The sequence below is a fragment of the Sulfurimonas sp. genome (assembly GCF_041563035.1).
Classification (GTDB): domain Bacteria; phylum Campylobacterota; class Campylobacteria; order Campylobacterales; family Sulfurimonadaceae; genus Sulfurimonas.
This window is the reverse complement of sequence record NZ_JBFFNS010000020.1, coordinates 1-45,809: the sequence shown is the minus strand read 5'-3', so window position 1 is coordinate 45,809 and position 45,809 is coordinate 1. Positions and strand designations below refer to the sequence as shown.

The 45,809-nt window shown below is 33.8% G+C and carries 50 protein-coding genes, 1 tRNA gene and 1 pseudogene; 19 read left to right on the top strand and 33 right to left on the bottom strand.

The annotated features are described in order from the left end of the window. Positions 1-177 precede the first annotated feature (177 nt). The 13 genes from ABZC13_RS11625 to ABZC13_RS11565 all read right to left on the bottom strand — a co-directional run bounded on the left by ABZC13_RS11625 (position 178) and on the right by ABZC13_RS11565 (position 11,438). Positions 178-612 carry a DsrE family protein gene (locus ABZC13_RS11625; protein ID WP_373003908.1) on the bottom strand — a complete coding sequence of 145 codons (435 nt, stop codon included), beginning with the start codon at positions 610-612 and terminating at the stop codon, positions 178-180. Then, the gene (locus ABZC13_RS11620) at positions 609-983 is read right to left on the bottom strand and encodes a thioredoxin family protein (protein WP_373003906.1); all 375 of its coding nucleotides are present in this window, start codon (positions 981-983) and stop codon (positions 609-611) included. Before ABZC13_RS11620 ends, ABZC13_RS11625 begins: the two co-directional genes overlap by 4 nt. After that, positions 976-1,881, bottom strand: coding sequence for an MBL fold metallo-hydrolase (locus ABZC13_RS11615; protein WP_373003903.1), 906 nt, complete (start codon positions 1,879-1,881; stop codon positions 976-978). The genes ABZC13_RS11620 and ABZC13_RS11615 overlap by 8 nt, the downstream gene beginning before the upstream one ends. 25 nt (positions 1,882-1,906) lie before the next feature. Continuing rightward, positions 1,907-3,133 (bottom strand): hypothetical protein, encoded by a 1,227-nt coding sequence (locus ABZC13_RS11610; RefSeq protein ID WP_373003900.1) that lies wholly within the window; start codon positions 3,131-3,133, stop codon positions 1,907-1,909. A 109-nt stretch (positions 3,134-3,242) separates the two neighbouring features. Continuing rightward, positions 3,243-5,003, bottom strand: coding sequence for a thiosulfohydrolase SoxB (gene soxB, locus ABZC13_RS11605; RefSeq protein WP_373003897.1), 1,761 nt, complete (start codon positions 5,001-5,003; stop codon positions 3,243-3,245). A gap of 9 nt (positions 5,004-5,012) precedes the next feature. Further along, a complete protein-coding gene (soxA, locus tag ABZC13_RS11600) occupies positions 5,013-5,786 on the bottom strand; it encodes a sulfur oxidation c-type cytochrome SoxA (RefSeq protein WP_373003894.1) in 774 nt (257 codons plus the stop codon). A 3-nt stretch (positions 5,787-5,789) separates the two neighbouring features. Next, on the bottom strand, positions 5,790-6,125 hold the full coding sequence (soxZ, locus tag ABZC13_RS11595; RefSeq protein ID WP_373003891.1) for a thiosulfate oxidation carrier complex protein SoxZ: 336 nt from the start codon (positions 6,123-6,125) through the stop codon (positions 5,790-5,792). A 50-nt stretch (positions 6,126-6,175) separates the two neighbouring features. Then, positions 6,176-6,646 (bottom strand): thiosulfate oxidation carrier protein SoxY, encoded by a 471-nt coding sequence (soxY, locus tag ABZC13_RS11590; RefSeq protein ID WP_373003888.1) that lies wholly within the window; start codon positions 6,644-6,646, stop codon positions 6,176-6,178. A 13-nt stretch (positions 6,647-6,659) separates the two neighbouring features. Further along, positions 6,660-7,214 (bottom strand): sulfur oxidation c-type cytochrome SoxX, encoded by a 555-nt coding sequence (soxX, locus tag ABZC13_RS11585; protein ID WP_373003885.1) that lies wholly within the window; start codon positions 7,212-7,214, stop codon positions 6,660-6,662. Between the two features lie 80 nt (positions 7,215-7,294). Then, positions 7,295-8,452 carry a sensor histidine kinase gene (locus tag ABZC13_RS11580; protein WP_373003882.1) on the bottom strand — a complete coding sequence of 386 codons (1,158 nt, stop codon included), beginning with the start codon at positions 8,450-8,452 and terminating at the stop codon, positions 7,295-7,297. Then, positions 8,442-9,095, bottom strand: a complete 654-nt coding sequence (locus ABZC13_RS11575; protein ID WP_373003879.1) for a response regulator transcription factor — start codon at positions 9,093-9,095, stop codon at positions 8,442-8,444. Before ABZC13_RS11575 ends, ABZC13_RS11580 begins: the two co-directional genes overlap by 11 nt. After that, positions 9,092-10,186 (bottom strand): cache domain-containing protein, encoded by a 1,095-nt coding sequence (locus tag ABZC13_RS11570; protein ID WP_373003876.1) that lies wholly within the window; start codon positions 10,184-10,186, stop codon positions 9,092-9,094. The genes ABZC13_RS11575 and ABZC13_RS11570 overlap by 4 nt, the downstream gene beginning before the upstream one ends. A gap of 70 nt (positions 10,187-10,256) precedes the next feature. Next, positions 10,257-11,438, bottom strand: a complete 1,182-nt coding sequence (locus tag ABZC13_RS11565) for an HD-GYP domain-containing protein (RefSeq protein WP_373003873.1) — start codon at positions 11,436-11,438, stop codon at positions 10,257-10,259. A gap of 371 nt (positions 11,439-11,809) precedes the next feature. On the opposite strand from ABZC13_RS11565, the gene ABZC13_RS11560 reads away from it, so the two are divergent. Further along, positions 11,810-13,963, top strand: coding sequence for a PAS domain S-box protein (locus tag ABZC13_RS11560; protein WP_373003870.1), 2,154 nt, complete (start codon positions 11,810-11,812; stop codon positions 13,961-13,963). Here the strand turns inward: ABZC13_RS11560 and ABZC13_RS11555 are convergent. Both ABZC13_RS11555 and ABZC13_RS11550 read right to left on the bottom strand, forming a co-directional pair. Then, the gene (locus ABZC13_RS11555) at positions 13,960-14,256 is read right to left on the bottom strand and encodes a hypothetical protein (protein WP_373003867.1); all 297 of its coding nucleotides are present in this window, start codon (positions 14,254-14,256) and stop codon (positions 13,960-13,962) included. The genes ABZC13_RS11560 and ABZC13_RS11555 overlap by 4 nt on opposite strands. Positions 14,257-14,329: 73 nt before the next feature. Continuing rightward, positions 14,330-15,604: an EAL domain-containing protein gene (locus ABZC13_RS11550; protein ID WP_373003864.1), complete on the bottom strand. Its 1,275-nt coding sequence runs from the start codon at positions 15,602-15,604 to the stop codon at positions 14,330-14,332. Positions 15,605-15,828: 224 nt separating this feature from the next. On the opposite strand from ABZC13_RS11550, the gene ABZC13_RS11545 reads away from it, so the two are divergent. The 5 genes from ABZC13_RS11545 to pdxA all read left to right on the top strand — a co-directional run bounded on the left by ABZC13_RS11545 (position 15,829) and on the right by pdxA (position 21,287). After that, complete coding sequence (locus ABZC13_RS11545; RefSeq protein WP_373003861.1) at positions 15,829-17,763, top strand: thioredoxin domain-containing protein; 1,935 nt, start codon at positions 15,829-15,831, stop codon at positions 17,761-17,763. Positions 17,764-17,887: 124 nt separating this feature from the next. Continuing rightward, positions 17,888-18,589: a lysophospholipid acyltransferase family protein gene (locus ABZC13_RS11540; protein WP_373003857.1), complete on the top strand. Its 702-nt coding sequence runs from the start codon at positions 17,888-17,890 to the stop codon at positions 18,587-18,589. Between the two features lie 8 nt (positions 18,590-18,597). Then, the gene (locus ABZC13_RS11535; protein WP_373003911.1) at positions 18,598-19,380 is read left to right on the top strand and encodes a pyridoxine 5'-phosphate synthase; all 783 of its coding nucleotides are present in this window, start codon (positions 18,598-18,600) and stop codon (positions 19,378-19,380) included. Positions 19,381-19,644: 264 nt separating this feature from the next. Continuing rightward, entirely contained in the window at positions 19,645-20,169 is a 525-nt protein-coding gene (locus tag ABZC13_RS11530; protein WP_373003854.1) for a hypothetical protein, read from the top strand. 197 nt (positions 20,170-20,366) lie between these two features. After that, the gene (pdxA, locus tag ABZC13_RS11525) at positions 20,367-21,287 is read left to right on the top strand and encodes a 4-hydroxythreonine-4-phosphate dehydrogenase (RefSeq protein WP_373003851.1); all 921 of its coding nucleotides are present in this window, start codon (positions 20,367-20,369) and stop codon (positions 21,285-21,287) included. 42 nt (positions 21,288-21,329) lie between these two features. Here pdxA and ABZC13_RS11520 read toward each other — a convergent pair whose 3' ends face one another. Beyond that, on the bottom strand, positions 21,330-21,953 hold the full coding sequence (locus ABZC13_RS11520; protein ID WP_373003848.1) for a YceI family protein: 624 nt from the start codon (positions 21,951-21,953) through the stop codon (positions 21,330-21,332). Between the two features lie 93 nt (positions 21,954-22,046). Between ABZC13_RS11520 and ABZC13_RS11515 the strand changes: the two genes are divergently transcribed. After that, entirely contained in the window at positions 22,047-23,168 is a 1,122-nt protein-coding gene (locus ABZC13_RS11515; protein ID WP_373003845.1) for a metallophosphoesterase, read from the top strand. Here the strand turns inward: ABZC13_RS11515 and ABZC13_RS11510 are convergent. Next, entirely contained in the window at positions 23,165-23,812 is a 648-nt protein-coding gene (locus ABZC13_RS11510) for a class I SAM-dependent methyltransferase (RefSeq protein ID WP_373003842.1), read from the bottom strand. The two genes, ABZC13_RS11515 and ABZC13_RS11510, sit on opposite strands and share 4 nt — an antisense overlap. Before the next feature lie 70 nt (positions 23,813-23,882). On the opposite strand from ABZC13_RS11510, the gene ABZC13_RS11505 reads away from it, so the two are divergent. Genes ABZC13_RS11505 through ABZC13_RS11490 form a run of 4 tightly spaced genes read left to right on the top strand, consistent with a single transcriptional unit; the run spans position 23,883 to position 26,613 of the window. After that, positions 23,883-24,284: a hypothetical protein gene (locus tag ABZC13_RS11505; RefSeq protein ID WP_373003839.1), complete on the top strand. Its 402-nt coding sequence runs from the start codon at positions 23,883-23,885 to the stop codon at positions 24,282-24,284. Positions 24,285-24,287: 3 nt separating this feature from the next. Further along, the gene (locus tag ABZC13_RS11500; protein ID WP_373003836.1) at positions 24,288-24,698 is read left to right on the top strand and encodes a DUF1566 domain-containing protein; all 411 of its coding nucleotides are present in this window, start codon (positions 24,288-24,290) and stop codon (positions 24,696-24,698) included. After that, entirely contained in the window at positions 24,677-26,134 is a 1,458-nt protein-coding gene (gene amrB / locus ABZC13_RS11495; protein WP_373003833.1) for an AmmeMemoRadiSam system protein B, read from the top strand. The genes ABZC13_RS11500 and amrB overlap by 22 nt, the downstream gene beginning before the upstream one ends. Next, entirely contained in the window at positions 26,134-26,613 is a 480-nt protein-coding gene (locus tag ABZC13_RS11490; protein WP_373003830.1) for a DUF1566 domain-containing protein, read from the top strand. The genes amrB and ABZC13_RS11490 overlap by 1 nt, the downstream gene beginning before the upstream one ends. Here ABZC13_RS11490 and ABZC13_RS11485 read toward each other — a convergent pair. From ABZC13_RS11485 to ABZC13_RS11440, 10 genes are read right to left on the bottom strand one after another with little or no spacing between them, the layout of a single operon-like run. Continuing rightward, positions 26,602-27,015 (bottom strand): hypothetical protein, encoded by a 414-nt coding sequence (locus ABZC13_RS11485; protein WP_373003827.1) that lies wholly within the window; start codon positions 27,013-27,015, stop codon positions 26,602-26,604. The two genes, ABZC13_RS11490 and ABZC13_RS11485, sit on opposite strands and share 12 nt — an antisense overlap. After that, complete coding sequence (locus tag ABZC13_RS11480) at positions 26,999-27,328, bottom strand: hypothetical protein (RefSeq protein WP_373003823.1); 330 nt, start codon at positions 27,326-27,328, stop codon at positions 26,999-27,001. The genes ABZC13_RS11485 and ABZC13_RS11480 overlap by 17 nt, the downstream gene beginning before the upstream one ends. A 12-nt stretch (positions 27,329-27,340) precedes the next feature. Further along, positions 27,341-27,601 (bottom strand): hypothetical protein, encoded by a 261-nt coding sequence (locus ABZC13_RS11475; protein ID WP_373003820.1) that lies wholly within the window; start codon positions 27,599-27,601, stop codon positions 27,341-27,343. A 10-nt stretch (positions 27,602-27,611) separates the two neighbouring features. Further along, entirely contained in the window at positions 27,612-28,181 is a 570-nt protein-coding gene (locus ABZC13_RS11470; protein ID WP_373003817.1) for a diguanylate cyclase domain-containing protein, read from the bottom strand. A gap of 29 nt (positions 28,182-28,210) precedes the next feature. Next, positions 28,211-29,005 (bottom strand): CHAD domain-containing protein, encoded by a 795-nt coding sequence (locus ABZC13_RS11465; RefSeq protein WP_373003814.1) that lies wholly within the window; start codon positions 29,003-29,005, stop codon positions 28,211-28,213. Positions 29,006-29,008: 3 nt separating this feature from the next. Next, positions 29,009-29,698: an ABC transporter permease gene (locus tag ABZC13_RS11460; protein WP_373003811.1), complete on the bottom strand. Its 690-nt coding sequence runs from the start codon at positions 29,696-29,698 to the stop codon at positions 29,009-29,011. Between the two features lie 52 nt (positions 29,699-29,750). Next, the gene (locus ABZC13_RS11455; RefSeq protein ID WP_373003809.1) at positions 29,751-30,431 is read right to left on the bottom strand and encodes a class I SAM-dependent methyltransferase; all 681 of its coding nucleotides are present in this window, start codon (positions 30,429-30,431) and stop codon (positions 29,751-29,753) included. Positions 30,432-30,442: 11 nt separating this feature from the next. Continuing rightward, positions 30,443-31,069: an ATP phosphoribosyltransferase gene (gene hisG / locus ABZC13_RS11450; protein ID WP_373003805.1), complete on the bottom strand. Its 627-nt coding sequence runs from the start codon at positions 31,067-31,069 to the stop codon at positions 30,443-30,445. A 58-nt stretch (positions 31,070-31,127) separates the two neighbouring features. After that, entirely contained in the window at positions 31,128-31,736 is a 609-nt protein-coding gene (locus ABZC13_RS11445) for a type III pantothenate kinase (RefSeq protein ID WP_373003801.1), read from the bottom strand. Beyond that, positions 31,736-32,056: a hypothetical protein gene (locus ABZC13_RS11440; RefSeq protein WP_373003798.1), complete on the bottom strand. Its 321-nt coding sequence runs from the start codon at positions 32,054-32,056 to the stop codon at positions 31,736-31,738. The genes ABZC13_RS11445 and ABZC13_RS11440 overlap by 1 nt, the downstream gene beginning before the upstream one ends. Before the next feature lie 94 nt (positions 32,057-32,150). Here ABZC13_RS11440 and ABZC13_RS11435 point away from each other — a divergent pair, with 94 nt between their 5' ends. After that, positions 32,151-33,107 carry an HD-GYP domain-containing protein gene (locus ABZC13_RS11435; protein WP_373003795.1) on the top strand — a complete coding sequence of 319 codons (957 nt, stop codon included), beginning with the start codon at positions 32,151-32,153 and terminating at the stop codon, positions 33,105-33,107. On the opposite strand, the gene ABZC13_RS11430 is transcribed toward ABZC13_RS11435, so the two are convergent. The 3 genes and pseudogenes from ABZC13_RS11430 to ABZC13_RS11420 form a co-directional block, all read right to left on the bottom strand. Next, positions 33,108-33,551 carry a DUF4395 domain-containing protein gene (locus tag ABZC13_RS11430; RefSeq protein WP_373003792.1) on the bottom strand — a complete coding sequence of 148 codons (444 nt, stop codon included), beginning with the start codon at positions 33,549-33,551 and terminating at the stop codon, positions 33,108-33,110. It abuts the gene before it with no gap. Between the two features lie 65 nt (positions 33,552-33,616). Continuing rightward, positions 33,617-33,829 (bottom strand): hypothetical protein, encoded by a 213-nt coding sequence (locus ABZC13_RS11425; RefSeq protein ID WP_373003789.1) that lies wholly within the window; start codon positions 33,827-33,829, stop codon positions 33,617-33,619. A 58-nt stretch (positions 33,830-33,887) separates the two neighbouring features. Continuing rightward, a pseudogene (locus ABZC13_RS11420) lies at positions 33,888-33,980 on the bottom strand (hypothetical protein); the annotation flags it as partial. Between the two features lie 266 nt (positions 33,981-34,246). On the opposite strand from ABZC13_RS11420, the gene ABZC13_RS11415 reads away from it, so the two are divergent. The 5 genes from ABZC13_RS11415 to ABZC13_RS11395 all read left to right on the top strand — a co-directional run bounded on the left by ABZC13_RS11415 (position 34,247) and on the right by ABZC13_RS11395 (position 40,390). After that, positions 34,247-35,629, top strand: coding sequence for a TolC family protein (locus ABZC13_RS11415; protein ID WP_373003786.1), 1,383 nt, complete (start codon positions 34,247-34,249; stop codon positions 35,627-35,629). After that, entirely contained in the window at positions 35,629-36,375 is a 747-nt protein-coding gene (locus ABZC13_RS11410; RefSeq protein ID WP_373003782.1) for an efflux RND transporter periplasmic adaptor subunit, read from the top strand. The genes ABZC13_RS11415 and ABZC13_RS11410 overlap by 1 nt, the downstream gene beginning before the upstream one ends. Positions 36,376-36,384: 9 nt before the next feature. Further along, positions 36,385-37,977 (top strand): efflux RND transporter permease subunit, encoded by a 1,593-nt coding sequence (locus ABZC13_RS11405; protein WP_373003779.1) that lies wholly within the window; start codon positions 36,385-36,387, stop codon positions 37,975-37,977. After that, entirely contained in the window at positions 37,977-39,692 is a 1,716-nt protein-coding gene (locus ABZC13_RS11400) for an efflux RND transporter permease subunit (RefSeq protein ID WP_373003776.1), read from the top strand. The genes ABZC13_RS11405 and ABZC13_RS11400 overlap by 1 nt, the downstream gene beginning before the upstream one ends. 224 nt (positions 39,693-39,916) lie before the next feature. After that, entirely contained in the window at positions 39,917-40,390 is a 474-nt protein-coding gene (locus ABZC13_RS11395; protein ID WP_373003773.1) for a DUF2231 domain-containing protein, read from the top strand. Positions 40,391-40,396: 6 nt separating this feature from the next. Here ABZC13_RS11395 and selB read toward each other — a convergent pair whose 3' ends face one another. Both selB and selA read right to left on the bottom strand, forming a co-directional pair. Further along, positions 40,397-42,232 (bottom strand): selenocysteine-specific translation elongation factor, encoded by a 1,836-nt coding sequence (selB, locus tag ABZC13_RS11390; protein ID WP_373003770.1) that lies wholly within the window; start codon positions 42,230-42,232, stop codon positions 40,397-40,399. Beyond that, on the bottom strand, positions 42,225-43,574 hold the full coding sequence (gene selA / locus ABZC13_RS11385) for an L-seryl-tRNA(Sec) selenium transferase (protein WP_373003767.1): 1,350 nt from the start codon (positions 43,572-43,574) through the stop codon (positions 42,225-42,227). The genes selB and selA overlap by 8 nt, the downstream gene beginning before the upstream one ends. Positions 43,575-43,635: 61 nt before the next feature. Between selA and ABZC13_RS11380 the strand changes: the two genes are divergently transcribed. Beyond that, positions 43,636-43,734: transfer RNA gene (locus tag ABZC13_RS11380), tRNA-Sec, on the top strand. Between the two features lie 3 nt (positions 43,735-43,737). Here ABZC13_RS11380 and selD read toward each other — a convergent pair. Then, entirely contained in the window at positions 43,738-44,772 is a 1,035-nt protein-coding gene (gene selD, locus ABZC13_RS11375) for a selenide, water dikinase SelD (RefSeq protein ID WP_373003764.1), read from the bottom strand. A gap of 291 nt (positions 44,773-45,063) precedes the next feature. Here selD and ABZC13_RS11370 point away from each other — a divergent pair. Further along, positions 45,064-45,809, top strand: a 746-nt coding sequence (locus ABZC13_RS11370) for a putative selenate ABC transporter substrate-binding protein (protein ID WP_373003761.1), incomplete at its 3' end; no start/stop codon positions are given.

Below are 45,809 nucleotides of genomic sequence, written 5' to 3'. Positions count from 1 at the left end.
GAAGTGATTTCTCTTGTGTCTTATGAACGTTCTCTTTCATCTCATCTATTGAGTAGAAGTAGTTCATTATTATTATAATGAACCCGAATATGATAGACGCTATTAGCGGTATGTGTATCTTTTTACTGATTGATAGGTTGTTCATTTTTTTTCCTTATATACTTTAACAGAATCCAGTTAAGGGACTATGTTAACCCATCCCTCTTTAACTCTCTCAATCATCTCAACTATTCCAGCTGTTACAATTACAGTACCTTCTATTAATTCTTTTTCTTTTATTTTTTTTGTTTTCATAGTGTTTCCACATGCAACAAACTCTACATCAAGGAGCATTAAGGCTCTAACTCTCAAAGCAATGTCTTTATGAGCTTTTTGCAATGCTTTAATACCATGATAGTAAGCTACTATCTTCATTTCTACATTTTCAGGTCCATAAAACTTCAACACATTGTTTGCACTGCTGAGAACATGATTTATCTCTTCATCATTTGAACTCTTAATAGAAAACACAATTTGACGCTGATTATCGATAGACGGTTTTGGCTCAGCAAACTCTGTATCGGCAAATGAGACTATACAAAGACTTAGTAAAATTAACGTAAAATATTTCATTTTATTCCTTTTGTCAGATCTTTAAAATCTTGAATATTCCAAGAACCAGGTATTGTCTTGAGTAGCTTTTTATTCTCATCTAGAAAAAAGAATGTAGGCGTAAAGTTTACTTTGAATCCAAGAGGTAGTTTTTCATTGTCAAGGTTTATCTTTACTGCTATGAACCTCTCATCCAACCACTTACTCATCTCTTTGTCTTTAAAAACATCTCTGTCCATATCTTCACAGTAGTGGCATCCGGTTCTAACAACATCAATCATAATGATCTTTTTATTCTTTTTTTGCATTTTAAGTGCTTCTTCATATGAGTAAAACTCAACCGCAAATAGTGAAGATATACTAAAAGCCAGAATCAAGATATATTTATTCACTTCCCCACTCCAACATTCTGTATGCGATCTCAACATTTTGTCTATGCATAGAGTCATAAAAATGTATATTTTTAAATTTTTCCATCTTTACTATGTTTACAACATCAGCTATATCTTCACCATCTTTTAAAAGCTCAGCTACTCTGTCTCTTAACGTTTTTATATACTCATAAGTCATGTCTATTGAAGTTCTATCTACTATCTCTCCATGTCCACCAACAATAAAATCAACATCCATGGCTCTAACTTCATCAAGGCCCTCTAGCCAACCATTTAGATTTCCGTCTCTTATGGAAGGGAGTCTGTCATTAAAAACTAGATCCCCGACAAAAACAATTTTTCCATCTGGAATGTGAATTAAAAGATCACTTTTTGTGTGAGCTTTTTTATTAACACTTTTTATATAAACTTTTTTTTCATCAAGGTTTAATACTTTTTCATCATTAACAAAGATAGTAGGAAATACTTGTGTAGTTTTTTTATAAGCTTCAGGACTTATTCTTTTTTGCATTCTAGTGAGTTCTACTTTTGTCTCGTTTGAGAATTCATTTGAACCTATAATCTTTACACCTAATTCTTCGTAGTAACCATTACCAAGCCAATGGTCATCATGAACGTGAGTATTTATTACATAAGAGATTGGAAGATCTTTAATATTTTTCATTTTTGAGTATGCTTGTTTTGCATAAAGGTATGTAGGACCACTATCTATTACAAGATAGCTAGTCCCCATATTAACAAAACAGGAGTTGACCATATTACCATTGTTATGCTCGTCCATCACCTCGGGTAAGCCAAAAAAGCAGTGTGTCTCTGCACTGACTTTTTCAGGCTTAAGAGTATAATCAAAAGCTAGGAGAGAATGAATAAACACGACACATATTAGAAGTGATTTCAAAGCATAACCCTTTTAGTAATTTAGTCTAGAATTTGAATTGGTACTGAGCAATAAATGCATCATCTCTATAACCACTTAAACCAGTCCATTTATCAGCAGCAACTTCAGTTGCTCCACTTCCACTAGCTACGATGTAATTAAATACAACTTTATGCTGATTTCTAGCTCTTTTTGCTTTACGTGACATATCTTGGTATGGTGAAGCTATGAAATAGTTAAAACCTAAGTAAGTATTTGCTAATTCTGTTTTATGCGTATTACCAGTTTTACCTTCAGCTTCAGCAGAAATATGCTTACCTACAAGCTCTAATGATGGAAGCACAAAGTAACCAGCCGTTGCAGTCCATACTTTTTCATTATAATCTTTAACACCTAGAATGTTATCACCAGTTGTATATTCAGCTTTTAAACTTAATTCACCCAAGTTAGAATCAACACCAATATTTACTGATTTATAATCTTCACCACTAGTAGCAGTTGCGTCTAAACCGTCAGCATTTTCAGATAATGCATAAGAAGCTTCTACGTGAAGTTTTTCAGTATAGTCAAACATACCACGTACCGCATATGAGTTTCCAGCAAATTCTTTTGAACCTGCAGCTGAACTTCTACTTGCCTGATTAGCTATCATAATATCGTAACCAAAACCTTTCCATGGACGCTCGTGACCCATTTCAAGACCGTCTACTTTACCGTTATTACCAAGACCGATATCACGACCAGAAATCATAAGACCAGTATTTCTTTCTAATACAAGAGATTTATCTAGACCACGTTCTGCAATGTCAAGATTCCATCCTGGCATTGTAAAACTCATACCATGAGGCATTTTGATTAGACCAAGTTTTGCAACAAATGCAGGATCAAATACATAAGATACGAAAGCATCTTTAATTACCTTTGGCATTGATGCACCATCTGTTGCGTCACTACCAGCAGAATTAACATCACTGTTTTGATTAAAATCTAAGAAAACTTTACCACGAACCGGACCAGATACATATTTCCAACCAAGACGAATACGTTGTGCTCTAAATGCAACATCCGCATCAGCTTTATTAACAGCGCCGGCTTCTTTGATTTTCATACCGTCTCCACCAACCATTTCAAGTTGAGCAAAACCAAAGAATGTAAGTTTAGTATCTATATCACCAACTTTTTTCTTCATTGTATAACCAGCTTGTGCTGACGTAGTCATTAGTAAAACCGCAGCTGCTCCAGCAGCTAATTTAATCATTGTGTTTTTTTTCATTATCTATCCTTATTTATTTATTTTGAATATGTTATAATAAAAGCGTTTGGCTTTGTTATTATTAACATATTCAGATTAGATGGTAGTTAGAGCTACCATCTGCCTTTACTTAACAGCTTCTAGAACCTTTTGTCGGACATCCACAGTCATAATCAACCAAGGTGACATTACCTTCATTACTTACATCAACAACTTTTTGTCTCTTTATATAATCACGAGTTACATCATAAACTGCTCTGATCTTATCTTTTTGAAGATTTGAACCTGCATTTTGCAAGTTACCACCCCAAGATGAAACTATGTATGTTTTGTTTAAGTCTATCGGTTTACCTCCAATCATAAGTTTAGAAATACGTTTACCAGCTGCTGCAGCAACAGCGATAGAGTAAGTTACTCCACCTAAACGACTCATATCACCACCCTGTTGATAAAGAGGATTTGCATTAAATACATTATCCGCAATATCTTCTAATAGAGTTGCAATTTTAGAACCTTTTAACTCAAATGTATAAACGTTAGGGTAAGTAATACCACACATCTCATATACATTATCCATTAAGATATCATCACCAGCAAGAACTGTTGTTCCCCATCTATAACCAGGAGTAAAAGAGATATCACACTTCATCTCATCCATGATAGCGTCATTAATCAGCTGATCAAAAGTCGAGAAGAAAGTATCTCTCTTATATAGAGTATTTTTTGTCTTACCTAGAACTTCGTTGAACTCTTTAGCAAACGGTGCATATAGTTCATCTACAAGTTTAACACCTGCAGGATCTGCCGGAATCATGTTAGATGCTATAGGAACAAGCTTGTACTCATAGTCATTCACTTTACCATTCTTAGCATCTATGTCTAAACGACCAACATATTTACCATGACTACCGGCAATAACGATAACAGTACCGTTGATTGTAATAGGCTTAGGTGAAGGGTCATGTGTATGTCCACTTAAAATAAAGTCAATACCGTGAACCATACGAGCAACTTCTTGATCAACACTAAATCCATCATGGGAAAGAACAACAACACAATCAACTTTATGCTCTTTTCTTAACTCGTCTACATATTTTTGAAGTGTTTCAGGTCTAATACCAAAACTCCAACCCTCAGTAAACTCTTTAGGATTTGCAGTTGATGTGAATGGAAATGACTGACCGATAATACCGATCTTAGCTCCACCTTTTTCTTGAATAGTATACGGTTCAAAAATAAGTTCTTCATACTCATCAGCAAAAGGATCATTTCCAACAACATTTTGAGAAATGAACTTAGCATCTAGCATCTCAATAAGTTCTAAAACTCTCTCTTTACCGTAAGTAAATTCCCAATGTCCAACCATCACATCAACACCAAGGTAGTTTTGAGCTTTAACTATAGCTTCACCTTGAGTTTTCAGTGCAACACCAGTACCTTGCCAAGTATCTCCAGAATCTAAGAATAGTACATTTTCAGCACCACGCTCTTTTCTTACGTGATCAAGGTATGTTTTCATATGGGCAATACCACCCATTTTCCCGAACTTTTTAGCTAATGTATCAAAATCCATATGTGTATCAAAGTAAGCATCTAATGAGCTTGGCTCTAATCCGTAATGTTTTGCAAAAGCTTCACCACATAAAAAACCTGGTGTACCGACTAAGTTTGGAGCAGAGATCAAAGTAGACGGCTCTCTCCAATATAGTGGTTTAATATGGGCGTGAATATCACACATATGCAACAAAGTAAAATTACCTGTTGATTTAAAGTCATAAATATCTTTTAAAGATATTTGAGCAGGTGTTTTTGAACTCGCCATACCGCTAGTAGCAGCTCCAAGTCCAAAAATTGCTGCGATATGCATAAAGTCTCTTCTAGAAATTTCCATTACGTTTCCCTATCTCTTTATACCAGGAACAGCGATTTCTGTGCCCTTAGCTTCGTCAGTAAGATAAACTTCAAGTGCAACCATTTCTGGTGAACCAAGAGGAATAACTTTTAATAAAGCATTTTTCATACAACCCTGAAAACGACGTTGTAAAGTTCTTAGAGATGATTTAGTCATTCTATATGCTGGCCAAGTTGCTGCAACTGCAACACCTTTATTACTCAAATCCGGTAATGGTTGAGTTCTTAAAACACCACCGATTACAGCTGGAGCATGACAGCTAAGACATGCTAGACCACGTCCACCACGTTTTTGTTCAAACGTCAACTTACCAAGTGCATAAGCATCTTTCATATGTTGATTTGCATTTACATCAATGTTACTCTTCTCACCATTAGCAAGAGTCTTAACATATGTACTCATGTCAAACATATTTGAACTTTTTAGCTCAAATGGCTTATGTCCATTTTTATGCATAAGACCTTGAAGAACTTGGTCTACACCAACTACTTGTTTAAAATCTTCCAAGTAACGTGGAAAACCTGCTATATACGCTGGTAATTCATCTTCGCTTACATTTAAAAATGCTGCTAAACCTGCATCTCCACCACAGAACTTTTGAAGAAGTTCATTACCGTTTTCAACCATAATATCAGCCGGGTTGTTTTCTAACATCTCAGCGTACATTGCACGGTCTGCATCACTCATTGCAAACTGCTCGCCTCCAAAAGACAATGAAGAAAGAAGTGCAATAGATAGTGCTATTTTGATTCCTGTTTTCATTGATTATCCTTTTGGTTTAATCTTTTTGCTTTGCTCGTTTACTTCACCAGTATTGTCAGTATATGTAACAGTAAGATCGCCTTTACCATTGATTTTCATATATGTAGTAAATACAGGGTTAGTAGATAATGATTCCCATACGTTCATAGTTGTAATAACTTTCCCGTTATAGCTGAATTTTACATTATTGATATATTTAGCCGGAATAATCTCTTTAGTTTTTTTATCTTTACGCATACCTGTTTCCATTGGATGCATAACCATAAAACTTACTTTAACTACCTCACCATCTTTGAATGATTTTGGCTTGATTTTAATCAGTGATTTTCTTTTTCCCATTTTTATTTCCTTAATTTTTATATTTTTAGATTATGTTAAATGGTCGAAAATCAACCACACCCACCGATAGTAACTTTTACACTTTGACTAGCAGTAATAAATGAGCCGTCACTAAGTTCAACTACAGTTGCAACTTCTTGAGTTCCACCAAGTTTAATACGAGTTGCGAACATTGCTTTTCCGTTTGCAGGAGTCAAATGAACATCAATACAACGAGTGTTAGCATTTTTAGTAGCAAAAATATGGATTGCTTTTACATAGTCAGCTTCAGTCATTGGAGAGTCAACCTCAACAGTAACAGGAACAACAGCACCGTTCTCAGCAATTTCTGGAACTTTTAGCTTGATTTTTGAAGACACAGTAGGAGTCTTACCACCAGTTACAGCATCTACAGCAGCTTTAAATGAAAGATCATTAGGACCTGAGGGTTTTTTTGCATCAGCTGCAAAACTTAGTGTTGGAGTAACAGCAGCAACAGCAGCAACTGTACCTAATTTCTTGAAAAAATCTCTTCTTTGCATAGTATATATTCCTTTATTTTGGAGAAACAATATATGAAGTAATCTCACATATCTCTTTAGTTGTGAATAACTTAGTTGTTAAGTTAACAGTCATGTGTGTGTCTTTGTTATCTACACGAGGATCAGCAATTTTTTGAAAAACAAATTGATTATCTCTTACACCAGTTGCCATAAACATATCTTTATAGCCTGTTAAATCAGGACCAATATTTCCAGCACCTTTAGCACCTTCTATATTATGACAAGCTACACAGTTTCCATATTGCTTAGCTGGAATCTTATCTCCGGGAAGGTATGTCTTACCCTGTTGCATTTGTTTACGAGCTAAACCTTTTGGTGGGTTTTGCTTTGCTTTCTTACCATTAAGGTTATGGAATATAAAAGCACCTCTTGCGATAGCTTCAGGATCTGTTGTTATACAACCAGCTGGCATAGTAAAAGTTTTTGCTGGAGCCAATAGATCTTTTTGAATCATCTTGCTTGCATTTGGTTTCTCTATAACACTACTATAATCAGCAGCGAAAAGTGAAACACTTACAAGTAGTGACATCATCACAGTTTTCTTCATTCTTGTTCCTCCTATTCTTATTTCGTAGGCAAGTTTAACTGCTAAGTGTAAAATTAATGTAAAATCAGATAAATTTATATTTATTTTGTAGAAGTAGGTGGAAAAATGTAAAGAAATTCACTTCCTACCTTTGGAGTAGATTCTATTACAAGCTCTATATGAGCCTCATCTATGATAGATTTTACAATGTTAAGCCCTATTCCAAAACCACCTTTATTTGTGTCTTCTCTATAGTACCTGCTGAATATTTTTTCAACTTTCTCTATCCCAACACCATAATCTCTAAAACTTAAATGGCATTTTTCATCTTTCATATATAGACTTATATCTATCTTTGAGTTTTCATATGAGTATTTTATTGCATTAGATATAGTGTTGTCTACTACACGTTGAAGTTGTTTCGCATTCATAGACACATCCGCGCATTCATTGATATCTGAATTGATAGTTATATCTTTCATCAAAGCCACTTCACTAAAGTACTCTATTCTGTCTGATAAGAATGCGGCCATATCAATATTTTCACTTTCATACTTCAGTCTATCATGCTTAATAAGATAATCCATATCATTGTATATGTTAGACAGAACCTTTGTTGCGGCCTTCATTCTTTGCATATACTTATTTGGTTCATTCTTTCTATTATAAAGATCAATATTTACACTTATGATAGACAATGGAGTATTTATCTCATGCATAGAATCTTTTATAAAGTTATCAAGCTGTTTATTCATCTTCTGAAATGGTTTAGCAAAAGTCTGTAAGAAGAACATACTTAAAATAAAGACTAAGATAACAACACTAAAGAGTATATACATAACCTTTTCATAAACTACGGCGAATGAGAGTTGGTTCTTAACTATTAGATATTTTGCACCGAAGTATCTATCTTTTGGAAGTTTAACAATCAGGTATGCGTCATTGTTATCTAAGTGATATCCATCTTTGAAGTACTTGATCTTGTAGTTTACCAAAGAGAATATTGGTTGAAAACTCTGATCATAAAGACCTGATTCAAATGTTTTAAATCTTGGGTATTCAAAATACTCATCATTTTCATTGTACTCCTGCATAGCTTGTATAACTAAAAGAGATTTCTCCTTTAGTAGCAGCTCATTTTGAATAGAATGAATATTTTTCATATATATGAAATAGAAAAAGAGTGGAGTTAAAAGTATGACTGATACTAATGATGTATATATCAGTGCGTACTTCGCCGAGTATTGACTATCTTTCAATTATATATCCTAGCCCTCTTCTGTTTTCTATAACACCATCAGGTAGTTTTTTACGTAGATTATTGAGCTGAACTCTGATAGTGGCAGGTTCCACATACTCTCCCCAAACCTCATCTTGAAACATCTGAGTAGATACTACGGCATTTTTATTTTTTATGAGGACTTCTAAAAGGTCTTGTTCTGTCTTTCTAAGGATTATCTCATCCTCTTTAAGTGTTAACTTACTCTTTTTCATATCGTAAGAGATATCACAGCCAATATTTACAACTGAGCTCTCATCTTGAAAAAAGCTTGCCAATGCCTGATCTATACGAAGTTCTAACTCCTCTAAATCAAATGGTTTTCTTATGTAGTCACAACACCCTCTTCTATAACCCTCTTTTAAGTCATCCATATCTGTCATAGATGTTAAAAAGATTGCAGGGACTTTTTTATCATCTTGTCTAAGTTTCTTTAAAAGTTCAAATCCGCTCAGTGAGGGTACATTTACATCAAGCAGTAAAATATCATAAGCTTTATCATATACAGCATCATAAGCTTCAAGTCCATCCATAAAACCATCTACTTCATAACCTAAATCTGTTAAAAATTCTTCTATACTTATACGCAGTGAATACTCATCTTCTAATAATAAAATTCTCATCTGATTTTCCCATCTATCTTTTTAACGATTTTTCTCTCTAACATCATCTGAATTAGTTCATCTTTAGAGTACTTATCAAATTTTTCATATGCTTCATCTAAAAATACCTGCCTATCTTCTGTATCTATTACATCTTGAAGATAGACCATAGAACTGGCAGAGTAATCATCATATATATTCTTTTCATACTTCTCTTCCTTTACAACATCATAAAGACCACTTCTTGTGACATTGATAAGAAATGATATATCATCCTCAGGATTTCTAAAATAGTTCAGATACTTCTCAGGCAGAACAAATACAAATGCACCTATAGCTTTAAACTTTCCATCATACATTGTCTCATAAAATATATATTTATTGTCTTTATATGCAACATTACTAAGTTTTAGCTCTTTAAAGTCTATCTTATTTAGTGTTTGGATATGACTATAGTTATAGTTTCTATTTGCTACTACATAATTATCTATTGCCAGATTTTCCATCATAAGTACTGCACTATCCATATGTTGAACATCTAAAAGTGCATATAGATCCACACCCATGGAGCTAAAAAAGTCAGTGATTGATTTGAAAAAAGAGATAACTTCTACAAAACCAAGAAACTCACCATCTTTATAGATGGGAACTGTTGCTTTTATACCTAAACGTCTTCCTATCTCTATGGAGGTACGCGGTGTTGTGTGAGTCTTAAAATATTCAAGATCAGTTCTATAGTCACCTATTGGCATCCCGGCATAAATATCATCCCAACTTCTTGCAAAAATATTTAAATCTTTTGTGATGATCTGTGCTCTTATTAATATATTTGTATTTTTTTTGATTGTAGTAGTAATGTCTGAGAGTATCTTGTAACCTAAATCTTCATCATCATTTTCTAAAGCGTCTACAAGTGCTTTGTTTTTTGAAAGAAATAGTGCCATCTTCAAGTCATCCATTTTATAAGACTTTAATTCTGACTCAAGAGTTAGTGTAACTTGATCCATAATATGGTTAATCTTCTGCTCTTTTATCTCATTTTTGTAGTAGAACATACCCATTGCTATAATAATGACAATTAAGACAAAAATAACAACTATTTTTTTCAACATTCATATAACCATTTAAAATAATTTTAGGAAATTATAACTAATTATAAATTTATAAATATTATATTTACTTTTATGCGTGTTTATCGTAAAAATTTTTGATATCAGGGTATATAAGCACAAACTTTTTTACTAGCTCTGGATCAAAATGTTTAGATGATTCCTCTGTTATATAGTCAATCGCATCTTGGTGGCTCCAAGCTTTCTTATAAGGTCTCTCAGATACAAGAGCATCAAAGACATCACAAATAGCTGTAATTCTCCCTTCAATTGGTATATCAGATGCTTTTAAAGAATTTGGGTAACCTGTACCGTCATACTTTTCATGATGTGTATAGGCAATACTCTCTGAGAGTTTAATTAGATTTGAGTTACTATTTTCTAAAATCTTTTTACCAATATTTACGTGTTCTTGCATGATAGCTCTCTCATTAGCATCTAGTTTTTCCGGTTTGAGAAGTATATTATCAGGAATTCCTATCTTGCCTATATCATGCATCCCACTGGCGTATAATATGTTGGTAGCAAAGTCCTCACTATACCCACACTCTTTTGCTAAGAGACTACAAGAATAACTCATTCTTGTAATATGCATACCGGTCTCATTATCTCTATATTCACCAGCTTTAGAGAGTCTGTTTATAACTTCATGCTGTGTATTTAGTACACTCTCTTTATCTACGATAGAATCTACTAAATTTCTATAATAGCTTCGCCCGGAGATATAAAAGAAGACGATAAGACCACTAATAAAAATACCAGTAGCAGTATATATGTCACCCTCTTGCATAAATGCATAAATCGCACTGATGCCAAGCATCGGAACTATAAAAGCTATATAGACCTGAAATACAGCACTAAGAGTTACAACACTTGCTCCCGCAAGCCCTACAACTACCGTGTATAAAAAAAACTGGTATTCTATAGAGTCTTCAAAAAAGAGAAGGACTACAGAAAGTCCCCATACAATTCCACTCATAAAAGTACCAAGAACATAGTATCGTTTATATTTTTTAAGTATATATAAATCAGTTATTTTAGCTTTATACTTTGAGTAACTTTTGCAAATAGCAGCTCTATATATAAGAACTATCATATGCATTAACAGCCCAAATAGTATCACATATATTGGTACTATGTTATAAAACAAAAAACCGACAATCATCATCATGACAAAACTACCACCTATGGTTATAGGTGACATTTTAAATAACTTATCTAATGTTATCTGTTGGACTTTAAAATCAATATTCATTCAGTACACTTTATCACAATTTTATGATATTGTATCTTATTTGTCTCGGTACTTTTCTTTAATGAAATTAATAACATATAGTTTAAGCATGAAAAAAGTGTACCTTGCATAATCTACAAAAAAATTAGAGTATAATAAAACTGTATTATTAAATTTATTAATATATAAACTTATAGGATGGTTGAAATATAATGCTAAGATCAATCGGATATAAAAGTATATTAATCTCAATAATCATCTCTATTTTTGGACTATTGAGTTATATACCAGGTATGGATTTACTTGGAAGAATAAGTTACGAATATATTCCAATGGCACCTAGTACCAGTATAAGCTTTCTTATTATAGGTATTTGTTTAATAAGCTTGTATATGAAAGAAATTTCAAAAAAAATTTTAATTTTAGTTTTAATATCCTCCTTGTCTGTATCTATCTTTGGCATATTGGAAGTTATCGGCTACTTTATTCATAATGATTTAAACTATGAGGATGCCATTATCCCTATTCAAGGTTATTTAAATGGTATTCCTATAGCTAGAATGTCGCCTGCAACCGGGGCTCTGTTTTTCACTTCAGGACTCTCTATAATCTTTTTTACAATCCATAAAATTTCATTAAGATATAACACATTTAATAAACTTTTTGTGGATATCTTTGGACATTTGTCATTAATAATAAGTTTTACATTTTGTTTATCCTACCTATATGGAACTCCTTTTTTTTATGAATCAGACAATACCATACCTATGGCTCTCACAACAGCAATTTCTTTTTTATTTCTCTCTCTTGCTATTATTTTTATTGATGTAAATGGGTTCATTACAAATTTATACAAAGACACCTCTACTCGTAATTATATATTTAAATTTATATTTCCAATTTCAACATTATCAGTTATAGTAAGCGGATTAGCTATTGTATTTACCGCTCAATCATCAATAATCAATCCTGCATTTATATCTGCAACTATAACAATATTAATAACTATATTTGTAGGTCTATTATCAAATCATTTCTCACGTTATATTGGCATGAAAATTGATAATTCAGTGATAGAGGAAAAGAGAATCATAAAAGAAAGCGAAGAGAAATTTCATGCAATCTTTGAGCAAGCCGGTTACTCTATGATTTTAAATCCTAACACTTCTGATGGTATTCCAATAATTATAGATGCAAATGAAGCTGCTTGTATGGCGCATGGTTACACAAGAGAAGACTTTATTGGTAGACCTATTAGTGATATAGATGATGAAGCTGGAAAACTTCTTATCAAAAAAAGAACAGCAGAAATTATGACTGGAAAACAATCTTATATTGAAAATATACATGTACGAAAAGATGGTACATCATTCCCGGTAGCAATTCATGCAAAACGTGTAAATATTGGTAATAAAAATTCCTTTATTTTTACTACAGAGTATGATATCTCTGAACTTAAACAAGCAGAAAGTGAACTTAAACTTTCTAACGATAAGTTTGAAAAAGCATTTAACTATACACCAAATATGATTGTTATAAGTAATATGAAAACAGGAAAAATTTATGATGTAAATAAAACTTTTCTAAATAAGTTAGGGTATAAAAAAGATGAAGTAATTGGAAAAACATCATTTGAGATAGATTTATGGTATGACTTGAAAGATAGAGAAAAATATCTTAAATTATTTGAGAAAGATGGTTTTGTTGAAGGTGATATCTACGATTTTAACACAAAAAATAAAAATCAGATAACAGCGAAAACTTATGCAAATATTGTAACTATTGATACTAAAGAGTTTATATTGGCAGTTGCAGAAGACATTACAGAACTCAAAAACAAAGATGAGATGCTTATCAACCAATCACGTCAAGCTGCAATGGGAGAGATGATAGGCATGATAGCTCATCAATGGAGACAACCGATATCTATTATTTCTATGGATGCAAACAATATGCTACTTGATATTGCAATGGATAAATTTAATGAAACTGAAGCAGAAAAATATGCAAACAACATTACTATACAAACTAAACATCTATCCAAAACCATCGATGATTTTAGAAATTTTTTTAAACCCGATAAAGTTATTACAAAAGTCAATATAAGAGAGATATTTGATCAAACTTTATCGATTGTAAAAAATAGTCTGAAAAATAATAATATAGAACTCAAAATCTCTTATCAGACAGAAAGAGAAGTTTATGCTTATCCAAGGGAGCTAATGCAGGTATTTGTTAATATTATCAACAACTCTAAAGATGCTCTATCATTTAAAAATAAAGAAAACTCCATAATAAATATTGAAGTGTATGAAGATAAGCAATATATAAATACAAAGATATGTGACAATGGAGGAGGTATAGATGCTGATATACTCTCAAAAGTATTTGACCCGTACTTTTCAACCAAAGATGAAAAAACAGGAACAGGTCTAGGACTTTATATGAGCAAGATGATTATAGAAAAACATCTTAATGGTGTGATTGAAGTCTGCAATAGTGATGAAGGTGCTTGTTTTACAGTTAGGTTGTTAAAAGAAGTTTAAATAGAGTCAGAACCTTTTTGAGTCAATACTAATGTAACACCATCTTCTTTAACTTCTATCAGACCATAACTTTTTAGCTCATCCATCGCTTCTTCCAAAGCATCATTTTGTTTTGAATCCAGTTTAGTCAGGATATTTCTTACGACATCTTGTTTAGTCATAACCTGACCAACCTTCTTATTCTTTTTGAACCATTTCATAAACATTTCTTTAACCTCTTTTTTAGGAGCCGGATCAATCTTTTTACTTTTGGGAGGAGATTTTCTTTTACTGTTTTTTGGAGAAGATTTCATTATTTACCTTAATTGTTTCATCTTTGTATTGTCGCATAGTTTTACTAAAAATATAGAATTTGAACTATCAATTTTAAGTAGATAGAGAAGGTTCATCTATATAGAAACCTTGAGCGTAATCAATATTTAGTTCTTTTACTTTCTCTAAAACAGAGTAAGACCAGACATATTCTGCAATAGTTTGTATACCTAGTTTTTTGGCAAACTGCACAATCGATTCTACAACTATAAATGAATTGTTATCCGTATCAATATTTTTTACAAGAGAACCATCTATCTTTATATAATCGGCATTGATTTTTGTAAGATAGGAGAAGTTTGAGTATCCGCTTCCAAAATCATCTATCGCTATTTTTGCACCATATCTTCTGATCTCATTTATAAAACGATCAACTTTTTCAAAGTCTTCTATTGCATCTGATTCAAGTATTTCAAAAGTTACTTTATCTGATATGTTGGAGTTTTTAAGCCTATCCATAATGAAGTCGAACATATCCTTCTTTACCATATCTTCAATAGATAGGTTTATTGTAAATTCACAACCCTTAGTTTCAAAATGCTTAAATGATTTATCGATAATTATTTTCGTAACCATATTATAGTATTTAATCTTTTTTGATATTGGGATAAAAAGAAGCGGAGATACTATTTTTCCATTAATATCAATCAATCTTGCCAAACACTCATACTTTTTTATCTCAGATGTTTTTGTATCTACAATAGCTTGATAATAAGGTATTATTCTATAATTTCCCACAGCTTCTCTGACTGTTTCAGAGAGTTGTATCTTTGTTGCATAATCTTGTTCGAAATTCATTGTATCTTCATATATCCAAAAGTTTGAACCTGTGTCTTTTGCATATCTCAGAGCCATTGAAACCTTTGAAAATATGTTATTATTATCTTTACTAGCAGATGAAGCCAGTGTAAAATCTATGTATATATTGATATCAGTATACTTAACAATAAAGTCTTGCATCTCTTCGCAAAGAATAAGAAGATGGTCTTTTATGTCATAAAAAAACATCTTTTTTGATATTACAAATGCGAACTCATCGCCTGAGAGTCTGTATACTTTATGATTTTCAAGATTATTCTTAAAATATTGCCCAAGTTCTTCTATTACATAGTCACCGACTATACAGCCGTAAAAATTATTTATTGTTCTGAAGTTGTCTATATTACAGATTATCAATGTAAACGCTTCTTGATTTTCCAAATCTCTTCTTAACTGATATACATTAGGAAGGTTTGTCATATCATCAATAAAGTACCTGCCAAAAATCATATTTCTACTCGTGATTTTACTTACAGGTATTGCGTCTAAAGAATTATTTTCTGATTTCAATCATTATCCAATAACTTTTTATTTACTATATTATATTAGACAAGCAAAAATGGTTCCATTCAAACAGATTTAAATCTAATTAAATTATACTAAACTATATATAACGTTGAATAAATTTTAACTATCAAATGATATCCAAGATATTTTTTTAAGCGCAATATTAGCATTATTTCTCTACCCTACAACTAATTAATTTATACACTTTTATAAATAGGAAAACTATTATGTCAAATAGACTAGAAACAGAAGATTCACCATATTTACAGCAACATAAAGAAAATCCGGTTGATTGGTTTGCCTGGGGTGACGAAGCATTTGCAAAAGCCGAAAAAGAAAATAAAGCTATCTTCATTAGTATAGGTTACTCATCTTGTCACTGGTGTCATGTAATGGAAGAGACAGTGTTTGAAAATCAAGAGTGTGCAGATATTTTAAACGAGCACTTTGTCTGTATCAAAGTTGACCGTGAAGAGCGCCCGGATATAGACAAGCACTACCAAGAAGTTCATATGCTTCTTAACCGTCGTGCAGGCGGTTGGCCGACATCTATCTTCTGTACTCCGCAAAACAAGCCATTTTTTGCGGGAACATACATTCCGCCGGAGTCTCAGCAAGGCTCTATCGAAGGTATGGGGTTTAAAGAGCTTACAAAACTCATAGGTTCAAAGATAGCCCAGAATGACGCTCAGCTATATAAAAATGCTGATGAAGTAGAAGGCTTTTTAAACAAAGTTGAACATCCGACACAAGCAACAGTTTTAAAAGAAGAGTTTACTAAAAACTTTATGCTTCAAGTAAAAAACAACTATGAGCCAAGAGATGGAGGTTTCTCGGTATCTCCTAAGTTTCCTCATGCATCTACACTTGGTACTCTTTTAACCATTGACAGGCTTTATGATGACAAGGCTGCAAAAGCTATGCTTGTTCATACACTAGAGTCTATGAAAAAAGGCGGTATGTACGATCTTGTTGACGGCGGTTTTTGTCGTTATTCCGTAGACAGCGAGTGGAGAGTTCCTCACTTTGAGAAGATGCTTTACGATAACGCCCTCCTTTGTGATCTCTATGCAAACACTTACCTGACTTACAAAGATGATAGCTTTTTGGCTACTGCCAAAGAGATAGCTGACTTTTGGTATAACTTCATGAGTGAAGATAATCTTTTCTATAGTGCAAGTGATGCGGATAGTGAAGGTGAAGAAGGGACTTACTTTACATATACGTACGATGAAGTTTATAACACTTTATCTGATGATGGCTATGAGAACATAGAAGAGATGCTTGCAGAGATGGAAGTAACTCACGAGGGAAACTTTGAGGGTAAAAATATTATCCGTTTTAACAAGGGTGTAGTTCCTGAGTATTTTGAAAAAGTAAAGATTCTTCTGCAAGGTCTTAGAAAAGGCAGAGAGTATCCTTTTATAGACAGAAAAGTTCAAACATCTTGGTCAAGTATGATGATAAAAGCACTCTTTACTCTTGGAGCCATAGATGCCAAGTACAAAGATAGAGCTGTAAAAAGTCTAGATGTACTTCTAAAGACAATGTTCATCGACTCTAAACTTTACCATACGACTCTCATTCATAAGACTCCAAAAGTAGAAGCTTTCTTGGAAGACTACGCATATCTTGCTCAAGCTCTTATAGCAGCTTATAATGCTACTCAAGATGAGCTATATCTTATCCAAGCTCAAAGGTTTGCAAACATCGCTTTAGAAGAATTTTACAAAAAAGGAAGTTGGAACTTTAGTAACGGTGAGTTTGAGACAAAAGCGGACATTGCTGACAACACTTACACAAGTTCTGTAAGCATCATGGTTGATGTTCTTATCTCTCTAGGGACTCTTCTTGAAGATGAAAAGTACTCTCATTTTGCTTTTAAAACTCTAGAATATAACTCTTATGAGTTAGGAAGAAGACCTGTAATTTATCCATATATGTTACGCCAGACTCTAAGACATCTAAAGGGTGACAGAGTTATAAAATCTAATGCCTCAAACCTAGATGCGAATGCTTATGAACTAAGCACTTTAGACTATCCGTTTATACATAAAAAACTTAGTCAAGACTCCGAATTTATGGTGTGTGGAGATAAAAGCTGTTTTGCAAACACGGATAATATAAATAAAATCAATGATATAATAAAAAATAGTTTCTAAAATCAAGGATTAAAATGAAGACAATAATATTAACAATAATACTAACACTTGGAGCTGTTACAATGTTCACAGCTTGTGAAAGAAATGACTACCAACATCCTGGCTACCGCTCAAACAATAAATAATGCTAAAAACACTAGGCAAGTTCATCTTTATGATCGAACTTGGGTACAAGCATATAAAAATATTCAAGAAAACGTACTTTCACCCGTTTATATCTCTTAAACCGGCATATAAACAGCTTTCTCAAGATAGACAGTCATACTCTAACGGTGTGATTGAGTATTTAAATATCAAAGTTGAGCTTATCGGAGAAGTACCGAGTCAAGATAAAGTCCTATATGCAATAAATCACCGATCGTTACTTGACATAATAGTTATGGAACATGTTTTTTCAAAGCACAATAAAAATGGGACTTGGATAGCTAAACAAGAGCTTTTCGATGCATTTTACGGTGACTTCTTTAGGTATAGCGGGTGTATAAGTGTTGACTTGGAAAACAGAAAAGGTCTTTTGAAATTTTTTAAAGAGATAAAAAAGACACTTACAAAGATTGATGACTTTAACATCTACATCTTTCCAGAGGGTGAGAGAAACAAAACACCTGACATCTTAGAATTTCAAAGCGGAGCGCAGAAGATTGCAAAAGCAAATCAGCTCGATGTTGTTCCTGTTTTTATAAACGATACTTTAGAGAGTGTTTTTAAACATGCTCCCTACAAAGAAAAAAAAGTTGTACAAGTACATATGGGCGATTTGATCAACCATCAAAATTTAGAAGAAGATTATTTAGACTTTGTAAAAAGAACTAAGGGAGAAAAATAGTGAATAGTATGAAGTTAGGTGTAAATATAGACCATGTTGCGGTTTTAAGAGAAGCAAGACGGGTAAATGACCCAGACATTCTAAACGCTCTACACGTTGCTTGTGCTAATGGTGCAGACCAGATCACTATACATCTTCGTGAAGACAGAAGACACATACAAGATATAGATGCCAAGAATATCATGCTTCACTCACAGCTACCTGTAAACCTAGAGTGTTCTATCAACAGAGATATTTTAAACATTGTAAGTGACCTAAGACCGCATCGCGCTACTTTAGTTCCTGAAAAAAGAGAAGAAGTAACAACAGAGGGTGGACTTGATGTTTTCACTTATGAGGACCAAATAGCTTATGCAATTGAGCAGCTTCATGACTCTATCATCCCTGTTTCACTATTTGTAGACCCGACTATAGAAGCTATGGAGAAGTCAAAAGATTTAGGTGCTGAGATGGTAGAGCTTCACACAGGAAGCTTTGCTAATATCTTTGCGATGCTTAACTCATCACTTCCTCACTCAAACCACTCAGTAAAAGAGCTTGAACTTCCTCGTTATGAACTTGCAAGCAGACTTGAAAAATCTTTAGAAGAGATTCAAGCAGCAGCAACTCATGCTAAAAAACTCGGACTAGAAGTAGCAGCCGGTCATGGACTAAACTATCACAACGTTTCTCACATGATGAGCATCGAAGAAATCACTGAGTTAAATATAGGTCAAAGCATCATCGCTAGAAGTGTGTTTAGTGGTTTAGCAGATGCTGTTAGAGAGATGAGAAGACTCACAGTAAGATAATGACTAAACATAAAATCGCTCCCAACTTCTAGTTGGGAGTGTATAGAGTAGTAGAAGTGAAAAGTGATGTATAAATTCCAAAGAAAAAATTAAAATTTGTAGATAAACTTTAAAAATAAGTGGAAACCTCTCTCTGAAAATGATGCTTAAATAACATTAAATTTGAAATTACAAATCAATAAAACAGATAAAAGATAGATAAAATGGTTTATAAACTTAATGGGTTTAGTAATTATGAAATTAAGATTGTTGAGGGAGAATAAAATGGATAATTTTGAAAAAGATTATATACAAATGTTTGATGGAATAGATTTATGCTTAGCTCAAAACTTACAATTTCCAACATTAACATTGATTTATAGTGCTATAGATAGTTTAGCATGGATTGCATATGGAGATAAAAAAAATTCTTTTACCTCTTGGGTTGATGAATATATGTATAAAGAAAAAAAACTTGTTGTTACATCTCTTGACTTATATTCAGCAAGATGCTCTATTATTCATAGATTAACACCTGATTCAAGACTTATAAACGAAAAAAAGGCGTCTACTATTGCTTATGCATGGGGTAATGCAGATATAGAACTTCTTGAACAAAGTATTATTTATTCTGACTATAAAGATTTAAAGGCTATTCATATTAATGATTTATATGAAAGTCTACGATTGGGAACATTAAGGTTTAAAAATAGTGATAAACTAAAAAATAAAGATTGCGTAAAGAGAATAAATGAACACTATGGAAATTTATCAAGAAAAGATTTAGAAAAATTCAATAATTTGAGTTAATATGTCTCAATATATACCTCTATGAGTTAATCTCCACTTTTTTTGAAACAGTTACTTTAGATACCATTCCAACAATAGAGCGAGGGAAGTGTCCGAAGAAATCGGACAGTTAAAAATGAAAGCACCAGATGATAAGATGAGACTTACATATATGGCTAGTATAGAATAGCTTTAGTAATAACAAGGGAAAATAAAAAATGAAACCTAAAATCGCAATTAGCATTGGTGACTTAAACGGAGTGGGTATAGAGATAGCTCTAAAAGCTCACGAAGAAGTCTCCAAACTTTGTAACCCTATCTACTGCATCAGCGAAGAGATGCTCTCACAAGCTACTAAACTTTTAGATGCCAAAATACCAAGCGACATTACCCTGCTTCCAGTTAATGGTGAGTTTGAAATAGAAGCAGGAAAAGTTAGTGCTGCATCTGGAAAATACTCTTATGACTCTTTCATGAGCGGTATCAAACTTTGTGAAGAAAAGAGAGCAGATGCAGTTGTGACTATGCCTATTCATAAAGAGGCTTGGATGCTGGCTGGTTTGGAGTACAAAGGTCATACTGACCTACTCCGCCAACACTTTGACAGAGATGCTATTATGATGCTTGGATGCGAAAAAATGTTTGTCGCACTTTTTACAGAGCATATCCCTCTAAAAGATGTAGCTGAATCTGTGCAGTATGTAAAACTAAAACAGTTTTTTATGGATTTACATGACTCAATCCCAAATGAAAAAGTTGCTGTCTTAGGACTAAATCCACATGCTGGGGATAATGGAGTTCTAGGAAATGAAGAGCTGAGAATAACAAAAGCCATAAAGAGTGCAAACAAAAAAATAGGTTTTGAGCAGTTTATAGGTCCGATAGTTCCAGATGTAGCTTTTACTCCTCATGCAAGAAAAAACTACAACTACTTTGTAGCGATGTACCATGACCAAGGCCTAGCACCTCTAAAAGCTCTCTACTTTGATGAGAGCATAAACGTATCACTAAACCTACCTATAAGCAGAACATCAGTAGACCACGGAACTGCTTTTGACATTGCTTATAAAGGCGAAGCTAAGACTCTTAGTTATATAAATGCTGTAAAAAGTGCTATTTCGTTTATCAAAGATATTTAGGCAAAAGAGCCTAGAGATGAAATCTCTTAGGCTAAGGAGAGATTATTTAGCGTGACAAAGTTCAAACTTGATGTTAGTTTGAAAACCTATAGTTACATCACTCCAAGTCTTACCTTCGTGAAGATCAAAACAAGCTTTGTTGATAGATGAAAGAGCTTTAGAAGCACTAAAGTCTAGAAGGTCTATGTTACCTGTTGCACTTAAATCACCTTTGTTAAAGATATACTCCATTGGTACATTTTTAGTAACACCGTTCATAGTTACAGCAACACTCATTACGCCAGTTTTTGGTTTACCGCGTTCACGTTTATTTGACTTAATATCAACAATTTTAGCTGTGATATTTTTAGAACTCATCTGCTCAAAAAAGAACTGAACAAGTTTAACATCTCTACCGCTATTTTTTGAGTTAACACTTGCTGTGTCTATCACTACACTTGAACCTACAAGTATCTCACGGAAATTATTTCCCTTTGGGGCAACTGCTGTGTACTTTACACTGTCAAAAATTCCGCCAACACCTACTTTTGCAGGAGTTTTATAAGCTTTCCAACTTACATTTACTTTACCATCTTGACTCAAGATACAAGAGCCACCTTTTGTTCCCATTTCCTCAGCGTACGACATTGTCGCGACTAATACTAGAGCTATTAAAAACTTCATCATATTGATTCTCCTTTTGTGTTGAGAGAGTATATCCGTTGATATATAAATCCAAATTAAATTAATAGGTTTAGTTTTCTTTGTTATACTTCAAATATGAATCCAATACTTTTTTTCACAGCCTTTTTAGGCGTTTTTATCCTTCTAAACATGTATATCTCAAAAAGACTTATCGCGAAATTAGACACTAAAGAGAAGTACAAACGATATCTACGCATCTTTTTAGTCGTAAACTTTTTTGGCATCATCGGTTATATGCTTGGTCGTTACTATGTCGACATTCCTAACTGGTTATACTTTCTTTTCTCACTTCCTATAGGGATACTTTTCTTACTATTTTGTACCGCTATTATTTATGATATATCTAGAGTTGTACTTCACCACTCTCCAGTCTCAGAGAAGCGTAGAAACTTCTTTAAACGCTCACTTGATATCTCATCTCTTGTAGTGGCTACATCACTTAGTGCTAGGTCTATGTATGAGGCTAGACATGTGAAGTTGGAGAAAATCAATATCAAGATAAAGAAGTTAAAAAAACAGTATAAAATAGTCCAGCTTAGCGATATTCATATCGGTGGACTTATTGATAAGACTTTCATTCACAACATAGTCCAAAGAGTAAATGCACTAAATCCTGATATTGTTGTAATTACCGGAGACTTGGTAGACATAAACATAGTCCATGCAAAAGAGACACTAGATGAGTTAAAGAGCTTAAACTCTAAATATGGGACTTACTTCATCGTTGGAAATCATGAATACTTTCATGATATAGCTGCTATCATAGATGCAGTAAAAGCCCTTGGTATCAGAGTACTTGAAAATGAAAATGTATATATAGGTGATGAGGGAGAAGGTTTTAATCTTGCAGGTGTTTATGATGTCTTTGGCTACAGGACCAAAAGCTACGTGCCAGAGATAAGCGATGCACTTCGCAACTTAAAAGAGTCACCGACAGTATTACTAGCTCATCAACCTAGATATATAGAAGAAGTGACTGACAATGTTGACTTGATGCTAAGCGGTCATACTCACGGAGGTCAGCTATATCCTTTTAGATTTCTTGTAAAACTGCAACAGCCTTATATTAGCGGTCTGAATCAGCACAATGAGAACTTACAGATATATGTAAACAAAGGTACCGGTTTTTGGGGACCACCTATGAGACTAGGTGCAAGTTCTGAGATAACTGACATTACACTGGAGCCTATCACTTAAGACAACTTCCTAAACATAACACTGTTTTTACTGTTGTGTTTTACTATCTCTAAGTTAAGCTTAGATGCCAGATATTCAAACGTCTTAGTAGAGAAGAAACCTATATGAGTAACATCCTTTATATAGAACCACTTTAAAAACTTCTCATCGTCACTTGGATGGAAGTATGTCATGAGAAGTAGATATCCATCTCTGTTTAGATGTGAGAGTAATTCTTTTAGAGTATCTAGAGGATTAGTAAGATGCTCGATGACTTCAGTAGAACAAACAAGATCATACTTTTTACCTTCATATACTTTCTCAGGAAAGTAAAACAAATCATATCTATCGCAAGAGATGCCATTCCTCTCTAAAAGTATAGGTAGTACTTCACCCTCGCCGCAACCAAAGTCGAGTGCTGTTTTTATATCTTTAGCATCCAAGGCAACAAACTCTTCTATAAGCTTTTCAAACATCTTTACATAACCAAGAGACTCTAAGTTATTGTCATGATTATCATAGTGTTTTTTTTCAGACTCAGCGTCTAGGTGGTGTTTTTCATCCATAAAGATGTAGTCGCATTCTAAACATCTATAGTAAATATTATCTGTTTTTGTGTCACTTATTACAGTTGTATTACAGTCGCATAATTTACATTTTTTCATAAGTTAATTTTATCTTCTTTTGTTATAATTATTGCCATATCAATTAAATAGAATAAAAAAAGGAAGATCGATGGCATATTTTAAAAAAGTAAAACTAAAAGACAAACTTTACGGCATGGTTTTTGGTGCAGGAAAAGTTACTCAGGTATTTGAAGACTCTCACTATAAGATGATGGTTACCTTTAAAAATGGTCACGAAATTCCATATACAGAAGATGGAATACCAGGTTGGGGTAACTTCAAAAAACAAACTATTTTTTATAAATCAGACATCGATCTTACTGATGTTGACTTCTCTCCTGTATCTAAAGTGCTATCTCCTAAAAAGATTATCAAACTAAGAGAAAAGAAAAAATTAGAGGTTAGACTTCCATCAGGCATCTGGTCAAACTGTATTAAATGTGCAAAAGAGTATGTAGAAGAGATGCTAGAAAATGAAAACTATCACCTATTTAGAAAAAAAGCAGATTAGAGTATGAAAAAGCTACTGTTTACAGGTCTACTTCTAGTTGCATCTACATTGTTTGGGGAGCGTGTTTTTATAGATAAAAGCACATCTTTAATCTGGCAAGATCATCAAGACAATGAAGAGCTTTCTATAACTTACTATCAGTCTGAAGATTATTGCGCAAACCTAGTCATAGGAAAGTACAGTAATTTTCGTATTCCTACTCTTAATGAGCTTCAAAGTATTGTGGATTATAAGAACTATGATCCTGCTATTAAAAAAGGTTTTGACTACGTTAGCGCTGAGTATTACTGGACTACAACACCGTTTGCAGGTGAGAAAAAAGTAGTCTGGCTGATCCACTTTAAAAAGGGTGAGAGAACGGTAAAAGACATGCACTATGACAGGCATATCAGATGCGTTCAAAGTTCAAAATAGCACAACTATTTCTACTAATTTTTCTTTTTGAAAATCTCCATGCTCTGCGACACACCGCAGTAGCCGGATCGTTTTACACAGACAATAAGTCCCAACTCCAAACCCAAGTAAAGACACATCTAAAAAACGCTAAAACGTTTGAGCAAAAAAAGATAAATGCACTTATAGTTCCTCACGCCGGTTATGTCTTCTCGGCAAACGTAGCATCTACCGCTTATAAAACACTAAACAAAAGATACAAAAATATTTTTCTCATCGGTTCAAGTCACTATGTCAGTTTTAACGGTGCCTCCATCTACGACATTGGAGACTATGAAACACCGCTTGGAAATGTTAAAGTAAATAAGTCCATAGCATCCGGACTCATTAAAAACTTTGAGTTCTTTACCTTTCAGCCGGATGCACATAAAATAGAGCATACACTAGAAGTTCAACTTCCTTTTTTGCAAACTATTTACGGTGACGACCTTAAAATTGTCCCCATAATCATAGCTACCTCAAATCTTAAAACAATCGAATCCATAGCAAAGAGCTTATCGCCATATTTTAACGATGACAACCTTTTTATAATCAGCACAGACCTCTCTCACTACCCCACATTTGAAGATGCAAACATTCTGGATAAAAGAATACTGGACTCACTTACAAAGAATTCTCCACAAAAGTTCGTAGAGGCATTGGCAAAAAATGAAGATGCCAAGATAGATGCACTGCAAACCTCAGCGTGCGGATGGAGTTCGCTTCTTACACTTCTCTACATAACAAACGACAAGCCATATAAATACGAAACACTGGAGTATAAAAATTCTGCACACAGTAAGTATGGAGACAAAAAAAGAGTTGTTGGTTATGGAGCTATGAGAGTTTACAAGACAGATGAGTTTTTTCTCACTTCAAAAGAGAAACAAGAGCTGCTAAATATTGCTAATCTATCTCTTTATCAAGCTATAAAAAACAAAAAACGACTAGTCATAGATGAGAGCAAAGTATCTCCTAAACTAAAGGAGCCTTTAGGAGCCTTTGTGACTCTACATAAAAATAAGATACTTAGAGGTTGCATCGGTACATTTGAGCCTGATAAGCCACTTTATAAAGTCATTGTAGATATGACTATAGCATCTGCACTAAGTGATAGTAGATTTAAAGAAGTAAGTCCTGATGAGCTTAAAAATATTGACATCGAGATATCAGTTCTCACTCCAAGAAAAAAAATATCTTCACTTGATGAGATAGTCATAGGAAGAGATGGCATCTACATCAAAAAAGGTTCTAAAAATGGCACTTACTTACCTCATGTGGCAACTCAGATGAAGTGGAATGTAAAAGAATTTGTAAGCAATTGTTCAAATGAGAAAGTAGGTATTGGATATAATGGCTACAAAGATGCTGAGCTTTTTATATATAAAGCTATAGTTTTTGACAAAAAAGGACTCTAATGATAAAAATTGTTTTAATATTAACTCTATCAGCAGTTATATCCTCTGCTTGGTTTGTAGTACCTACATTTGGCTACAATAGTTCAGATTCTACAAACATAGATGAAAATTTTGTAAGAGATGATAAACAAGAAGTAGTCATAGATAAGAAAAATGCTAAGATGTACTATGACTCTACTCCATGTAGAAAAATGCATTTCATTAGAGCATGGAGTTATTGTCGCAAGTTAAACTACCTTGACAAAACAGACTGGAGAGTCCCGACAAAGGATGAGGCTCGAGATCTTTTAGAATTATCCAGACCAAATATAAAGTCTAAACACGCTTTTAAAAATGCACAAAGAGATATTTACTGGACCTCAACTGAATTTAGGTCTGATAGCGGCTGGTACGTTGATTTTGATTTGGGCAGGTATTCTACACACAACTTTGAAAAATTACATCGTGTTATCTGTGTAAGAGATATTTTAAAAGATTAGATCTTTTTTAATTCTCTCAAATGCTACTTTAGCATCTTCATCTGTCACGGCATCTTCTAAATCAATATAATAACTGTAAAAGAGTTTTCCACCTTTAGATATTTGCATACGAAGATAACTTGTCGGAAAGTTGCTGAGTGCTTTTTTATCGCTATTTTGATTGGAGTTACAGACTATACCTCTCTTTAGAGAGACTTCAAGTCTTACAGAACAAGAGTCATCAAAACTATAAAACTCTTCTAAACTCTTTTGCACTTCTTCATCTGGAGGAAAGACAACAAGCCTCATACACTCTATTTTAGTTTTAGATAGTTTCTCATCGAAGATATTTACAGTTGTATTATCACTGCATCCTTGAAGAAAAAGAAGTAAGAAAAGAAAAAGACTATACGAGTGTTTCAATATCGACTAACTCCACACGACTACAATCTTTTTTAAATAACTTTCTAGCTATGGCATCTTCTTCAGCTAAAACGAGTATGTCAGCAAAGTCATCTTTTGAAACTTCAAGCGTGTATAACTCTTTAGCAGTTTCAACTATTAGTGAAGCTTCTTCATTCTGTGTTACGAGTTCAATATTTCTAAGACCTTTTGCAAACTCACTTTTAATAGCTTTGGATACCTTATCGTTTAAAAGTAGTTCTTGAAGCTTTACGCTTGTGTTTAAATCTGATTCACACAATATTTTATATGTTACAACTATGTTGCCGTTCATAATATGGTTCCTTTATATACTATCTGGTGTTAAGCCAACATCTTCTAAGTAGTGGCGCAACTTAGAAATGGAGTCTTTCGAGAGATCATTTCTATGTGAGAGTGCCATTATCAACTCTTTATCGTTAAAAGTCAGTTTTGCTTTATTGTGTTTAGTAATCTCCACCTCAACACCATAATGTTCAAGAGCAGAGAGAAGTCTTTTTACATCTATGTTTCCAGATACCGGATGCTCAAACAGCTTTTCTACTTTCGCCTTGTGTTTATGACTCATATAAATCCTTTTAGACTTTTATAAAATGGTGAGATAGATCTTTTTCAATATCCAACAATGCCTTAAACAGTCTTGCAAGAATAGCCTTTATGTCATCATTTTGAATAAAGATAGTCGTTGAGAAGTTCGACTTTAGATGCGAAACATTTCCAAATACATTTTGCAAGATGATGCTATTTAACTTATGCGCATATTTGTCTACACCCTCCAAGTCGGTATTTGGTGCTATGATTACAAAGTTTGTCTGATCATACTTTATAAGTATATCCGTATTTCTGATCTTTGATTTTAAAAGCTTTGTTATATCTTCAAGTATTTTTTTAGAGACTCTGTCTTTAAAGATATTATCACTTCTTCCAATGTTGTAGATTCTGAACATCATCACACTTACATTCTGCGAGCTTTTATGGATTTTGTCTATGTGTGATTGCAAAGAGGCGTACTCTTTTAGTTTATCAAGCGCTCCAACATTATAAACTTCAGAATTACCGTGAGTATTGCTATTTACACACTCTTGTATAAGCTCAATCAACTCTTCTTTAGTTTTTGACTCTAAGTCTACACCTTTAATATCAAACACAATAACACCTCTTTGTATCTGTTTATATCTTATAGTATATCAAAATTTTCAAATAGCAACTGCTTTGAATCGAATAACTTTAACTCATAGTAATCTTGTAACTCTAAAAAATCACCTTCTGTTAGTTCCTCTTTTATGCTTCTAATAAGTTCTAATCTTACAAAATTATCTTGAATCTCTCCAAAGAGGTCTTGGAGCCTCTTTAGCTTTGCAAAATCAAAATCAAAATCTCTGTTATCAAAAAAGCAATGCTCATAGATGTCTAATGCATAACGAAACTTCTTGAACTCTTTTCTCAACTTATGTAGTTCATGTGATGGTGTTTGCATATCGACTCTGGCTAGTTCTTCATATCTACTTTTCTCGACATCTGAGATGATTTTGTGCTTATCAATGTTTTGTATTTTATAAACAAAAAACTCTCTCTCTTTTGTCATCATCATAAGGAGTTCTAAATTACTTTTGTATTCAGCACTTCCGATAGTCTGCATATATATTTTAAAAGTGTTATCTCTTTTTAACTTCAAAACAGTGCGTAACCTATCTTTAGTAAAATGACAACATCCTATACTTTCTATGTCTATCAAAAACAGGTCTATATCTCGTAGTAGTGCAGTAGACTTCAGAAGTTTTTTTAGAAGTTTAGACAACTCTTTTGAAGAGTGTTTATTTATCTCTTTAGCATAGACTTCGCTGTAAGCATAGAGTCTTCGCAGATTTACCCGATACTGGTGCAACAGTTCTATGTCATCTGTTTTTAGTAGTTGTGCATGCATCTCACTTACAACGGAGACTCTGTTTTCAAACCACTTTTTAAACTTCATAAATCAAGCCTTTTTTGATATCATCTTTAGGTACACAATAACACTGATACCTGCGCTTCCAAAAATCATCGCCATTACTACTATCTGGTATCTTACAGCTACTAAAGGATCCACTCCTGAAAGAATCTGTCCTGTCATCATACCAGGAAGTGAAACTATACCAACTGCTAAAAATGAGTTTATAACTGGAATCATAGAAGCTTTAAAAGTATCCTTTAGGGCTTCATGTGGAGATGATGTCATTACTTCTTTTTCATACCTCTCAGCTGCAAGTGAGACAGATATCATAGAGTTTGCATATATCATCCCGGCAATCGGTATAACATATCTAGGCTCATAAAAAGGAGTTAGTTCAAAGATAAATTCTATGACTAGAACAAGGTTTATTGTTCCACCGACAGCTATGGCAAAGAATATTATAAAGTATGAGTGAATGCCGATTTTTTGAATGTTTCTCATCACTATATAACTAGACATAGATATCATGACTAAAACTATAAAAAGTCCTATATACCAAGAGTCATTTTCAAAGATGTAGATAAGGACATAACCAATGAAAAGGAGCTGTATGACCATACGAATGGTTGCGTAGATTACCTCTGTTGAATCATCTACCCATTTACGATAGTAGTACCAGATAACGGCTAATGGAATAAGTAAAAAAAGGAAGTTTTGTACTGGGATCAACTCCATACTACTCTCCGGAATTTATATTATCCTAGTAGTATAACAGTTTAATATATTACTATTTCTTTTTAAAGATAAGTAGTGTCTTATCCTCAGTGTCATAAAGAGAGAAAGTCTGCTTGTCTATAAGCTTCAAGTTTGTAAGGTTTTGAAAAGTTTTTATTTTATGGAAGTGTTGGATGATAGTATCTTGATGTTTTATGTACTTACCGTCAGTTTTTTCAAAAAGCGTAAATTGTGTATTAAGTTCATCATTTGCAAACTCAGCATCTACGACTAAAAACTCTTTGTCGTTCTCAGCACTCATAGTACCTTCTGCGACATCACTAAAACCATAAAGAGTATTGATATCCGCTATAAAGATTCCATCGTCATTTAGCTTTGACGCAACCCCGTCAAGAAACTTAATAAGTGCGTCTTTATCCATAAAGTTTAAAACATCAAAGATAGACACAACAGCGTCATACTTACCATCAACATCCGCCACATCTATACACTCGGCATCCAATCCTTTAGCTTTACACTCTTCAACCATAACAGAGCTAAGATCAACACCCTTACACTCTACACCGTCACTGATCATACGCTGCATAAAACCGCCGCGGCCACAACCAACGTCTAAAAGAGTTTTTATTTTATAATCATCAAGTTCTGATCGGTAAAGGTCATAAAGTGCTTCTGTAGCTTCTTCGATGCCTAGAAGGTGTTCAGCTTTTGCGTATAGGTCCAAATTAGTCATGTGGTCTGTCATTAAGCGTTTTGCTCTGCTTTGATGATTTTGTTTATTTTTTCATAGATATCTAAAACTTCATCTTTTTTAGCGATGTAGCTGTTTTTGTTAGCAATAAGGTAAGTAGATGAAGTCATAATATCTTCAACTACTGATAAACCGTTTTGTTTCATAGTAGCACCTGTCTCAACAACATCAACGATCATGTCAGCAAGTCCAATAATCGGAGCAAGTTCTATAGAACCGTAAAGTTTAATGATATCTACTGAGACCGCACGCTCTTCAAAGTAACGCTTAGTGATGTTAACCATCTTAGACGCTACTTTTAAGTCAGGCTTATTAAGGTCAAGTTTCTCACCGTTTCTCATACCGATAGAAACTTTACATACACCGCGTCTAAGATCAAGAAGACGAATAACATCAAGTCCCTGCTCTTCTAAAGTATCAAGTCCTACTACACCGATATCAGCAGCTTGATGATAAACATAAGTAGCAACATCTTGGTTTCTTACAAGTAAAAAACGGAAATCTGGAGTATCTAGGATGAGCTTTCTATCATCAAACTTAAAACTGTCACCAAATATAGTCTCAAATATTTCTAAAGTCTCTTTAGCAATACGACCTTTTGGAAGTGCAACTGTTAGCATTTTATGCCCTTGTATATATTATTATTTTTCGCATTTTATCTAAATGTAGCTCAAAGTTTTATGAGTGCATGAGAATCTTCTTCATTCCCTTAAAAATCAAATTCTCATCTACCTCAGCATCTGGAAAGATTTTTGCAAACTCTTTTGCATCTCCGCCTGTTAAGATGATGTTCATATTATGAGAAGTTACTTCAGCGTAAAGTGTTTTAAGATAGCCGTATGTTATGGCATCTGTAGAGTTCTTCGGTAGTCTGTTTAAGTCAATATTAAAGTTAAATGGATATTCAAGTGCAGAAGAGATATCTTTGTAAGTCTTACTCATGGCATTAAGTCCGGGGTAGATAAAACCACCTTGAAACAAACCGTCTTTTACAATGTCTACAGTTACGGCACTTCCGGCATCTATGATGATTCCATTCTCAATAGCTTCAGATGCAACCATCCTGTCAACACCCATAGTCTCATAGTATTTACCCATATCCAGTTTTGTTGATAAGTCTATCCAGTTTGGCAGGTCTTTTAAAATTGTTTTTATTTTTGGATTTACACAGATATAGTTGACTTCTTCTTTTATCGTTACGGGATCAAAGCTGAGTGTATCTTTTTTATAGTCTCTCTCAGCCTCTAAGAAGTGGTATGAAGTGTTACCTATGTCACATAGAAGCATTACTGAATTTTCCAGCCTTGGCTTTTAAAGGCTTCTTTTGCTTTGGAACATAAAGGAGCATCTATAAAGATTATCTTGTGTTTGAAGTTATGTCCGAAAAAAATCACCAGCTTTGCATATATCTCTTCAAATTTACGCACGTCTTTCATAAGCAGCCTGCTCTTTTGACTTACAGCAAAAATAGCCCAGAAGTACCCAGTCGTATCTGTTGCTTTATACATTTTTATCTTGTTGCGTATTCCTAACTCTTTAGGAGCAATCTCTAACATTTTTTTATAAATTTTCCCTTTTTTTCTTAGGGAGTCTACTACCGTTTGCATATTTATTTTATTGCCTTTTTATTAAAGTATTATTTTATCTAAACTAGCCTTATATACAAACAACTATATAAATTCTGTGATATAATTTCACTATATGAAAGTAGTACAAAGAAAAATAAAAACTGTTAATTATTATACGTTGATGGATTTGGAATCACTATCTGTTGGTGATAGTATAGCTTTTGATGTTTTTATAAAAAAGAGTAATGATTATATAATCATCATAGAAGCCGGAACTTATTTATCCCAATCGCTATATGCAAAATTGGAAAAACAGCCTAGCTTATATATATTTAAAAAAGACAAAGAGAAGCTTTCCATTACATGTGAGAGTCTAAAATATTATATCAAATACAACAAAGACAATCTCGACAGGAGAATAGGATTTATTTACAAAATAAATACACAACTCTTTAACAACTACCTTGAAGATAAATACAACAAAATTGATTTAGAGTGTGTTAACCTAATAGTTAAATCTATTCTATACCTAATCAAGTACGATGTAAATTTTTTAAAAAACACGATTCCTCATTTTATAAATGAGCATAATCTTCCAAACCACTCACTGCATGTGGCTGTATATGCTATGAAACTTGGGAATGACCTTCAGCTAAACTCTAAAAAGCTTCTACAGTTAGGAGCAGCAGCTCTTTTACACGATCTAGGTATTAAAAAGATTAATGAGTCTTTGATAAATAAAAGCACAAAACTTGAAATAGCAGAATTAGAACAGGTTCAAAAGCATGTCACGTATAGTGTTGATATTATAAAACAAAACAATATACATGATCCATATATTTTAGATGCTGTACTACATCATCATGAACAATATGATGGTAATGGATATCCTGAGAAACGAGAGCAAGGTGAGATAGGTGTTTTTGCTTCTATTTTAGCTATCAGTGATGTTTTTGACGCACTTACAAGCAACAGACCTCACAGAAAGCAGTATACATCTTTTGAAGCTATTAAGATGATGCTAAAAGATGAGTCAATGGTGAATAAATTTAACCGTAAATATCTTCAACTACTGCTTAAATCACTCTAGCTAGTTCATAAAGCCAGGGTGAATTTTCTTGATTAAAAAATAAATTTTACATCCAAGACAGTAACTGAAAAAAGCTTCAAGCAGAGCACAAGATAAAAATATAAATGATACTATGATTGAGAAGAAATAAAGATTTAAATTATTTCCCGCTATTAGCATAAGAATAAAGAAAATACCGAAGTATCCGGCTAATCTTTTTGCACCACCATCAGTAAACTCATCTTTTAATTTAAAAAGTTTTTTAAGAAATCTTGATATATGAAAAATAGGAGAGTACTCTTTTTTACAAAATAGACGCACCATAAAATCAAAAAATAGAAAATATAGTATAAAAACATTAAACGTCATCATATAAGCGATTAGTAAAATACTAACCATAAGAGCTACAAATCTAGCTACATAACTATCAACACTTTCAAAATTAAGGGGACATGAGTAAGACAAAGTGAATAACCTTTCATATAATATATATCGAAATTTTAGTCTCTTATTCTTAAAACATCATTATTTTAATTTCTTATCTTTTCTTCTATCTTTATTTTAATGTTATATAACTCTTTTTCCACCGCAAAACAGCTTCTAATTGTACATGCCAAATACTCAAAATTTGTCCCTTCTTTTTTCATAAAAACATATAGATATTTAATGTTCTTTATCTTTAAGAAATCTCTTTTAAGAGCTTCTTTAGTGTTTTTTAATATTACTACTTCCTCTTTTTGCATCAAAAATACTATAGCAGATGCAGGAACATTTGACTGCTTTTTTGACCTTTAGATGCAGTTATTGATAGTAGCTGTCAAGGTGTAGCATCTCTTCACGGTCAACTTTTGCACAGACAAAATATCTGTTAAAAACTTCTGCCATTCCTTTGTTTTCAAATAACTCATCACCCTAAAATAGGCACTCGACAGGGTTTGACATATGTTGCTGCAAGCATGGAGAAGTTTCATATGAGAGTTCATTTTTCAGTTTATCAGCGTCTATAAAGATAAAAAAAAGTAATATTACCAGTATCTGTTTCATCTGATTATTATAGCCTAAAAGATTATTAATTTGATTCTAATGTGATATATAAAAAAGAAATATATGTTATAATAAAAACTTAATTTTATTATAATGACAAAAGACAAGGAAAATGGATGAAAAAAATAGTTGGTGTGCTACTTACAGCACTACTTCTAAATGCTTCTGATATTACCGTCTCAAACTCCCTCACACTAAATGAGGCTATAGAGATTTTAAAATCAGAAAACTTAGAGATAAAGACTGCATCGCTTGATGTAGATTCAGCAAAGGCGGAAGTTCAAACCGCTAGTGGCAATCATTGGGGTAAGCTTGATTTCGTGCAAGACTACGCGAACTCAAATGATGCAGGAAATGTATTTGGATTTAAACTTACTTCGAGAGAAGCAAATTTTAATGACTTTGGTTTTGATGAGTTCTTAGCTCAAATGGGCGGACTGCCAGGAAATTCGGCAACGCTTCTAGCTACACAACCAAAAAACTTAAACTACCCGGATGCAAGAAACTTTTTTCAAAGCAAACTAAAGTATGAGGTCCCTCTTTTTACAGGTTTTCAAATATCAAGTTATGTTGATATCATGGAATCAATGACAAAGATGAAAAAACTAGAAAAAAAACAAGTTATAAATGAAAAAATCTATCAAGTTAGAAAAAGCTTTTACGACATGGCTCTACTTCGTAACTCTACTAAAAATTTAAATACAATTCTTACAAATATTGATACACTAGAAAATATGACCAAACAAATGATTGAAGTTGGATATGCAAAGAAAGTGGACTTATTAGAAGTTCAAGCTAAAAAAGGAAACGTACAAAGATTGATTCTTCAAATGGAATCTAACCAGAAACTTCTCTATCATTACATCAGTTTCTTACTAAATCAAAAAGTAGAAAATATCTCTACTGACTCTGCTAATGTTTCTATGCCAGTATTTACAAACGAAGATGTGTTGAGCAACAACCTTGATATACAGAGAGCTTCAACTGGCCTTGAAGTTCGTAAAAGCATGGTTGATGTATCTAAATCTTCTTACTATCCTATGGTCGGTGCTTTTGCAGAAGCTGCAACTGCTGATGATACTTTTTTAGGAAAAGCTGATGACCATAAATCATATACCGTTGGTGCAAGACTTACTTGGAACATATTCAATGGTGGAATTGATAGTGCAAATGTTGAGAAATCTCGCATCCAACACATCAAAACAAAAACACAAGTAGAACTTGCAAAAAAAGGAATAGCACTAAAAGTTGCTAAGATAAGAACTGAGATAAAGACTTATGATGCTGAGATAGCTTCTTTAGAAAAAGAGCTTGCTCTTGCAGATGAGATCTACGCTAACTACGAAGGTAGATATAGAGAAAAACTATCTTCTATGAGTGATGTCATCATTAAACAATCAGAACAGATTCAAAAAATACTAGAACTGCAAATGACGCAAAACAAAAGAAATGAGCGTATATTTGCCTTAGAAAAATTAGCAAACGGAGAAAATAAATAATGAAGAAACTTTTAATACTAATAGCACTGGGAGCTTCACTTATAGCTGAGACTCTTACTCTATCTGGAAGTGTTATTTCAGATAACCAAAAAATGATTACAAGCCGTTTTATGGGTTTTGTAACACAAGTAAATGTAAGTGAAGGAGAGAGAGTAGTTAAAGATCAGACACTTTACTCTATTGACTCTAGAGAGATTGACTCAGCAAAAAGACAGTCTGAACTTAGCCTTCAAATGTATCAAAACCAATACTCAAACGTAAAACTAAACCTAGACAGATACAAAAGACTTTTAGAAAAAGACATGGTTTCTAAATACGAAGTAGAGAACTTAGAGTTAGCAGCACTCAACCTTCAAGATATGATATCTATTGCAAAAGCAAGGCTTCAAGAGGTTCAAAATCAATATAGATACTTAAACATCAAAGCACCAAATGCTGGTGTTGTAGTTGCTAAAAACATTAAAGTTGGTGAGATGGCAATGCCAGGTATGCCGGCAATCATACTCTCCGACTTAAGCGATTTAAAAATCTCTGCTGAAATTGCCGAGAATGACTTAAGTCGTATTAAACACGGGACTAAAGTTATCGTAAATATCCCATCACTTAAGATTAAAAGCATTGGTAAAGTTACTGCTATTATTCCAAGTTCAAACCCTATGACACACACTTTTAAAATCAAAGTTTCATTTAAAAGTAATAACAAATCAGTATATCCTGGTATGTATGCAACTGTTGAAATAAACTAAGGCCTGAATATGACTAAAGTAAAATCTTATGAACCAACTGATTCAGCTGGTAAGTTAGCAAAAGGATTTCTAAGGAATCCTCTTACTATCGTACTTGGTGTATTTTTACTAGCCATCGGATATCTGGCACTTATGATTATGCCAAGAGAAGAAAACCCGCAGATGGTTGTTAGTGGATCTACGGTTATCGTAGCTCTTCCTGGAGCTAGTGCAGCTGAGATACAAAAAGTAATCGTTAAGCCACTAGAGAGAAAACTAAAAGAAGTAAAGGGTGTTGAACATATCTATGGTACTGCTATGGATAATGTCGGTGTCGTTAATGCAGCCTTTTTTATCGGTGAAGAAAAAGAGGGATCAAACCTTAAAGTCTATGACAAGATCATGCAAAACTCAAACATGTTTCCAAAAGGGGCTATGAACCCTATCATAAAACCTCTAGATATTGACGTTGATATTCCTGTTGTATCTGTTGCGTTTTACGCAAATGACAAAAGCATGAGTAAGACAGAACTTTATAACAAAGTGAAAAAAATCCAACATCATGTAAATGGTCTGGATAATGTAGCCGTAACAGAGGTAAAAGGTGGAAACAAAACTCAGTTTAATATAAATGTTGACCTTCATAAACTCTCAGGTTACAATCTATCTATGGGACAGATTGTTCAAGCTGTACAGTCACTTTCATACAGTGTTCCTGCTGTAAAAAATCGTACTAAAGATAACAAGATCATCATGGTTGGTGTAAAAAACGCTATTGAGAGTTCAAAAGACATCGGAAACATTATTGTTGCACAATATATGGGTTCTCCTATCTACTTAAGTCAAGTGGCAGAAGTAGAAAAGTCTTACGATATTCAAAACTTTAAGTCAGTTCAAATCAGTGTACGAGATGATGCAGGTAAGTTCAAACCACTGCAAGATCAAGTTACTCTGACAGTATCAAAACTTCAAGGTACAAATGCCGTTGTTATTGCAGATGCTGTAAAGACAGAACTAGCTTCATATAAAGGCTACCTACACGAAAACGGTATTAGCTATGTTATCACTAGAAATGATGGTGAAAGAGCGAATGAGGCTGTAAATGAGCTAGTATTTCACCTTGTGTTGTCTATTGTAATCATTGCTATTTTACTTGTTCTTGTTCTTGGTTGGAGAGAGTCTCTTATCGTTACTTTTACAGTACCTGCCATCTTGGCAATTACACTTTTTGTAGCTTATCTGACTGGTCAGACTATCAATAGAATTACGCTATTTGCATTCTTACTATCTCTTGGTCTTTTAGTTGATGCTGCGATTATTGTTATTGAAAATATTCACAGACACTATCACGATGTAGCTTCGGCTCACTGTAGTGCAGATGACTTGATGATTCGTGCGACTGATGAAATCGGACCACCGACAAATATCGCGACTTTAGCCATTATTATGACTATGGTTCCTATGGCGTTTGTTGGTCAAATGATGGGTCAGTTTATGAAACCGATTCCGGCTAATGTTCCTGTAGCTCTTGTTGCTTCACTATTTGTTGCATATATATTCACACCGTACTTAGCAGTTAGAATGCTAAAAAGACCTGATTTTTCTAAAAAAGGAGGTCACTAATGTTTAAGAAATTTGAAGACGCAGTTTTTAATGGCATCCAAAGTGGCACTCAGAGAAAGATTATTCTTTTTGGAACTCTTATAGCTTTTATACTTTCTGTACTGATGATAGCTCCAAGTAAAATGGTTTTAGCGAAGATGCTACCTGGTAAAAATAACGATACTTTTAACATCTATGCAACACTTGCAAACGGAAGCTCAGTTGAGCAGACAAAAAATGTAACTGACTGTATCGTAGGATATATCCAAAAAGAAGATGAAGTTTTAGACATTGAAGTTTTCTTGGGCATGGGTGCTCCTCTTGATTTTGCAGGACTTATAAAAGGTTCACACTTTAAGAACTCTGAAAATGTTGCAGAAGTTGTTTTAAACCTTACAAAGAAACATGATAGAAGTGAACCTTCATATATGATGGTTCAGCGTATGAGACCTGTTATTGTAAAAAACTGTGAGTCACTATATCCTGATACTGTTGTATCTTTTGTTGAACCACCTGCAGGACCTCCTGTTTTAGCAGCTATAGTTGCTGAAGTTTACGGAGCGGATGCAAAAGGCATTAGAGAGTTATCAAACAGAATATCAGATGTATTTAAAAAGACTGAGGGTTTAGTTGACATAGATATCATGCAAGATGAGATATATGATACTTTCGAAGTTCAAGTAGACTCTACAAAAGTCTCTCGCTCAGGAGTAAGCATCAAGCAGTTAAACGACATTTTATATCTTGCATTTGAAGGTATGCAGATAGCTGTTAAGAATTCTGATGTTTATAATGATCAGATTCCTATCTACCTATCTCTTTCTCAAGACTCAAAAAGATTTACTTCTAAAGATATTAATTCTGTAAAAGCTAAACTTTCATCTTTGAAGCTTATGAATAAAATGGGAATGATGACGCCGGTAACTGAGTTAGTGACTATTGAACCTAAAAAATCAAATCCATTGATTATGAGTAAAAATCTTCACCAGATGACAAATGTTATGGCTGAGACAGATATGCTTTCTCAGGTTTATCCTCTTATGGATGCAAGAAATGTGATTCTTGATACATTTACTGACAAGTATGAGATAGAAAAAACTGGTATGTTTAACCTTAGACTTACTGATAAAACTACTAGAAGCATCTACCTAATAGTATGGGATGGAGAGATGGAAGTAACACTGGATACTTTCGTTGAGCTTGGTGCTGCATTTATAGCTGCGCTTATTCTTATCTTCTTACTAATGGTTATCTACTACAAAAGTTATACACTAAGCGGAATCATTCTTTTAGGATCTTTCCTATCTATCATCGGTGTAATAGTTGGTCACTGGATTATGGATTTGTTTACTGCTGATACATTCTTCTTGACTGCGACTTCTCTCATCGGGTTTATCGCACTAATAGGAATCAGTTCTCGTAACTCACTTCTTCTTATAGACTTTACAAAGTCACTTATGGATGAAAAAGGTATGCATAAAGCTGAAGCTATCGCTTACGCAACAGCAACTCGTGCTAAGCCTATTTTCCTAACAGCGGCAGCTATTATCCTTGCTTCTACACTTCTTGCCGGAGATGCTGTATTTGGCGGTCTTGGTGTTGCTCTGATATTTGGAACTATTGCAGCAGTTGTAGCATCTCTTATCGTTGTACCTGTACTTCTATTTAAAACAGATTTAGAAAAGCACTTTAACTTTCATGAGAGAAAATCGGTATCTATTAGCGATCCACTCTAAACTATTTAAAAGTTTCTCATTCCATCTCTTTGGAGATGGAATACATACATAATCAGAAAATAAGATAAAATTATATCAGTAATCACACAGAAGCTCTGAAATTAGGCACTTTATGACAGTTTTGCTTTCTAGCTTTATTCATTAGTTGTTAATAAAATTATTTAATATAGTATTAATTTTCTTGATACTATAATCTTCCTACGCCCTAAACAAAAGGAAGAAAAATGAATATATTACATCCACCGTTTGTACATTTCGTAGTAGCCTTACCTGTTATCGCTCTGTTCTCCCAACTGACATTTTTTATTACAAAAGATAAAGCCTATTCCAAAGCAGCATTTAGAATTGTCGGTTTTGCGATGCTGGCATCATTTCTCGCAATAATCAGTGGTTTGGATGATGCGCAAAAAATCATAGAAAACAAGAGTATCCTCCAAGAAGGAATAAGCTCTTTAAACAACCACAAAATATTCGGTTTTGTGGTCGTAGCCACTTTAGTAGCTACTGCTATAGTAAAGTGGTACGCTATTTCTAAAGATTCATCTTTTTATGAAAACGTTTCCCTTGTGTTGATAATAGGATTATTAATAGTTTCACTCTATCAAGGTAGAAGTGGAGGAGAACTTGTGTATCAATACTCTGCAGGTGTTGATAATGATGTTATTACTCAAAGAGCAGATGAGATAAAAAAGGAGTAGCTAAAGCTACTCTACACTAAAAACTCTCTTATTATCCTGTTTTTTAATCTCTGAAAAATTATCCAGATAGTCCAGATAAGTAATAATATATTTTCTACTCAGTGGATGTTTTTCTTTAAAGTTTCTTATGTCTATATAGCCATCTTTTTTGATAATATCTTTCATTTCATTAACAAGTTTACTTAAACTATTTGCATGTATGAAAAGATTGTGTTGAAGTCTGAGTACTTGCTTCTTGGTACATAAAGATTTTAGTATGTTATCACCCATTTTTCTGTCTATGTCTAAGTCATCGTAGATGTTGTAAGGAGCAGTCGGAGATATGCCCTCCTCTTCTAAACGTTTTAACATTATCTGTTCTAGCGAGATTCTAAGATCTTCTGTAATATCTGCGTTTTTATATAGGTTGCCATCTTTTATTAAAAAGCCTTCATCTACTAGTTCTTTTAAAACCAGTTCTATAAAAGCTTCACTAGCCCATTTTAGTCTTAGTTTTATAGAAGCATTTGAGAGAAGTGCGTATTGATTTTTAGTGTAGATATTTTTAATATTGGCGTAAATAGTATCTTTTGTGGATAAAGGATAAATGATAAGCTCTTTTTCATCCACGAAGCTTTCATATAACTCTTTAGCACTATGGAGTGCTTCTTGATGTGAGAGAGCAAACCTTTGTGCAGATGAGATAAGTCCTAATCCTTTTTTATGTGCATAAAGTAAAATCGCGTATGCTTTTGGTATATCTTTTTTTTCTAGTGCTTCAAGGAGATGCAACTTTTGAGACTTTTTCATAGGGTCACTTACAGGGTTTAAAACTACCCCGCCAGCCACTGTAAAGTTTCCATCTCTGATGATTAGTTTCTCATTGTAGATGCTAAAAATATCCTCTTCGCTTTTTATAGAAGCAAACCCCTCTGTTAAAGAGCCCTCTGAGTTAAAGAGTAAGATCTTGGCATCTATCTTTCTAGAACCAATATAGACAGAGTAGTGTCTGTTGTGATGCAAAAACTTATCATTGAGCGTTTTAAAAGAGATATCTATAGAGTCAAAACCTCTGAGGTAGCCTTTTTTACTTATGACAAAACCACGTTTTATATTTTTAGCATCTATGTTGCTTAAGTTTATAGCTGTACGGTTTGAGATATTAGCTACTGCTGCATCTGCACCGTGGACTTGCAGGTTCTTTATCTTGGATTCTTTTTGTATGTCACAGATAAAAAGTTTGTCATTCACTTCTATGGGTTTTCCAAGTACAGTACCTGTCACAATAGTTCCTGCACCCTTGGCACTAAAGACTCTGTCTACATAGTATCTAAAGAAGTTCTCTTCTATCTTTGTACTTGCATCCAGAGTAAAGAGTCTCTCTTTTAAAGCCTCTATAGATGCCTCATCAAAAATAGAGACACCCATGCTAAACTTCAAGTCAAAGTCATATCTGGAGATAAACTCTTCAACTTCAAATAGTTTTTTCTCCAGCCCACTCTTCTCTATCAAGTCTTTTTTTGTAATGACTAATACTGCATTTTTTACACCAAGCAGATTTAAAATCTCCAGATGCTCTACTGTCTGTGGTTTTATTCCCTCAACTGCACTTACTACTATGAGTACACAGTCAAAAGAAAATGCTCCGGCTATCATGTTTTTTACAAGCTTTTCATGTCCGGGAACATCTATAAAAGCTATATTTTTATCATCTTTGGCAATGTTTGAAAAGCTAAGGTCTATGGTTATCCCGCGCTCTTGTTCTTCTTTTGTAGTATCACCTTCAAAACCGTTAAGTGCTTTGATAAGAGCTGTTTTACCATGGTCAATATGTCCGCATGTCCCTATGATAAAGTTAGACATCTGCTATCTCTTTTATTACGTTTATAATTTTGGATATTTCACTTTTTTGTATAGCTCTAAAGTCCAGCAAAAACCTGTCGTCTTCTATACGACCTATTATCTTTCTCTCTCTAAAGAGTCTTTCCATCTTGTTTTGTTTGTAGTTTTTTATCTTGATAGTTAGTGCGATGCTTGGAATGGTTCTATTTGGAGTAGTACCGCCACCTATGACTGTCTTAGTCTCTATGATTTCAGACTCACATATATCGCTTACAGCTTCTTGTAAAGATAGAGCATTTTCTCTCAACTCTTCTACAGAAGTAAACAGCATCTTCAACGTAGGAATCTCATCTATCTTGTTAAGCAAAACAGACGTTATACTCTCTTCTAGCAATGCAAGGGTAAGTTTATCTACTCTGAGCATACGGAGGAGCTGATTCTTTTTTAGTTTAGCGATGTACTCTTTTTTTCCTACTATGATTCCGGCTTGTACACTTCCTAAAAGCTTATCACCTGAGAAACTGAGAAGTGATGGGTTCTCTTGCATATACTTTAGTACTGATGGTTCATGCTGGTCAAGTCCGTAAGGCAGATCAACAAGATGCCCGCTTCCCATGTCGTAGTAGTCTATGAGATTTTTCTCTCTTGCAAGATGTATTAGCTCTTTGAACTCGACCTCAGAGCTGAAACCTTCTATAGAGTAGTTTGATTTATGGACTTTCATAAGCATTGATGTCTTGTCAGTTATGGCATCTTCATAGTCATATAGATGCGTTTTGTTTGTAGCTCCTACTTCAACAAGATTTGCTCCACTGTGTTTCATCACATCAGGGATTCTAAAACTTCCGCCTATCTCTACAAGTTCACCACGACTGACTATGACTTCTTTTTTCTTTGCAAAGGTATTGAGGATTAAAAAGACTGCACTTGCGTTGTTGTTGACTATTAAAACATCTTCGCATCCAAGAAGTCTGCAAATCACATCTGAGATATGAGAGTATCTCTCCCCTCTTTTACCTTTGGCTAAATCGTACTCTAGATTGTTGTAGCTGGTAACTACATCTTTTACTTTATCAAATGTTTTTTCATCTATAAGGCTTCGTCCCAAGTTTGTATGTACTATCACACCCGTTGCATTGATTAGCTTTTGCAGAGATGGTTTTGTAAGCTGGGAGTATTTTTGTAAAACAACATCTACTAACTCATCTTCGGTGAAAGATTCTACTTCATTTTTTAAAATGTTTTCTCTTAAGTTTTGAAGAACTTCTTGAGTGATACTAACAACAAGTGACGAGGCTAAATCATCAAATCTCTCATTCTGGCTAAACTTGTCTACCTTAGGAATAGATTTTAGTAAAAACATTTTTACCCTTTTTCAGATTATTTTTATATTTTCTATTGTACACTTCAGTTGTACAAGATTTGGGGGGCATGTGACCCTGGTGGGCACCACAGGTTTCAACCCTGATTGGAGGTTTTTGTGTAAACGCCTCGGGAGGTTCGATTCCTTCGCCTTCTCACCAAACTTAGTACACTATTATCGGTCTATCTCCTCTTGGAATGATAGAACCAATCACACACGCGTAACCAAAAGTCAAATCTTCTACTCTTTTTACATACTCTTTTGCGTCATCTTCATTCATAGATACTAATAATCCACCCGATGTTTGTGCATCACAAAACATTAGCGCGTACTTTGTAGCATCTCCTACATATGTTACCTTATCTTCTAAATACTTCATATTTCTCTTAGTCCCACCGGGAACTACATCTCTGTCTGCCAACTCAAATGCATCTGCCATAACCGGAACACTCTTAGCATCTATACTAAGGGTCACAGATTCATTTGTAGACTCATAAGCGTGACCTAGTAGACCAAAACCTGTAACATCAGTACAAGCACTTACTTCATACTCTGAGAGGAGTCTTGACGGCAAGTGGTTGAGAGTCTCCATAACTTTTATGGCTTCAAGAGTAGTATCTGTTTTAAGGAGGTCTCTCTTGATGGCAGTTGTTAAGATACCAATGCCTATAGGTTTCGTAAGCACTAAAACATGTCCTATTTTAGGAGTATTATTTCTAAGAACACGACTTGGATGTATCATCCCTGTAACGCTAAGTCCATAGTACATCTCCAACGACTCTATAGTATGACCGCCGATTAAAACACCACCGCACTCTTTTATCTTCTCATTACCACCTCTTAGTATTTCACTAAGAACTTCATAGTCATGATTAGTTTTATCAAAGCCTACAATGTTCAGAGCAGTTTTCACTTCTGCTCCCATTGCAAATACATCTGAAAGCGAGTTTGCTGCCGCGATTTTTCCATATACGAACGGATCATCAACGACAGGTGTAATAAAATCAACAGTTTGGACTAATGCTTCATTCTCATTTATCTTAAAAACAGAAGCATCTTCACTATGTTCAAATCCTACAAGCACATTTTCATTATCTGGTATAAGTGAGCGAATTGTATGTTTTAGATCTCCCGGACCCATCTTCGCTGCTCAACCAGCTGCTTGAACGAACTTAGTTAATTTAGATTCGTTATTCATGTTTTGCCTTAAAGTATTTTATGGAGGAAGTGTACGAAGTGTAGTAAAAGATTTTATTACATTTATGTACACCTAATCCATAGGTTAATGTTATATGTATTCTACTAGTTATAAAATTAAAGTAATATTAAAAGAGTAAAATTTATTTTACTCTTTAAGTAAAAATTAATATTTATTCCTATAAAGTTAGGTTATTAAAGAGCATTTGCCTAAGGTTTAGGCTTGACATAAATAAGTTATGCTAATTTTATGACTCTCACTTAATGCTTCAAAAAATATTTTGGAGTTATCATGAAAAAAACACTTATGAGCCTATTAGTGGTTTCAAGTCTGTTTAGTCAAACATTTACATTCTCAGCAATCCCTGACCAAGATGAGACAAAACTAAAAGAGCGTTTCTCAAAACTAGCCGTTTATCTCTCACAAAAGTTAGATGTAGATGCCAAGTTTATACCTATTAAATCTTACTCAGCATCCATAGCAGCTTTTAGAAACAAGCAGGTACAACTTGCTTGGTTCGGTGGTTTTAGCGGTGTAAAAGCAAGACAGATTGTTCCAAACTCCATAGCCATAGCACAAGGTATTCAAGACAGAGAGTTTCGCTCATATATCATAGTAAACACTAAAACATCTCTTGATTACTCCGATGAGTTTCCACAAGAGATACAAAACAAGACATTTACATTTGGTTCAAAAGGCTCAACAAGCGGGCGATTAATGCCTGAGTATTTTATACGTGAGCATCTGGGTAAAGCTCCCTCAGAAGTTTTTTCTAAGGTTGGTTACTCCGGAAACCATACTAAGACTATAGCTTTGGTTCAAAGCGGAGCTTATGAAGTCGGTGCGGTTAACTTTAAAGTTTGGGACTCAGAACTAAAGAGCGGAAAAATAGACAGTTCAAAAGTAAAGATCATCTGGCAAACACCTACTTTTCCCGACTATCAGTTTACGGCTCACGGAGACTTGGATGCTACCTATGGAGATGGTTTTACAAAGAGACTTAAAGAGACTCTGCTAAACCTAAAAGATAAAGATAT

Excerpts from the sequence above, each read along its gene's own strand:
- ABZC13_RS11625 (WP_373003908.1), bottom strand. The coding sequence starts at position 612 with ATGAAATATTTTACGTTAATTTTACTAAGTCTTTGTATAGTCTCATTT.
- ABZC13_RS11610 (WP_373003900.1), bottom strand. The coding sequence starts at position 3,133 with ATGAAAAAAAACACAATGATTAAATTAGCTGCTGGAGCAGCTGCGGTT.
- soxB (WP_373003897.1), bottom strand. The coding sequence starts at position 5,003 with ATGGAAATTTCTAGAAGAGACTTTATGCATATCGCAGCAATTTTTGGA.
- soxA (WP_373003894.1), bottom strand. The coding sequence starts at position 5,786 with ATGAAAACAGGAATCAAAATAGCACTATCTATTGCACTTCTTTCTTCA.
- soxZ (WP_373003891.1), bottom strand. The coding sequence starts at position 6,125 with ATGGGAAAAAGAAAATCACTGATTAAAATCAAGCCAAAATCATTCAAA.
- soxY (WP_373003888.1), bottom strand. The coding sequence starts at position 6,646 with ATGCAAAGAAGAGATTTTTTCAAGAAATTAGGTACAGTTGCTGCTGTT.
- soxX (WP_373003885.1), bottom strand. The coding sequence starts at position 7,214 with ATGAAGAAAACTGTGATGATGTCACTACTTGTAAGTGTTTCACTTTTC.
- ABZC13_RS11575 (WP_373003879.1), bottom strand. The coding sequence starts at position 9,095 with ATGAGAATTTTATTATTAGAAGATGAGTATTCACTGCGTATAAGTATA.
- ABZC13_RS11570 (WP_373003876.1), bottom strand. The coding sequence starts at position 10,186 with ATGTTGAAAAAAATAGTTGTTATTTTTGTCTTAATTGTCATTATTATA.
- ABZC13_RS11565 (WP_373003873.1), bottom strand. The coding sequence starts at position 11,438 with ATGAATATTGATTTTAAAGTCCAACAGATAACATTAGATAAGTTATTT.
- ABZC13_RS11560 (WP_373003870.1), top strand. The coding sequence starts at position 11,810 with ATGAAAGAAATTTCAAAAAAAATTTTAATTTTAGTTTTAATATCCTCC.
- ABZC13_RS11555 (WP_373003867.1), bottom strand. The coding sequence starts at position 14,256 with ATGAAATCTTCTCCAAAAAACAGTAAAAGAAAATCTCCTCCCAAAAGT.
- ABZC13_RS11545 (WP_373003861.1), top strand. The coding sequence starts at position 15,829 with ATGTCAAATAGACTAGAAACAGAAGATTCACCATATTTACAGCAACAT.
- ABZC13_RS11540 (WP_373003857.1), top strand. The coding sequence starts at position 17,888 with ATGCTAAAAACACTAGGCAAGTTCATCTTTATGATCGAACTTGGGTAC.
- ABZC13_RS11535 (WP_373003911.1), top strand. The coding sequence starts at position 18,598 with ATGAAGTTAGGTGTAAATATAGACCATGTTGCGGTTTTAAGAGAAGCA.
- ABZC13_RS11530 (WP_373003854.1), top strand. The coding sequence starts at position 19,645 with ATGGATAATTTTGAAAAAGATTATATACAAATGTTTGATGGAATAGAT.
- pdxA (WP_373003851.1), top strand. The coding sequence starts at position 20,367 with ATGAAACCTAAAATCGCAATTAGCATTGGTGACTTAAACGGAGTGGGT.
- ABZC13_RS11520 (WP_373003848.1), bottom strand. The coding sequence starts at position 21,953 with ATGATGAAGTTTTTAATAGCTCTAGTATTAGTCGCGACAATGTCGTAC.
- ABZC13_RS11515 (WP_373003845.1), top strand. The coding sequence starts at position 22,047 with ATGAATCCAATACTTTTTTTCACAGCCTTTTTAGGCGTTTTTATCCTT.
- ABZC13_RS11510 (WP_373003842.1), bottom strand. The coding sequence starts at position 23,812 with ATGAAAAAATGTAAATTATGCGACTGTAATACAACTGTAATAAGTGAC.
- ABZC13_RS11505 (WP_373003839.1), top strand. The coding sequence starts at position 23,883 with ATGGCATATTTTAAAAAAGTAAAACTAAAAGACAAACTTTACGGCATG.
- ABZC13_RS11500 (WP_373003836.1), top strand. The coding sequence starts at position 24,288 with ATGAAAAAGCTACTGTTTACAGGTCTACTTCTAGTTGCATCTACATTG.
- amrB (WP_373003833.1), top strand. The coding sequence starts at position 24,677 with ATGCGTTCAAAGTTCAAAATAGCACAACTATTTCTACTAATTTTTCTT.
- ABZC13_RS11490 (WP_373003830.1), top strand. The coding sequence starts at position 26,134 with ATGATAAAAATTGTTTTAATATTAACTCTATCAGCAGTTATATCCTCT.
- ABZC13_RS11480 (WP_373003823.1), bottom strand. The coding sequence starts at position 27,328 with ATGAACGGCAACATAGTTGTAACATATAAAATATTGTGTGAATCAGAT.
- ABZC13_RS11475 (WP_373003820.1), bottom strand. The coding sequence starts at position 27,601 with ATGAGTCATAAACACAAGGCGAAAGTAGAAAAGCTGTTTGAGCATCCG.
- ABZC13_RS11465 (WP_373003814.1), bottom strand. The coding sequence starts at position 29,005 with ATGAAGTTTAAAAAGTGGTTTGAAAACAGAGTCTCCGTTGTAAGTGAG.
- ABZC13_RS11460 (WP_373003811.1), bottom strand. The coding sequence starts at position 29,698 with ATGGAGTTGATCCCAGTACAAAACTTCCTTTTTTTACTTATTCCATTA.
- ABZC13_RS11455 (WP_373003809.1), bottom strand. The coding sequence starts at position 30,431 with ATGACTAATTTGGACCTATACGCAAAAGCTGAACACCTTCTAGGCATC.
- hisG (WP_373003805.1), bottom strand. The coding sequence starts at position 31,069 with ATGCTAACAGTTGCACTTCCAAAAGGTCGTATTGCTAAAGAGACTTTA.
- ABZC13_RS11445 (WP_373003801.1), bottom strand. The coding sequence starts at position 31,736 with ATGCTTCTATGTGACATAGGTAACACTTCATACCACTTCTTAGAGGCT.
- ABZC13_RS11440 (WP_373003798.1), bottom strand. The coding sequence starts at position 32,056 with ATGCAAACGGTAGTAGACTCCCTAAGAAAAAAAGGGAAAATTTATAAA.
- ABZC13_RS11435 (WP_373003795.1), top strand. The coding sequence starts at position 32,151 with ATGAAAGTAGTACAAAGAAAAATAAAAACTGTTAATTATTATACGTTG.
- ABZC13_RS11425 (WP_373003789.1), bottom strand. The coding sequence starts at position 33,829 with ATGCAAAAAGAGGAAGTAGTAATATTAAAAAACACTAAAGAAGCTCTT.
- ABZC13_RS11415 (WP_373003786.1), top strand. The coding sequence starts at position 34,247 with ATGAAAAAAATAGTTGGTGTGCTACTTACAGCACTACTTCTAAATGCT.
- ABZC13_RS11410 (WP_373003782.1), top strand. The coding sequence starts at position 35,629 with ATGAAGAAACTTTTAATACTAATAGCACTGGGAGCTTCACTTATAGCT.
- ABZC13_RS11405 (WP_373003779.1), top strand. The coding sequence starts at position 36,385 with ATGACTAAAGTAAAATCTTATGAACCAACTGATTCAGCTGGTAAGTTA.
- ABZC13_RS11400 (WP_373003776.1), top strand. The coding sequence starts at position 37,977 with ATGTTTAAGAAATTTGAAGACGCAGTTTTTAATGGCATCCAAAGTGGC.
- ABZC13_RS11395 (WP_373003773.1), top strand. The coding sequence starts at position 39,917 with ATGAATATATTACATCCACCGTTTGTACATTTCGTAGTAGCCTTACCT.
- selB (WP_373003770.1), bottom strand. The coding sequence starts at position 42,232 with ATGTCTAACTTTATCATAGGGACATGCGGACATATTGACCATGGTAAA.
- selA (WP_373003767.1), bottom strand. The coding sequence starts at position 43,574 with ATGTTTTTACTAAAATCTATTCCTAAGGTAGACAAGTTTAGCCAGAAT.